General features: G+C 41.1%; 75 protein-coding genes, 1 tRNA gene and 1 pseudogene (1 of these 77 only partly in view). 35 read left to right on the plus strand and 42 right to left on the minus strand.

The window, feature by feature from the left end:
* The 28 genes and pseudogenes from I2F54_RS16200 to I2F54_RS10810 form a co-directional block, all read left to right on the plus strand.
* Window positions 1–258, plus strand: a pseudogene (locus I2F54_RS16200) (DUF4494 domain-containing protein); the annotation flags it as partial.
* Window positions 259–605: 347 nt separating this feature from the next.
* Window positions 606–770 (plus strand): hypothetical protein, encoded by a 165-nt coding sequence (locus tag I2F54_RS10675; RefSeq protein ID WP_195501166.1) that lies wholly within the window; start codon window positions 606–608, stop codon window positions 768–770.
* A complete protein-coding gene (locus I2F54_RS10680; RefSeq protein ID WP_018667513.1) occupies window positions 767–952 on the plus strand; it encodes a hypothetical protein in 186 nt (61 codons plus the stop codon). The genes I2F54_RS10675 and I2F54_RS10680 overlap by 4 nt, the downstream gene beginning before the upstream one ends.
* Window positions 949–1,356: a VRR-NUC domain-containing protein gene (locus I2F54_RS10685; RefSeq protein WP_195501167.1), complete on the plus strand. Its 408-nt coding sequence runs from the start codon at window positions 949–951 to the stop codon at window positions 1,354–1,356. The genes I2F54_RS10680 and I2F54_RS10685 overlap by 4 nt, the downstream gene beginning before the upstream one ends.
* Before the next feature lie 2 nt (window positions 1,357–1,358).
* Window positions 1,359–2,060 (plus strand): DUF6291 domain-containing protein, encoded by a 702-nt coding sequence (locus tag I2F54_RS10690; RefSeq protein WP_195501168.1) that lies wholly within the window; start codon window positions 1,359–1,361, stop codon window positions 2,058–2,060.
* Window positions 1,978–2,679: a hypothetical protein gene (locus I2F54_RS10695; RefSeq protein WP_229097171.1), complete on the plus strand. Its 702-nt coding sequence runs from the start codon at window positions 1,978–1,980 to the stop codon at window positions 2,677–2,679. Before I2F54_RS10690 ends, I2F54_RS10695 begins: the two co-directional genes overlap by 83 nt.
* A 161-nt stretch (window positions 2,680–2,840) precedes the next feature.
* Entirely contained in the window at window positions 2,841–3,008 is a 168-nt protein-coding gene (locus tag I2F54_RS10700; RefSeq protein ID WP_162609588.1) for a hypothetical protein, read from the plus strand.
* The gene (locus I2F54_RS10705; RefSeq protein WP_195501169.1) at window positions 3,005–3,331 is read left to right on the plus strand and encodes a hypothetical protein; all 327 of its coding nucleotides are present in this window, start codon (window positions 3,005–3,007) and stop codon (window positions 3,329–3,331) included. Before I2F54_RS10700 ends, I2F54_RS10705 begins: the two co-directional genes overlap by 4 nt.
* Window positions 3,300–3,638, plus strand: a complete 339-nt coding sequence (locus I2F54_RS10710; protein WP_195501170.1) for a hypothetical protein — start codon at window positions 3,300–3,302, stop codon at window positions 3,636–3,638. Before I2F54_RS10705 ends, I2F54_RS10710 begins: the two co-directional genes overlap by 32 nt.
* A gap of 95 nt (window positions 3,639–3,733) precedes the next feature.
* Window positions 3,734–4,240 (plus strand): class I SAM-dependent methyltransferase, encoded by a 507-nt coding sequence (locus I2F54_RS10715; protein WP_195501171.1) that lies wholly within the window; start codon window positions 3,734–3,736, stop codon window positions 4,238–4,240.
* Between the two features lie 19 nt (window positions 4,241–4,259).
* Entirely contained in the window at window positions 4,260–4,916 is a 657-nt protein-coding gene (locus I2F54_RS10720; RefSeq protein ID WP_229097172.1) for a DNA methyltransferase, read from the plus strand.
* 332 nt (window positions 4,917–5,248) lie between these two features.
* Complete coding sequence (locus I2F54_RS10725; RefSeq protein ID WP_195501173.1) at window positions 5,249–5,434, plus strand: hypothetical protein; 186 nt, start codon at window positions 5,249–5,251, stop codon at window positions 5,432–5,434.
* Between the two features lie 2 nt (window positions 5,435–5,436).
* Window positions 5,437–5,787: a hypothetical protein gene (locus I2F54_RS10730; RefSeq protein ID WP_195501174.1), complete on the plus strand. Its 351-nt coding sequence runs from the start codon at window positions 5,437–5,439 to the stop codon at window positions 5,785–5,787.
* A 3-nt stretch (window positions 5,788–5,790) separates the two neighbouring features.
* The gene (locus tag I2F54_RS10735; protein ID WP_195501175.1) at window positions 5,791–6,144 is read left to right on the plus strand and encodes a DUF551 domain-containing protein; all 354 of its coding nucleotides are present in this window, start codon (window positions 5,791–5,793) and stop codon (window positions 6,142–6,144) included.
* A gap of 2 nt (window positions 6,145–6,146) precedes the next feature.
* Window positions 6,147–6,569, plus strand: a complete 423-nt coding sequence (locus tag I2F54_RS10740) for a hypothetical protein (RefSeq protein WP_195501176.1) — start codon at window positions 6,147–6,149, stop codon at window positions 6,567–6,569.
* The gene (locus I2F54_RS10745; RefSeq protein ID WP_195501177.1) at window positions 6,562–6,963 is read left to right on the plus strand and encodes a hypothetical protein; all 402 of its coding nucleotides are present in this window, start codon (window positions 6,562–6,564) and stop codon (window positions 6,961–6,963) included. The genes I2F54_RS10740 and I2F54_RS10745 overlap by 8 nt, the downstream gene beginning before the upstream one ends.
* 2 nt (window positions 6,964–6,965) lie before the next feature.
* Window positions 6,966–7,337 carry a hypothetical protein gene (locus tag I2F54_RS10750; protein WP_195501178.1) on the plus strand — a complete coding sequence of 124 codons (372 nt, stop codon included), beginning with the start codon at window positions 6,966–6,968 and terminating at the stop codon, window positions 7,335–7,337.
* A complete protein-coding gene (locus I2F54_RS10755; RefSeq protein ID WP_195501179.1) occupies window positions 7,334–7,798 on the plus strand; it encodes a hypothetical protein in 465 nt (154 codons plus the stop codon). Before I2F54_RS10750 ends, I2F54_RS10755 begins: the two co-directional genes overlap by 4 nt.
* Window positions 7,795–8,184 carry a hypothetical protein gene (locus I2F54_RS10760; RefSeq protein WP_195501180.1) on the plus strand — a complete coding sequence of 130 codons (390 nt, stop codon included), beginning with the start codon at window positions 7,795–7,797 and terminating at the stop codon, window positions 8,182–8,184. Before I2F54_RS10755 ends, I2F54_RS10760 begins: the two co-directional genes overlap by 4 nt.
* A gap of 2 nt (window positions 8,185–8,186) precedes the next feature.
* Window positions 8,187–8,450 (plus strand): hypothetical protein, encoded by a 264-nt coding sequence (locus I2F54_RS10765; RefSeq protein ID WP_195501181.1) that lies wholly within the window; start codon window positions 8,187–8,189, stop codon window positions 8,448–8,450.
* Entirely contained in the window at window positions 8,428–9,117 is a 690-nt protein-coding gene (locus I2F54_RS10770; RefSeq protein ID WP_195501182.1) for a hypothetical protein, read from the plus strand. Before I2F54_RS10765 ends, I2F54_RS10770 begins: the two co-directional genes overlap by 23 nt.
* 330 nt (window positions 9,118–9,447) lie before the next feature.
* Window positions 9,448–10,032 carry a nucleoside triphosphate pyrophosphohydrolase family protein gene (locus I2F54_RS10780; RefSeq protein ID WP_195501184.1) on the plus strand — a complete coding sequence of 195 codons (585 nt, stop codon included), beginning with the start codon at window positions 9,448–9,450 and terminating at the stop codon, window positions 10,030–10,032.
* Window positions 10,033–10,034: 2 nt separating this feature from the next.
* Window positions 10,035–10,322 carry a hypothetical protein gene (locus I2F54_RS10785; protein WP_229097173.1) on the plus strand — a complete coding sequence of 96 codons (288 nt, stop codon included), beginning with the start codon at window positions 10,035–10,037 and terminating at the stop codon, window positions 10,320–10,322.
* A gap of 2 nt (window positions 10,323–10,324) precedes the next feature.
* Window positions 10,325–10,876, plus strand: coding sequence for a hypothetical protein (locus tag I2F54_RS10790; protein WP_195501185.1), 552 nt, complete (start codon window positions 10,325–10,327; stop codon window positions 10,874–10,876).
* Window positions 10,877–10,901: 25 nt separating this feature from the next.
* Entirely contained in the window at window positions 10,902–11,303 is a 402-nt protein-coding gene (locus I2F54_RS10795) for a YopX family protein (protein ID WP_195501186.1), read from the plus strand.
* The gene (locus tag I2F54_RS10800; RefSeq protein WP_195501187.1) at window positions 11,300–11,665 is read left to right on the plus strand and encodes a hypothetical protein; all 366 of its coding nucleotides are present in this window, start codon (window positions 11,300–11,302) and stop codon (window positions 11,663–11,665) included. The genes I2F54_RS10795 and I2F54_RS10800 overlap by 4 nt, the downstream gene beginning before the upstream one ends.
* A complete protein-coding gene (locus tag I2F54_RS10805) occupies window positions 11,662–11,922 on the plus strand; it encodes a hypothetical protein (protein WP_195501188.1) in 261 nt (86 codons plus the stop codon). Before I2F54_RS10800 ends, I2F54_RS10805 begins: the two co-directional genes overlap by 4 nt.
* A 286-nt stretch (window positions 11,923–12,208) precedes the next feature.
* A complete protein-coding gene (locus I2F54_RS10810) occupies window positions 12,209–12,607 on the plus strand; it encodes a hypothetical protein (protein ID WP_195501189.1) in 399 nt (132 codons plus the stop codon).
* 435 nt (window positions 12,608–13,042) lie between these two features.
* On the opposite strand, the gene I2F54_RS10815 is transcribed toward I2F54_RS10810, so the two are convergent.
* The 25 genes from I2F54_RS10815 to I2F54_RS10935 form a co-directional block, all read right to left on the minus strand.
* Window positions 13,043–13,303, minus strand: coding sequence for a helix-turn-helix domain-containing protein (locus tag I2F54_RS10815; RefSeq protein ID WP_195501190.1), 261 nt, complete (start codon window positions 13,301–13,303; stop codon window positions 13,043–13,045).
* Complete coding sequence (locus I2F54_RS10820) at window positions 13,300–13,776, minus strand: hypothetical protein (RefSeq protein WP_195501191.1); 477 nt, start codon at window positions 13,774–13,776, stop codon at window positions 13,300–13,302. The genes I2F54_RS10815 and I2F54_RS10820 overlap by 4 nt, the downstream gene beginning before the upstream one ends.
* A 188-nt stretch (window positions 13,777–13,964) precedes the next feature.
* Window positions 13,965–14,384, minus strand: coding sequence for a hypothetical protein (locus I2F54_RS10825; RefSeq protein ID WP_195501192.1), 420 nt, complete (start codon window positions 14,382–14,384; stop codon window positions 13,965–13,967).
* Window positions 14,381–14,824, minus strand: a complete 444-nt coding sequence (locus I2F54_RS10830) for a DUF7841 family protein (RefSeq protein ID WP_087426484.1) — start codon at window positions 14,822–14,824, stop codon at window positions 14,381–14,383. The genes I2F54_RS10825 and I2F54_RS10830 overlap by 4 nt, the downstream gene beginning before the upstream one ends.
* Before the next feature lie 53 nt (window positions 14,825–14,877).
* Window positions 14,878–15,210 carry a hypothetical protein gene (locus I2F54_RS10835; RefSeq protein WP_195501193.1) on the minus strand — a complete coding sequence of 111 codons (333 nt, stop codon included), beginning with the start codon at window positions 15,208–15,210 and terminating at the stop codon, window positions 14,878–14,880.
* Between the two features lies 1 nt (window position 15,211).
* A complete protein-coding gene (locus tag I2F54_RS10840) occupies window positions 15,212–15,754 on the minus strand; it encodes a hypothetical protein (protein WP_195501194.1) in 543 nt (180 codons plus the stop codon).
* 56 nt (window positions 15,755–15,810) lie between these two features.
* Window positions 15,811–16,227, minus strand: a complete 417-nt coding sequence (locus tag I2F54_RS10845) for a hypothetical protein (protein WP_195501195.1) — start codon at window positions 16,225–16,227, stop codon at window positions 15,811–15,813.
* 23 nt (window positions 16,228–16,250) lie between these two features.
* Entirely contained in the window at window positions 16,251–17,240 is a 990-nt protein-coding gene (locus I2F54_RS10850; protein ID WP_195501196.1) for a hypothetical protein, read from the minus strand.
* A 76-nt stretch (window positions 17,241–17,316) separates the two neighbouring features.
* Window positions 17,317–17,610, minus strand: a complete 294-nt coding sequence (locus I2F54_RS10855) for a hypothetical protein (RefSeq protein ID WP_087426485.1) — start codon at window positions 17,608–17,610, stop codon at window positions 17,317–17,319.
* Window positions 17,611–17,821: 211 nt separating this feature from the next.
* Window positions 17,822–18,286 carry a hypothetical protein gene (locus I2F54_RS10860; protein ID WP_195501197.1) on the minus strand — a complete coding sequence of 155 codons (465 nt, stop codon included), beginning with the start codon at window positions 18,284–18,286 and terminating at the stop codon, window positions 17,822–17,824.
* 38 nt (window positions 18,287–18,324) lie between these two features.
* Window positions 18,325–18,588 (minus strand): hypothetical protein, encoded by a 264-nt coding sequence (locus I2F54_RS10865; protein WP_195501198.1) that lies wholly within the window; start codon window positions 18,586–18,588, stop codon window positions 18,325–18,327.
* Entirely contained in the window at window positions 18,585–20,921 is a 2,337-nt protein-coding gene (locus I2F54_RS10870; protein WP_195501199.1) for a hypothetical protein, read from the minus strand. The genes I2F54_RS10865 and I2F54_RS10870 overlap by 4 nt, the downstream gene beginning before the upstream one ends.
* A gap of 3 nt (window positions 20,922–20,924) precedes the next feature.
* On the minus strand, window positions 20,925–21,215 hold the full coding sequence (locus I2F54_RS10875) for a hypothetical protein (RefSeq protein ID WP_195501200.1): 291 nt from the start codon (window positions 21,213–21,215) through the stop codon (window positions 20,925–20,927).
* A gap of 12 nt (window positions 21,216–21,227) precedes the next feature.
* Window positions 21,228–21,632 carry a D-Ala-D-Ala carboxypeptidase family metallohydrolase gene (locus tag I2F54_RS10880; RefSeq protein WP_148359753.1) on the minus strand — a complete coding sequence of 135 codons (405 nt, stop codon included), beginning with the start codon at window positions 21,630–21,632 and terminating at the stop codon, window positions 21,228–21,230.
* 1 nt (window position 21,633) lies between these two features.
* Window positions 21,634–21,813 (minus strand): hypothetical protein, encoded by a 180-nt coding sequence (locus I2F54_RS10885; protein ID WP_148359752.1) that lies wholly within the window; start codon window positions 21,811–21,813, stop codon window positions 21,634–21,636.
* 4 nt (window positions 21,814–21,817) lie between these two features.
* A complete protein-coding gene (locus tag I2F54_RS10890; RefSeq protein ID WP_195501201.1) occupies window positions 21,818–22,438 on the minus strand; it encodes a hypothetical protein in 621 nt (206 codons plus the stop codon).
* Between the two features lie 266 nt (window positions 22,439–22,704).
* Window positions 22,705–23,145, minus strand: coding sequence for a hypothetical protein (locus I2F54_RS10895; protein WP_195501202.1), 441 nt, complete (start codon window positions 23,143–23,145; stop codon window positions 22,705–22,707).
* A gap of 4 nt (window positions 23,146–23,149) precedes the next feature.
* Window positions 23,150–23,584: a hypothetical protein gene (locus tag I2F54_RS10900; RefSeq protein WP_195501203.1), complete on the minus strand. Its 435-nt coding sequence runs from the start codon at window positions 23,582–23,584 to the stop codon at window positions 23,150–23,152.
* 10 nt (window positions 23,585–23,594) lie between these two features.
* Window positions 23,595–25,349, minus strand: coding sequence for a phage upper tail fiber protein (locus I2F54_RS10905; RefSeq protein WP_195501204.1), 1,755 nt, complete (start codon window positions 25,347–25,349; stop codon window positions 23,595–23,597).
* Between the two features lie 5 nt (window positions 25,350–25,354).
* Complete coding sequence (locus I2F54_RS10910; protein WP_195501205.1) at window positions 25,355–25,648, minus strand: hypothetical protein; 294 nt, start codon at window positions 25,646–25,648, stop codon at window positions 25,355–25,357.
* Between the two features lie 10 nt (window positions 25,649–25,658).
* Window positions 25,659–27,824, minus strand: a complete 2,166-nt coding sequence (locus I2F54_RS10915; protein ID WP_195501206.1) for a hypothetical protein — start codon at window positions 27,822–27,824, stop codon at window positions 25,659–25,661.
* Complete coding sequence (locus tag I2F54_RS10920; protein WP_195501207.1) at window positions 27,821–28,699, minus strand: hypothetical protein; 879 nt, start codon at window positions 28,697–28,699, stop codon at window positions 27,821–27,823. The genes I2F54_RS10915 and I2F54_RS10920 overlap by 4 nt, the downstream gene beginning before the upstream one ends.
* Before the next feature lie 97 nt (window positions 28,700–28,796).
* The gene (locus I2F54_RS10925; RefSeq protein ID WP_195501208.1) at window positions 28,797–30,764 is read right to left on the minus strand and encodes a hypothetical protein; all 1,968 of its coding nucleotides are present in this window, start codon (window positions 30,762–30,764) and stop codon (window positions 28,797–28,799) included.
* A gap of 2 nt (window positions 30,765–30,766) precedes the next feature.
* A complete protein-coding gene (locus tag I2F54_RS10930) occupies window positions 30,767–31,345 on the minus strand; it encodes a hypothetical protein (protein WP_195501209.1) in 579 nt (192 codons plus the stop codon).
* A 3-nt stretch (window positions 31,346–31,348) separates the two neighbouring features.
* On the minus strand, window positions 31,349–34,894 hold the full coding sequence (locus tag I2F54_RS10935) for a hypothetical protein (protein WP_195501210.1): 3,546 nt from the start codon (window positions 34,892–34,894) through the stop codon (window positions 31,349–31,351).
* A gap of 155 nt (window positions 34,895–35,049) precedes the next feature.
* On the opposite strand from I2F54_RS10935, the gene I2F54_RS10940 reads away from it, so the two are divergent.
* Both I2F54_RS10940 and I2F54_RS10945 read left to right on the plus strand, forming a co-directional pair.
* Window positions 35,050–35,310 carry a type II toxin-antitoxin system Phd/YefM family antitoxin gene (locus I2F54_RS10940; RefSeq protein ID WP_195501211.1) on the plus strand — a complete coding sequence of 87 codons (261 nt, stop codon included), beginning with the start codon at window positions 35,050–35,052 and terminating at the stop codon, window positions 35,308–35,310.
* Entirely contained in the window at window positions 35,301–35,573 is a 273-nt protein-coding gene (locus tag I2F54_RS10945; protein WP_195501212.1) for a Txe/YoeB family addiction module toxin, read from the plus strand. Before I2F54_RS10940 ends, I2F54_RS10945 begins: the two co-directional genes overlap by 10 nt.
* A gap of 27 nt (window positions 35,574–35,600) precedes the next feature.
* Here the strand turns inward: I2F54_RS10945 and I2F54_RS10950 are convergent, their stop codons facing one another.
* The 14 genes from I2F54_RS10950 to I2F54_RS11015 all read right to left on the minus strand — a co-directional run bounded on the left by I2F54_RS10950 (window position 35,601) and on the right by I2F54_RS11015 (window position 47,283).
* Window positions 35,601–35,834: a DUF6965 family protein gene (locus tag I2F54_RS10950; RefSeq protein WP_195501213.1), complete on the minus strand. Its 234-nt coding sequence runs from the start codon at window positions 35,832–35,834 to the stop codon at window positions 35,601–35,603.
* 335 nt (window positions 35,835–36,169) lie between these two features.
* The gene (locus tag I2F54_RS10955) at window positions 36,170–36,694 is read right to left on the minus strand and encodes an ABC transporter (RefSeq protein ID WP_143270043.1); all 525 of its coding nucleotides are present in this window, start codon (window positions 36,692–36,694) and stop codon (window positions 36,170–36,172) included.
* A gap of 53 nt (window positions 36,695–36,747) precedes the next feature.
* Window positions 36,748–36,942: a hypothetical protein gene (locus I2F54_RS10960; RefSeq protein WP_087426461.1), complete on the minus strand. Its 195-nt coding sequence runs from the start codon at window positions 36,940–36,942 to the stop codon at window positions 36,748–36,750.
* Window positions 36,939–37,775 (minus strand): hypothetical protein, encoded by an 837-nt coding sequence (locus I2F54_RS10965; RefSeq protein WP_195501214.1) that lies wholly within the window; start codon window positions 37,773–37,775, stop codon window positions 36,939–36,941. The genes I2F54_RS10960 and I2F54_RS10965 overlap by 4 nt, the downstream gene beginning before the upstream one ends.
* Window positions 37,759–38,280, minus strand: a complete 522-nt coding sequence (locus I2F54_RS10970) for a hypothetical protein (RefSeq protein ID WP_087426463.1) — start codon at window positions 38,278–38,280, stop codon at window positions 37,759–37,761. The genes I2F54_RS10965 and I2F54_RS10970 overlap by 17 nt, the downstream gene beginning before the upstream one ends.
* Window positions 38,277–38,771 (minus strand): hypothetical protein, encoded by a 495-nt coding sequence (locus I2F54_RS10975; protein WP_195501215.1) that lies wholly within the window; start codon window positions 38,769–38,771, stop codon window positions 38,277–38,279. Before I2F54_RS10975 ends, I2F54_RS10970 begins: the two co-directional genes overlap by 4 nt.
* Window positions 38,768–38,998: a hypothetical protein gene (locus I2F54_RS10980; protein ID WP_195501216.1), complete on the minus strand. Its 231-nt coding sequence runs from the start codon at window positions 38,996–38,998 to the stop codon at window positions 38,768–38,770. The genes I2F54_RS10975 and I2F54_RS10980 overlap by 4 nt, the downstream gene beginning before the upstream one ends.
* Before the next feature lie 3 nt (window positions 38,999–39,001).
* Window positions 39,002–40,345 carry a phage major capsid protein gene (locus I2F54_RS10985; RefSeq protein WP_148359736.1) on the minus strand — a complete coding sequence of 448 codons (1,344 nt, stop codon included), beginning with the start codon at window positions 40,343–40,345 and terminating at the stop codon, window positions 39,002–39,004.
* A complete protein-coding gene (locus I2F54_RS10990) occupies window positions 40,342–41,100 on the minus strand; it encodes an HK97 family phage prohead protease (protein ID WP_195501217.1) in 759 nt (252 codons plus the stop codon). The genes I2F54_RS10985 and I2F54_RS10990 overlap by 4 nt, the downstream gene beginning before the upstream one ends.
* Window positions 41,081–42,445 carry a phage portal protein gene (locus tag I2F54_RS10995; RefSeq protein WP_195501218.1) on the minus strand — a complete coding sequence of 455 codons (1,365 nt, stop codon included), beginning with the start codon at window positions 42,443–42,445 and terminating at the stop codon, window positions 41,081–41,083. The genes I2F54_RS10990 and I2F54_RS10995 overlap by 20 nt, the downstream gene beginning before the upstream one ends.
* 165 nt (window positions 42,446–42,610) lie before the next feature.
* Complete coding sequence (terL, locus tag I2F54_RS11000) at window positions 42,611–44,395, minus strand: phage terminase large subunit (protein WP_338083443.1); 1,785 nt, start codon at window positions 44,393–44,395, stop codon at window positions 42,611–42,613.
* 92 nt (window positions 44,396–44,487) lie between these two features.
* Entirely contained in the window at window positions 44,488–45,036 is a 549-nt protein-coding gene (locus tag I2F54_RS11005; RefSeq protein WP_195501220.1) for a terminase small subunit, read from the minus strand.
* Window positions 45,037–45,835: 799 nt separating this feature from the next.
* Complete coding sequence (locus I2F54_RS11010; protein WP_195501221.1) at window positions 45,836–47,041, minus strand: site-specific integrase; 1,206 nt, start codon at window positions 47,039–47,041, stop codon at window positions 45,836–45,838.
* 169 nt (window positions 47,042–47,210) lie between these two features.
* Window positions 47,211–47,283: transfer RNA gene (locus tag I2F54_RS11015), tRNA-Gly, on the minus strand.
* 149 nt (window positions 47,284–47,432) lie between these two features.
* Between I2F54_RS11015 and cobU the strand changes: the two genes are divergently transcribed.
* The 4 genes from cobU to cobC all read left to right on the plus strand — a co-directional run bounded on the left by cobU (window position 47,433) and on the right by cobC (window position 50,426).
* Complete coding sequence (gene cobU / locus I2F54_RS11020) at window positions 47,433–47,945, plus strand: bifunctional adenosylcobinamide kinase/adenosylcobinamide-phosphate guanylyltransferase (RefSeq protein ID WP_195501222.1); 513 nt, start codon at window positions 47,433–47,435, stop codon at window positions 47,943–47,945.
* A 22-nt stretch (window positions 47,946–47,967) separates the two neighbouring features.
* A complete protein-coding gene (gene cobT / locus I2F54_RS11025) occupies window positions 47,968–49,005 on the plus strand; it encodes a nicotinate-nucleotide--dimethylbenzimidazole phosphoribosyltransferase (RefSeq protein ID WP_195501223.1) in 1,038 nt (345 codons plus the stop codon).
* A gap of 58 nt (window positions 49,006–49,063) precedes the next feature.
* The gene (locus I2F54_RS11030; protein ID WP_009120870.1) at window positions 49,064–49,804 is read left to right on the plus strand and encodes an adenosylcobinamide-GDP ribazoletransferase; all 741 of its coding nucleotides are present in this window, start codon (window positions 49,064–49,066) and stop codon (window positions 49,802–49,804) included.
* Between the two features lie 91 nt (window positions 49,805–49,895).
* Window positions 49,896–50,426, plus strand: a complete 531-nt coding sequence (gene cobC, locus I2F54_RS11035; protein WP_195501224.1) for an alpha-ribazole phosphatase — start codon at window positions 49,896–49,898, stop codon at window positions 50,424–50,426.
* Between the two features lie 22 nt (window positions 50,427–50,448).
* Here cobC and cbiB read toward each other — a convergent pair whose 3' ends face one another.
* The 3 genes from cbiB to I2F54_RS11050 are packed head-to-tail and all read right to left on the minus strand — an operon-like array spanning window position 50,449 to window position 54,053.
* On the minus strand, window positions 50,449–51,420 hold the full coding sequence (gene cbiB / locus I2F54_RS11040) for an adenosylcobinamide-phosphate synthase CbiB (RefSeq protein WP_195501225.1): 972 nt from the start codon (window positions 51,418–51,420) through the stop codon (window positions 50,449–50,451).
* Window positions 51,421–51,444: 24 nt separating this feature from the next.
* Complete coding sequence (locus tag I2F54_RS11045) at window positions 51,445–52,482, minus strand: threonine-phosphate decarboxylase (RefSeq protein ID WP_118468392.1); 1,038 nt, start codon at window positions 52,480–52,482, stop codon at window positions 51,445–51,447.
* Window positions 52,483–52,493: 11 nt separating this feature from the next.
* On the minus strand, window positions 52,494–54,053 hold the full coding sequence (locus I2F54_RS11050) for a cobyric acid synthase (RefSeq protein WP_195501226.1): 1,560 nt from the start codon (window positions 54,051–54,053) through the stop codon (window positions 52,494–52,496).
* A 112-nt stretch (window positions 54,054–54,165) separates the two neighbouring features.
* Here I2F54_RS11050 and I2F54_RS11055 point away from each other — a divergent pair, with 112 nt between their 5' ends.
* Window positions 54,166–54,552 carry the start of a TolC family protein gene (locus I2F54_RS11055; RefSeq protein ID WP_195501227.1) on the plus strand. Its footprint extends 1,014 nt past the window's final position, so only the first 387 of its 1,401 coding nucleotides appear in the window; it begins with the start codon at window positions 54,166–54,168; the stop codon falls past the right edge of the window.

Here is a 54,552-nt window from a genome sequence, read left to right on the forward strand (position 1 = left end):
GAGGGTATGAAAGGTACAATGGCCGACTATCAAATTGCATCGGTAGCAGAAACCGCCATCATGGATGTATATCCGTATGAGCCAAAGGAAACTGAAGGTAATAGTAATACGGAAGTATCCCGATTTATCAATAGATTCCCAGAGGGTCAGTGTACAGAGGTCACAATTGGCGGCAAATCGGTCATCATCGATAAGACCGGGAATAAACCTAAAGTCATTCCAAACGGAAGTATAGAAAGTGAGGCTAAAAATGAATGATTATATCCCGGATTGGTATATCCCTAATAAATAACCATAATTATTAACTAAACGCCCTCTGCTCACGCAGAAGTCCCGTGAAAGGTTCGGGTTAAGTGAAATCAGCTAACAGTTAACTATCCCGGTGTGGCTTGACCGCCTATCTGGGAGCTTTTTGTTAACCTGCCTGCCCGGTCTGTGAAGATATGGCGGGCAAACGGGGAATATGGTAACGTTGAACGTATTGGACGGTTATTCTTTTTGATTGCCAATTAGTATTAGTTATTCATTAGTTTATTATCATCTACCATCCAGCAAAACAACATGCTCTGTTCGATTCGGAGCTTCCCCACTAAATATAACTTATCATGAAACTTACAATAACCAAATCCGACTGTGTAATCATTCAGAAGCTTATCATAGACCGAAAGTCAGACATTCATAATATTGGAGGTGACAGCAAACAGGCAGAGCGTCTAAGTAAGTTGAACAAGAAGATTGCAAGGCAGGCAAAGAAATCCTACAAAACATGAAGCCTTACGTAATAACCTCTGCGGTTCTTGTTACCTATGATGGGAAGAAGATACCGTTAGAGCGTATAAGAAGCGAGATAATAACCCGACCTATCCAGTTGACTAAGGAGAGGATACTTGATGCTTTCTCCACGATGAGGGATAAGCCGGTGGATGTGGAACTTAAAATAAAGTATATATGACTTTTGAAGAAATGAAATCCAAATATTGCGGAGCAAATATCAGCAAGAAGCACAAAGATGAAGAGCACAAGTTGCAAGTCTCCATGATGAATTGGTTCCGGCTACAATATCCGTCTATGCACCATAATCTTTTTGCTATTCCCAATGGCGGAAGAAGAGATGCAATAACCGGAAAGAGATTAAAGGAAGAAGGTGTGTTGGCTGGCGTTTCCGACCTTATATTCTTGAAAAGAAATAGGCATTACGGAGCTTTACTGATTGAGACAAAAACAAGAAAAGGCACTCAACGCAATTCTCAAAAAGAGTGGGAATCGAAGATAACAGAAGACGGGTATAAATATGTCGTTGTCCGGTCACTTGATGAGTTTATAAAAGTTGTAAACGATTATTTGAAAGATGTATGACAATGGCAAAGGATAGTTTTATAATATATAAGTCTTTCTACAAACCTATATCAAGATTATCAGATAAACAGCTTGGACGATTATTCCGTGCAATTTTCAAGTATCAACTTGGCGAGGAGGTTACGGTAGAGGAGGACATTGAAATGGCATTTGGTTTCTTCATCAATCAATTTGAGATAGACGAAACTAAATATCATGGCATTGTCGAGAGAAACCGGAACAACGGGCGTAAAGGTGGTGCTCCGATTGGGAATAGCAACGCAAAATCGAAACAACCCAAACAACCCAGTGGGTTAAATTCAACCCAAACAACCCAAAACAAGCCTAATGAAAATGATAATGAAAATGATATAGAGAAAGAATCTCCTAACGGAGATAAGAAAGCGATTCCCAAAAACAAGGAAGTTGATTTGTCTTTTGTTGATGAGGGTTTTAAAGATGCATTTAGGGAATGGCTTGGATATAAGCGCGAGCGAAGGGAAAGCTATAAATCTGACAAGTCGCTAAAAATATGCTATAATCATCTATTAGAGTTAAGTGACAACAATCCCCAAAAAGCAAGATATATTGTTGAGCAATCAATTGCAAACAACTATTCCGGATTATTTGAACTAAAAAATTATGGAAAGAATCGGAAACCTGATACTGAACCAGACAAAAGCTCCGCCGGTATCAAATCAATTGTCTTCGGCAAACAAAGCTAATCAGAAACAATGGAACAAGGAGCAGGCTGATATGTACTGGCGCAACCAACTTGTAATTTCTATGAAATCCGTTTCCCCAGCCTTTACAGTTGATGATAGCAACCGCCAACTGTTGAAAGCTCTTTATCAATGGACATGGGGAATGCCTGGAATACTTGATTTAGATAAGGGACTGTTATTACACGGTTCTATCGGGGTAGGCAAATCCACTTTACTGAAAGGGTTACAGAATTATGCGGCGAAAATTGCCCGCTATTGTATTGGTGGTGCGGATGCCGGATTGACCTTTCAATTTACCAGCGCTGCCGAGATTGCCTTACAGTTTGCCGAGAAGGGAATTGCCGGGTTAAACCAATACACAGACAGGTCATGTATGCACAATCTTGCCATTGACGAAGTAGGTAGGGAGCCAATGGATGCCAAGCACTTCGGTACAGGCATCAATGCCATTCAGACCGTTTTGCAACTGCGCTATGAGCAGAGATATTGTTTCTACACCCACATGACTACCAATCTTGACCCGAACACGGAGTTTTCCGGGCGGTATGGGGATTATATTGCCGACCGGGTTAAAGAGATGTTCAATGTGGTTAAAATTGAAGGTAAAAGCCGAAGATAGATGGCAAAGAAAAAAGAACCCCTCTCCCCCGTCCACTGCCGCCAGTGCTCATACGCCAAAGACTTTATCGGAAACTCATGCCTCTGTAAGGCTAAAGGTCATAGGGTATGCGCATGTGACAGGTACGGAAGGATATGTGAGAATTTTAAGAAAAAATGATTATGGATATAGAACTTGAAAGGAGAATCGAATTATTGGAGCAGCAGCGTGATAATGCGATGCGCATACGCTGCCCGTTGGTGGCAAAGAAGTATCAGCGGATGATTGACGAGCTTGCCAAAGAGAGCAGAAACAGGAGTACGGACAAGGCAGAACACGCAAAGCAATGACTACCGATGCAGCAACCAAGATAATCAGCAAGTATGAGAGCCTTGTGGTACTCTGCACTTACAACATTCTCTTCACGAACGACATCTGTTGCGGGCAGGTTATCGAGAGCCTGCATGCGATGAAGAGAACGCCTTATTACAGACAGGCATTCAAACGGTATTTGAATGATGCCGACAAGGCAAGAAAGGAATATGAGCGTACTGTAAAACAACGTTATCGGTTCAGACCGGAGCGAGTTCTTCGCCGACTGCAACGACAAGTACGCGGAAGAAGTGAACAAGCACGTGGATATGTTGTACTGGCAGTTCAAGCAGGTTCTTGACGATAACGGCATATCTCATTCCGCAGAGATTGCAAGATTTGAACTTGCAAGGACATTGTGCGATTACTCCTGTATTCAGTTCGACGAAAGGATTAAAGAACTTCGGAAGAAAGATGCACGGTTTAACGGGTTTACGTTGGAATACCTGAAGCTTTTCAATGTGGCAAGGATGATGAACCTTGCTTCCGACAGTTTGAAAATCGGGAAAACGGTCAATATGAACACAGAACGATGCACATCCGCATTTGATGTGCTGGTAAGAAAACTGTCGGATGCCGATAATATTGCCAATGCGATAAAAGTTTAGTGAAATGAAACTGATTTATAACCTTATAACTCTCCTCATGGACTGGCTTTCGGTAGAGGTCGGAAAGGATGAGGAGTGGTTTTGAAAGTACGACAATGGAAACTGAAAAACTCATATTAGATGCTTGTTGTGGCAGCCGGATGTTTTGGTTCGACAAGCAAAATCCAAACGTTTTGTTCGTGGATAAACGCTCTGAAACAGTTACGGCAAAAGACAGAGATAAGGTAAGAACCATAGAAGTGAAACCGGATATTGTGGCCGACTTCACCAATCTTCCATTTGAAGATAATTCCTTCTACATGGTAGTATTTGACCCACCGCATCTGAAAACACTTGGTGAAACCTCATGGATGGCAAAGAAGTACGGTAAACTGCCAAAAGATTGGCAATCGCTTATACATGACGGATTTACCGAGTGTATGCGCGTCTTGAAGCCTAACGGTACACTCATATTCAAGTGGAATGAAAGTGAAATAAAAGCCGCGGAAGTTTTGTCCGTTATCCCGTTCAACCCACTTTTCGGGCATACCACCGGAAGGCAGAGTAAAACAATATGGATGTGTTTCATGAAAAATGAAGTATTGAATTATGCCAATAAGTGAAGTATATAACTGTGATAGAATGGATTTTCTATCTAAGTTTCCAGATAAGTTTTTTGATTTGATAATAGATGATCCGCCTTACGGAATTGGAGAAGATGGCGAAAAGAATGGTACTCGAAGCAAGATTGCCATATCAAAGTCGTATGTCTGTTATTCCGGAAACGATAAAGACGCACCACCCAAAGAGTATTTTCAAGAACTTATTAGAGTTTCTAAAAGGCAAATAATATGGGGAGCCAACCATTTTATAAGCCGTATTCCTTTTGATAGCAGTTGCTGGATAGTTTGGGATAAAGATAATGGAATGAATGATTTCGCCGATTGTGAATTGGCATGGACTTCATTTCCGACTGCCGTCAGAAAATTTAAATATAGATGGCACGGAATGCTACAGGAAAACATGAAGAACAAAGAAATACGCATTCACCCTAATCAGAAACCTATTGCGTTGTATGGATGGTTGCTTAATAATTATGCGAATCCTGGGTATAAGATTGGAAGTCCTCACATGGGTAGTCAGAGCGATAGGATTGCTGCCTATAAACTTGGGTTTGATTTCTGGGGATGCGATAAGGATAAACACTACTTTGAAGCGGGTAACATTCGTTTTCGTCAAGAGTGTTTCGGAGAAACAAAAACGAGTAAAGGCACTTTGGTTCAGGCCAGCCTATTTTAATAGTAATAGAAATATGAATGTTCATCAGACAGTTCCCCGTTCGGATTGTACCTCTTTCGCCAGATGTGGCAAGCACTCACTTGCCTATTGCCGAAAGTACGGTGCATCCGAATGTGGGTCATGTGAAATAGTGAAGCGGAAACCGAGAAACCGGGTGATGGTGGACGGAGTAGAACGTAAAGTGTGCAGCCGTTGTGGAAGCTTACTTCTACTATCCTGCTTCTACGATAGAACGATTCATCGCAATGGAAAAGCATACCACATCAAAACATCATGGTGCAAGATGTGTGTATCTGAGGATAATAGAAAACGGAATAAAAAAATAAGATAGTATGCGAAACGTAACCAAGAAAGCCAAGAAATCGGCAGGATTAAGCCAAAGATGCGGCATCTGCCCTTTGTACCGAAACGGGTGCAACTTGGAAATAGTACGCGCCTGCTTCGATTCTTTTGTGGAGGGTTTCAAGAAAGGAGTCAAGGATGCGGAGAAAGAAATGAAACAATTAAATCAGAAATAGTTATGAAACAGATAATAGAAGAAGCTGCTAACGACTATCTCCAAAAAATATTGGAAGCAAGCGATTTTGAGATAAACTTTGAAGAAGATAATTATGATGCTGGCGCCCGCGATGCAGTACTTGATATTACAGAACGGGCTTATATAGCTGGTGCTGAATGGCGCATCAGTAGCATTTGGCATGATAATACAAATATTCCTGATGATAATAAATTCTGTGTGTTTACCCTTTCTGACGGAAACTGCGGGTGTGGATATTATCACAAAAAAGATAACACTATTGGGTATGAGAATTTTAGCAATGTAGTCCGGTGGGCTTACTTTGAGGATATAACGCCTAATATGGAGAACTAAAGCATGAAACAGACAGTAGAAGAAGCGGCAAAGGAGTACTCCTCTCAATGGGCATGGAGTTCTGAACCCGATATGTGGCAAAGCGAAAAAGATTTCAAGGCTGGCGCTGAATGGCAGGCAAAGCAATCCCCGTGGATAAGCGTTGAAGAACGGTTGCCGGAAGAAGGGCAAAACGTATTAGTCCTCATTGAATATATGGGGTCAATGCAAATCAATGAAAATACTTACTGGAAAACAGACAAATGGACTTTTGGAAGCGAAACCGAAGTTTTAGCATGGATGCCCATACCCTCTTTCGATGAAATCCTCGAAGCCAATAAAGATGTGTTACAGCGAATAAAAGAGAAAGGAGATTAATTATGAAAACAAAAAACATGACCTTTAGTGAAGCCCTTGAAGCAATGAAGCAAGGATATGAGGTCGCTCGTGAGGACTCAAATTGGGGACTATTAAAATGCGATAGACATTCTTTAAAACTTAATGAAGATGGATTGATTGTTGACAATAAAGATTTTCCAATAGATATGCTCCCAGTCTGTGATATTATCGTTACCGATTGGGGAATTTACAACAAACCAAATCCCGAACCTCAGTTTGAAATCGGGGAATTGGCAATGATGCGAAACGATGATAACGATGAATGGGGAGTAAAACATTTTGCCCGATTAAAAAAAGGGTCAGATTATCCATTCTGTTCTATAAGTGGTGTAAGTTATGCACAATGCGCCAAGTTCGACAAGGAGATAGTATTCACCAATAAACCCATAAAACGTTATGAGTAAACAAGTATTATCAATTGAGCAGATGAATCACTTGCAGGAGCTTGGACTGGATAAGAGCGATGCAAGTATGCACTGGCAGTTTTTGCCTACCGCCGATTCTATTATCAATGGAACAGATGAAATAGAGGAATCCCCCTGCCTTTTTGTAAGTCAGCCGAATATAAGGCATGAATATCCAGCTTTCACTTTACAAGACATTCTCGACAAGCTTCCATGCTTCATTGATACGTATGTGCTGACCCTGCAAAAGCTTGCAAGTACATACACATGCCTATATATGGAACCTTATTCACGCTCTATATTGATTTTAAAAGAAGACAAAGAGCTTATTGATGCGACCTACGAGATGCTGTGTTGGTGTATTGAAAACAAATATATTGAAAAGGAGAAGTAATTATGGGATTTACAACACCGTGCTTTATAAGAAAGAATACTGAAGAACTTAGAAAGAAGCTGGAAGAGTTGGGATATAAAATGCTTTCCCCAATAGAATACGACAATCTCGAATGTAGCAATGGTTGGGTTAATGATATAAAATCACCCAACGATTGTAACGGCATTGATTGCGGAACCAACAAGGAGCTTTTCCTTGCCCTTGCCGCATTAAGAGATGATACGAGCGCAAATCAGTATTGGGTATTCGACCAAGATTTTCCACCCCATTATAAGAAAAGGGATTTTACGATAGGGTATTTTAGTAGATGCTCATGCTACTGTCATGTAGCTACCGTAAACGAACTGATTGAACACTTTAAAGAAAAAGAATGAAAGCACATGTAATGAAACTTGAAAACAATTGTGTGATTGTTGACGAGGAATATTTTAATAGTTTGAAAGAAAAGTCCGAACTGAATGAGGTAAGGATAAAGGAGCTTTCCGAGGAGATGTTTTTGAAATACATCAAAGAGGGTGGAATAAGGGTGTCTTATGAGGTGAATGGTGTGCCATATCTTTTCCATCATGATTTACTGAATGAGATAAATTATGACGAGAGGGGCTATCCAATATCCATATCGGAAAGGGTGAAATATACTATTGCAGACGATATAACCGAGTTCTTGAATAACAAGTTTAAAGGATTGAAAGACGAGGCTTTGAATTATGCAATGAGTGAGTTTAATAAGCAGCAATATGGTTTGAAGGCTACTGTAAAAATATGGAAATGGTTTGCCTTGATTGCTTCCATCATGGCCGCTGTTTTATTAATTGTAATATTTATAAAACCATGACCGAAGAATTTATAATATTTGAAACGGCAAAGCTATTGAAAGAAAAAGGCTTTGATTGGAAGTGTGAACGTACGATAGATTGCAATGAAATTATTAGAAAATACGACTATCCGCAAAGTATGTCATGCTGTACAGAAATAAATGGCGAATTAGTTGAATTTTTGTGTCCAACATTATATGTAGTCCAAAAGTGGCTGCGTGAAGCCAAGAACATTCATATATGTATATATAACTGTGCTTGCGGCTATGGATACGAAATATCTAAGGCCGACAATGGAACCCATATAGCCAGTTCTACTTATAAAGGGACAAATGACGGAGGGGAATGGGACGCTTACGAGGAAGCACTTGAAGCCGGCATACAGGAAGCATTAAAACTTATATGATTATGAAAGCAAACCTAATATTTTTTCTTGCGATATTCATCATATTAGCATTATTCATCGGTCATTTCCGACTGACATTCTCACCGTTCAGTGTATCCCTTCCTTATTGGCATAGGGCTGTAGGAGTTATTCTTATCGTTGCAGGATGCTTGGTATACAACATAGGTGAGCATATGTCCGGTTACAAGAAAGGACTGGATGAAGGCATGGAGATTATTTTGAAAGAGTTAAAAGAAAGATACAATGAAGAAGATAATGTTCAATGACAAATATGGCTTAACCCAGGCTGTATTGGATGGTCGGAAGACTATGACGAGAAGGGTCTGCAAGTATGACAAACCAAATGAAACTTATGATATTGTATTCCCCGTTTTTGAACCAAATGATTACGATAATGACGGGAACATAGTATCTCCATTAAATTACGCTTTTAGTTGGAAAAACGACAAAGGAGACTTTACAGGTTGGAATATTCCAAAATATAAAGTCGGCGAAGTGGTTGCCATTGCGCAATGTTACAAAAGTTTAGGTATGAATCCCGAACTCGCACTTGATGATAAAGACGGAATAGGATTTTATACTAAAACAAAATTTGCACCCGGTTGGGAAAACAAGATGTTTGTTCGCGCTGACCTTATGCCACATCATATCCGCATTACCGACATCAAGGTAGAAAGACTTCAAAATATATCCGATGAAGATTGCATGAGAGAAGGTGTAGAATTTAGTCAAGAGCAATACAAATATGATGGTGCGAAATCATATTTTGTTCAAAATATTACAGAGATAGGAAGTAGATGGAATAGAATGTTCTGTAAGCATTTCGGTACCCCTCGTGGAGCCTTTGCCGCCCTCATAGATAAAGTATCCGGCAAAGGGACATGGGAATCCAACCCCTATGTATTTGTTTACGAATTTGAATTAGTCGATTGATATGGATTACATAGGATTAAATATAGGCACTTTGAGCAAAGGTTGCTTTAACTGCAAATTCGCAAAACAAGCGTTCGACAGTCAATTTGCGAGGTGTATATATCATCGTTTTTATCCCTTTAAACAATTTGTATGTAATAACCATGAATAGAAAAGAATACCAGGAACGCTGCAAACATTACAGCCCGTACAGTGGGCAGTGCTATAAGAAGTCGTTCATATCGGGAATAGCAAACAATGTGCATGTGAACATGAGATGTGATGGGAAATGCCCCCGTATGAGTAATTACGACAAGAGAAACGGAGTATTAACTGATAAAGAAAGAACAGATGAATCTAAATGAACTGCGCGACCGCGCCTATAAAACCGCTTGCGACCACGGTTTCCATGATGAAGAATTGAGTAACGAACATTGCCTTTGCCTTGTAATATCCGAGCTTATGGAAGCTGTGGAAGCGGACAGGAAAGGGAGATTAGGAAAGAAATGCAAAGCGCGTTTTGAAATGGAGTACAATCGTTATCCTGCATTGGTAGAAGAAGAAATGCGATTCAAATGTTCGTTTGAAAAGCATATAAAAGATACATTGCCTGATGAGTTAGCCGACGCCACTATACGCCTGCTTGATTTGTGTGGATTGCGTAAGATAGACATTGGTGATTTTTTAGATGAAATTATATCCGAAGAAGCAAAAAGATACAATGGTGAAACCTTCACAGAAAGCATATATGCTATCTCTACAATTCCAATACGGTGTGAATATGAATATGATTCTTTGTTTAATAAACAAGTGAACGGTATGTTGTTAGGCATTATTGGGCTTGCCAAGCATCTCAACATAGACTTGTTTTGGCACATTGAGCAGAAGATGAGATACAATGAATTGAGAGAAAACAAACATGGAAAGAAGTATTAATCATGGAAATAGCAGAACTGATAATTAAAATATCCATCTCCCTATTCAATGCCATTGCATTGGGAATTGTCTTAATCATGGTTGGCAGATGGCATAGGCGGATGGAGAACAAACTGGATGAAATAAAGGAATATACCCGTAGGGTTTCAGACCGTAACGATGTCGTTTATATGAACCAGCTCCAATGGTTGAAAAGCAAACTGATTGAAGAAGAACGATACGAGGAAGCTAATAAAATCAACAAGTGTATCGAGAATGAGTTTAATAAATTAAAAAATAGGGAATTGTGATTATGAAAGAAATAGAAATGTATCCGGGCGTAAACATTGACTACGCATACGAACAGTTGAAGAAATATAAGCAAGAAACAGGAGAAGATTGTTACTGTAAATTTAATGATAAAGAGTTGTATTCAAGTGAAACACTTGATGAAATGTATTTGAAGGTCACGAGAAAGACGAAGGCTAAGTTCGATAAATATTTGCAGGATAAACATAACGAATACCTGCGAAAGGAAGCTGAGTTCCATGTCAAAATCCCACAATTAATTATAGAATACCGGCAAAGAGCACGTGGCATTATTCCAGATAAAAATCTTGAATATTGGGATAAGATTGTTCCTGTACGATTGAATGACCTTTATAAAGGGCTTGAACTCGATTGTTTGTTGGAAATTATATCTGAACTCAATACAGATAAGCCTAAAGAAGAACGTTTCAAGAACTGCTTACAAATGTTCATCAAACAAGGACATAGCGGCATGAGTGCCGGTCTTATGTTTAGCGGGCTTTGTCGGTTCCATGACTTAGGAGCTCAATTAGTCGATTACATAAAGGAACATTGAACATGAAAAGTAATAAGGATAGATTATGAAACGTGAAATAAAATTCAGAGGGAAAAGTACCAACAATGGCAAATGGGTATATGCTGAACTGCACGCACTTGGCATGGATTTGTTTAATGAGTGCGTAAACGAAGATACTATTGGGCAGTTCACGGGATTACGAGATAAGAACGGAACGGAAATTTATGAAGGGGATATTGTCCGTATGAGTTATGTTGCTGAAATTTGTACCGATGATGACTGCTATGAAGAAGAAGGCAAATATGTTGGAGTTGCTGCGATAACTGCAAACAAAGGTGTCTGTCTTAATCCTTGTGTAAAAAATGGGCTCTACAATACCAAGTATAAACCGTTGTCCGCTTATAGGAGTGAGGTGATAGGCAATATCTACGATAACCCGGAATTGTTGAAAGGAGAAAAGCAATGAAGCATTTATTCTTTTTATTAGTTGGACTTTTGGCTTTCTATGAAATTATGAAAGCCTTAAACTGTAAGAGAGTATATTCCCGCATATACGAATATAGACATCTTCCCAAGGAAAAGATAGAAGCATATTTAAAAGAGCATCCTATACTTCTTCTAATGAGTGTTTTGGATATTTTTGGATGGATAACATTAATGGCGGGACTAATGACAAGCCAGTGGGTTTTATTCCTGGCGGTAATGGCTTTGTCTTTATCAAGATTTCAACGTCTCGGTAGCTGGGCTGTACTATTAGATAGTATTATCACTACAGCCATTTATTTATTTGCCATTATTAATACTTATCATTTACATATAGAATTATGAATAAGTTAGAACACATCGCCACAATTGATAACTGCTACTGGCTATTGGGAAAGTTAAATGAAACTCTTTCCAAGCCTAAATCAGTTATGGAGCAGTTGGCTGATAAAGCCTGCGGTTATAATGAAGTAGAAGAAATTAGAAAAGAAAGCATAATACTTGTTGAGCAAATTATTGAAAGCAAAAAGGCTATCGGTGCTGATTATTCGGGAGATGGTGAGTTCCTTGATAAATTAAAGAACAAAGAAACACATGAGTAAACTATACAAAGCCCCCCTCGGCAAATCATTCATTGTTGGATGGTTCAGTTATGCAGATAAGTGGTATCATAAATTTAGTATAATATATTGAACATGAAAAACAAAATCATAGCGAGCGTTATAGCAGCGCTGTTCCTGCCTATGCTTATTTCCCTACATTGGGCTGTCACCCGGTTTTTGTCGGTTAGAATTGTATTATCAATCGCAATGATGGTCGCCATAATTGTTGTGATATACAAGCTTTCCAAACTTTTACTTGACGAATATTCTGAAAGCGTAAAAGACCATGAGAAAAACAGAAAGAATAATCAGAGACAAACATACCCACATTCCAGACAAATACAAGAAGATTGACACTACTGTCAACGGGAATGCGGAAAGCCTTGCCGAACAACACAAGGAAGTGGAGAGGCAATTGTTTCCTTTACGCCTTAACAAGACCACCATTATTTACGTCACAAAAGACAAGCAAAACGAAACATATGCTGCAAAAGCACGTAAACGGATGGGGATAGCAGAGCCTAAGAAAACGTTTGTAGACCCGCTTTCGGAAGAGAACATTACCAAATTGTACAAGGAAGAAAACATACCGCCCCGCAGAATGGCAGAAATGCTGAATGTAAGTGTAAGGACGATATATCTAAGGTTGGCTAAGTATGGACTTACAAAAGTGAAATGCAGATAGCAAGTTTATAAACACAACGATATAACCCTTGCCAAAACAGCAAGCGGTATTACCCAATGGACAGCCCGTTCAAGGCGTTCTAAACGTTCCATTGGATAACCCGGAAAAGGCGGCAATAGTCCATGTAAAGGACATTGTCCGCCAATTCAAGCAGTTCGTCTATGTAATCCCTTTTTCGCATCACGTTCAAGTTTTCTACGTTGTTTACGATTTATGCCGTTTGCTGCGGCGAGACTATTCAGTGTCTCCTTCTGTTCGGGAGAAAGCATGTTATATACTTCTTCCCGTGATTTGCCTGATAAGATGGCTTGGAATATTTTCTTAACTTCCATTTGGTACATAAAAATCAGTGTTCGAACTTGGATACCGCCCGGACACAAAAAAGGCGGTAAAACCATGTTGGAATTACCGCCTTAAATTTTCAACAAGAAACTGCTAAATTTTAATTAAATCACATCCTAATACATCTGAAATTTTAGCAATTGTACTCAATGTGAAATTATGAGTTCCACATAACCATTTACTTACCTCCGATTTCCGTTTTCCCATACGTTTGGCAAGTTCTGTTTGAGACATGCCTTTCTCTTTCAAAATAGCATCAATCTTGTCAGATAATGCAAACGACATATCTACCTGTTTCCTTACGTCATTGGGAATATCCGAGATACAACTTTTAAATAATTCGTTTGCGTTCATAACTCAAAGGTTTTACTTTCTATATCTAATATTTCCGTTTCCTCTACAGTGACAGAACCTTTCTTAATAGCTATTCTGAGGATATTATCAAACTTCTGCAAATCCATTACATACCCACTCAGCTCTTCGCTTTCGTTGTATGTCTTGTTTTGCTTTATCCCACCGTTGCCTGCAATTAATATTTTATCAGATATTCTTAAACAGTATAATCTAAGCTTGCCGGATGTTATCGGCAATGCACATACATTATCTTTTACCTTTCCTTCCGGTCTAAAATAACGCTCAAATACACCATTATCTAATATCTTCTTCACTGCTAAAAGGATTATTTGATAGTCTCTTCTAAGCTCTGCATTATCTTTAAATTTCATCAGAAACTTTTCAAATTCGGAAATATCTTCACCTTCAAAGCAAATAGTATATAATGTAGCCTTATCTGACTTATCTACCAATTTTACATTTATCGCAGCCATACAGTTAACTTTTTCTGCCACAAATATAACAAGATAAGTAAACAAAGTGTTCACTTTAAAGTGTATTTAACCGGGTTTATTCACATATTTAACAAAATATGAGGTGAGTTGGCGGTAATTCCAACAAGTCAAAGAACAATTTACATAATATTTTCCAGTATTTTCCAAATTGGAAAGGACTGGTATTGTCATTCCAGTAATTTTCTTCTGCAATGTTCACACAAAAATTTCTTCGCTACCGGAAACATCTTCTGCCCCACATACCCACTAAGATACTGTGCCTCTTCCCCGTACGGGTCGATGCCAAATGCACGTGAGATATGCCGGCATAGATGCCCCTTTTCATGGTCGAAAGAGTTCTGAAACTCTTCCGGCGAAGAAGTAAGAGCAATAACCATTACGGTCTCTCTGTTCCGGATATTGGAATAGGTGATGCCTGTGTTCAGATTACATGCGCGCATGTTCTTATAGGCATTCACCAAATCCAATCCCCTGCATCCTACCCGTTGAAGGTCGGCGATGATACGGTCGGTATAATAGCAGTCCACTGCGTAATATACCCTCACTTCCCAATCATAGTCCGGTATGTAGAATTCTTGTACTATCATGACCTTTCTTCTTTTCTTTCCTCCAGCATGTCCTCCCAGGGGATAGGAACCCCCTTGCCGATGCAGGTGGCGTAGAATTCATCGAACGCACGGCACGGGTCGCCGTCAATATCGTCGAGGTACAATTTCACATGCACGCACAGGTGCGCTTCATCCGCAAGGGATTTCTTGTAGAAATCGGCTTTCAGCATATTGGCGACATAGCAGACGTCGTACAGCTCGTCATGTTCAACGGTTATCCCGTTCCGTTTCAGCATTTCGTCCACCTCGCTCTTCGTCCACGGCACAAGACTTTTCTCCTTGCCAGTGGAGTCATCCTTCACCTTCATCCTTGAAATGGCAAACTGTGCCATTCTCTTTGAGAAATGCCACCCGTAGCAGCCAAGATACTGCTGCATTCCCGGGGGGAACTTGTCGTATATATCCAATCTTTGTCCCATAGTCTTTTTCTGTTTTAATAAACTGGTAAAAGAGGGGATTACTCCCCTCTCCATTACATGAACTCCCCGTTGGCGCGTCTGCGTCTACGTTCGCTCATATCTTCGCCATAAGGCTGTGCGCTGCGGCGTTCGCTGTAAATCGGATATTCCGGGAAGTAACCCGGCATACGGCGTTCGCTCATGTCCGAACCACCGCTATAACTTCCGCCGCGTGAGTTACCGCTATTACGATAACCTATTTCGCCGCCCTGCATCTCACGCATGGCTTTCTCGTAACCATGACGGAAACCCTCTTTGTAGGCTTCTTCCATAGGATTACCGCTTCTCATACCGAAGTCACGGTCATATTCACCGCGTCCTTCTTCCAATATTTCCCACATTCCCATATTATTTCTTTGTTTTAGATGTTTCAGCCACTCCGAGCTGCTCCATAAGTCGTTTATTCAAATCCATAAGGTCAGACATATTCTTGCTCATTTCTGCCATTTGCCCTTTCAAAGAGGATATTTCTTGCTCCTGACGCTGTTTCTCTGCAAATTCAGGGTTTAGGAGCGTCAGCATCTTGTCACATCCCGCAATGACGGAGTTATGAAAGTCCATACTGTTGATGATGTCTATGCTTTTCTGCTTCATAGAAGCGACCTCGTTATTCATCGCATCACGCGAGCATGATACCACAATATTGCCGTTCTGCCCGAAATCGGCTATATCCATGCCGGCAGGAAGGTTTTGAAATGTGGTGTTTTGTCCGTTGATGCAGACCACAATATCCACAACCATTTCCATTTGAGGCATTTGCCCCATAGGAGTAGCCATAGGATATTTCGGTTTGGGAGCTGAAACGCTGACTACCGGGCCGTATTCAATATACGGATTGGCATCCTTATGAAGTATATATAACTGGTTATTGGTACGAAGTGATTGAAACATAATGATTTGGTTTTAATAGACCCCGGACGACAAAATATGTCCCGGGGTCAGGTTAACTACTTGCTCTTTTGAGCGGTTGCTTCTGCTGTCGCCGCCGACGTGGTTGTCGGACGATACCCACCGTTGACAAGGAACAGCTCATTGGTGTACTTGTTATAGTGGATTTCGTAGATACCCGTTCCGGCAAGGTTGCCGACAGTCACCGGCTCATTGTTGTAAGCCAGCAACGGTCTCGTGTCCCCATTAGTCCCTATCAGTATCGGGAGCGTAGCAGTCGTGCCGGCAGGTATTGCCTGACGGAGACTTACATAGAAACCGCCTACATAGTCCCTGTTACGGAACGCATGATTAGGAAGTTCCAAAGTAACGTTCTCCGTACCGACCGTTACAGCCACCGTAGGAAGAGTATTGTAGTTCACTCTGCCAAGTAACGGGAACTGGAAAGGAAATCCTGTAAAAAAGTTAGGCCACATAATTACCCCCTTTCTTACCGGAATTAACCCCAGTAGTTGTTGCAACCACATCCATAACCGCTACGACCGTATGCGGCATCACCAGCATAAGCCCCGTATGCGGCGGCACGGTAAGTGTCAAGGTTTACGCCGACAATGTTCGGATATTGTACCGGAACAGTGTTGGGCAACTTACATTTGATGCCGTCAACGTCGCTTTGTAATGCCTGTAATCCTGCTGCCAAAGGAGCAATCTGTTGACCTACCGCATTCAGGATAGTGGCGTTTTGGTTACGTTGAGAGATTTCAGCGGTCAAAGTGGCTTTTTCCGCAGTCAGAGAAGCAATCTTGTCTTGCAGTGCCTGGTTCTGCATGGCATCCAACTTGGCGATGATAGCCTGAGTATTGGCGGTTGCACCGTCACGCAATGACAAAGTGTTCTGGTTAGCCGTGTTAACCAAAGTATTGGTTTGGTTACACATGGCAAGCTGATTCTCATAGCCCATTGTGGTAATGGCGTTCTGCGTCTTGCAGCAGCAATCTGCCAATTGTGTGAGAACAGCCTGATTGCCGGACTGGAATGCGTTGATGATTTGCTGGGTAGACATGCCCACCTGATTGCCCACATTGGCGATAAGTCCTTGAATGTTACACAAGGCGCTTTGCAACTGCTGGGTAGAGCAGTTCAAAGAAGAGGCAAGCTGATTGATGGCGTTACCGTTACCCTGAATGGCTGACATCAGGTATTCACGACCCACATCACCGTTAAGCTCGGAAGGCAGACCGCCGCCATTGCCAAAGCGGTTACCGAAGCCGTTACCGCCCCAACAGAACCACAAAAGGATAATCCAGATGAACCACATTCCGCTTCCACCCCACATGTCTTGGTTGTTACGTCCCTGGTTCAGTAAAGCGAGAAGTCCGGGGTCTACACCCTTGCTTCCCATCAGGTTGGGTAGCATAGCCATAATGTCGAATTTGCTTCCGCCATTACCGCCGTTACCGTCCTGGTTAAAAACGTACGTTCGTTCCATAGAGATTTATATTTATACTAATTACGGTCAATATCAACCGCACAGCAAAAGTATAAATACGCAATCTGACATGAAATCAATTGTTTCCCAACGACTTCTTTATATTTTCCCAATATATTCTCAACATTTTCCCACCTTCCATGCGCTCCTGAAAATTGGAAATCATGTAGTTTATCGCACGCTTGGTCTTGTGGATTTGTAAGGCTATTTGAGACGGATACATGCCCCTTTCAACCAACAGCCGAACAAGCAGATAGCGGGCGTCTACGGTCTCTGTATCCTTATCCGAGGATAGTATTCGATTGACTGGAATTTCCGTCTCCTGCGAGACGAGATTGATTGTTTCGGCAAAGATTTCTGACTTACACATAGTTTTTCTGAATTTTATATTTATCTTTGCCCTGCCACATAGAACATGAGATTCAATGAACAAAGCATAAGACAATGCGTTGAAGATATTAAAGCCTCCAACGTGCATTGTCTTATGCTTATCATGTTTTTATGTGGCAATATTAACGTGAAACGTTGGGGGCTTTCTTTCTACTCTAAGCCCCCGAAAGAGCGCCAGCTTAAGCCGACTTCTACATCGTTAATTTCTTTCTTATCTTTATGGTGAGCCAAACAATTACGAACAAAACACATGTAATGTTTATTGAGATGCTTACGCCGCCGTAATTGATTTTAAACTTCTCCCACCATGACAACTCTTTTTCTACTGGATAAGGCTTGGGCACTTCAACTCTTCTTATCCTTTCGATGAAGTACGGTATCTTGACTGTTACCGTTGCATGAGGGTAAATGCCCAATGAATGGTTCAACGTACCGTTACTCCATGAAGCATAGCTATAGGCGTATGGATTACGAAGGAATGACGTTGTATCGGAAACCGATACGCTGTCCTTGTACGGTATCAGCTTCTCTTGAAATGTAGTGTCATGGCAGATTATGCTGTCGAGAACTTTTGTTTCAACCGGCATATATACCATCCTCGTTCTGCAAGAACACACCGCTAAGGCAAGCAATATTACATACAATAGTCTTTTCATATTTTTTTCCAATTATCCTTTAACCAACGGTAACTTTCTCATATCTTTTCATTTAAATCCAAATTCGTACTCCATTCAGAAGTATTCAACATTTCAACCAATTCCTCACCACCAAGTAACGGATAGGGATAAGTAACCTCAATGGGGTCATCTGTTTCCGGTATCGTAACTACTGGTGGTACAAGTCTGTTATAAGTACCTTCGTGGATAATCGCTTGTGTACCGTCAACCGACTTTCTGCGGTACTCCCAATACTTATCAAACTGTTTCAACTCATCCACAGGAACAACCAACCATTTCATTTGTCACCCCCTTTCAGCTTATTCTTTTGATACCATTTCCAAACTTGGTCAGGGGTTAGGACTTCAGTGAATCCTGTAATACGGTAAAGAGCCATAGCAGAATAAAAAGGAGCTGATGGTATTGTTGCTCTACATCCTATGAAAATAAATTCATTCATTTTTAAAATATTATTATTCGTAATCGCTACTTGCATGTGTTTACCTGTTAATTGTTCAGGTATAAGAGTTGTATTCAGCACTCCATCTATATAAGTATCACCATTATTTCTTGCACTATAAGCAGGAAGATTTTCTGCATGATATATTGCAAATACATCTCCACTGCCAAGTAATCTTTGGTCGTATATTATACCATGATTATCTTCGTGCTTCAATGGAATAAAGTCTACAATAACAGATTTTATGAGTTTAGATGTTTTTTGAAATGAAGCATAATCATCTATTCCATCAAAGATTAAAGCATTGGAATAGAGAGGAAGCTGGGTGATTGTAACATCAAATGTGCCCTCGAATAAAATATCCGCTACAAAACCATTATAATCTTTACCACTACTAATAGCGGGTAGGGAATATATTCCATTTTTATCAATAATTATCTGACCGCCTTTAGTTTTCTCTGTCCAATAATATCTAAAAGATTGTCCTTTTTTTAGACCACTAATTTTGACATTAATTGAATTAGCGGTACTCTGTTGAGGAATATATAATATCCAACGTTGCGTACTGTCGAATTTATCTAAAAATACATGAGCAGAATTTGGTTTAATATCGACTTTCTTAGCAAAACTTTTCCAAGTAGTAAAGTCTTCATTATATCCGTCTTTCCCGCTCATGCCGCTCCAAGCAAAATTATACAAGGAAAGCTCGTTTCCGTATTTATCGGCAAAAGTATTCTCACCACTCTTTAACTTGCTGAAATCAAAATCGTAGGCAGGAGTGGGAATATCGATAGTGAAGAATTTATCCTTTAACCAAGTAATTTCATCTTCGGTAAAGCTACGGTCGGCGATGATGATTTTGCCATGGCAGCCTTGCCATAATTCCGAAAAATTATTATTTAAGATGCTACCGCCAATAACAAGCGTATCAATATCGGTTGTATTTCCCGACTTTATAGCTATTCCATTATAAGAGTTCTTAGACTGATAGCTTATTCCCTGAGCGAATTCAACGCTATTACTTTCTCCAAAACTTGTGGTAATTTGTTGTGTGACTCCGTTTACTTTCTCAAACAAAAATGCTGCAACCAAATTATCTGTATTTCGTTTAGAAATAAATGTTTTATTATTCGTAGAAGTATCAAACCACGTCCTATCCGCCATCACCGTGTAATCTTCCAATATAGGGAAGTCGTAGCAGACGGCGTACATCTTCCCGTCGTAGCAGAGCTGGTTGGGATAATCTGGGATAAATTCTAAAGTAATAGTTGCTCCAATACATCCTAATGTGCCGATAGTTGTATTTCCATTATTATCATACGCATAAGTTCCTAAATATTCACCATCTTCAGTTGCTGTTATCCAGGTTCCGAAATAAACCCTACCACCATTAGGAATACCAGATATTTTGACTTTAACTTTATCACCCTCTTTAGCAATATTAGAACCTAAGGTAAAAATAATTCCACCGTCTTCAATAATATTAGTAAATTCAAAACCTTTTTTGGTAATAATATAATCAGCACGTCCAGTCGAACTCCAACGGTCAGAATTATAATCGTACGTATAAAGCCCAATTCCGCTATTCAGATTCCCCTTACCGCCGTACAAATAGGCGTGGTTACCGTTGCCGCTAAGGTCTTTTAGGATTGATGTAGGGAGTTGGGTGATAATTACATCATTTGTAAACGGTATAGAAGCATTTCCATAAAAACCGCCTTTATATTGCTCATTTATAGGTATAATATTTATACCATCTTTAAGACGAATATCAAAACGAGTTTTACCTAATTGATTATATCCATATATAAGATAACTACCAGCAGTAGATAATCCACTAACATATACTACCATACTATCAATATAACTTTCTTTCCAAGCAATCCAATTTCCAGCCATATTTATATTAGCAGAAATTGTAATAGTATTGTTAGTAACAGATACTCCATTAGTATATTTACCCCACGTTGTAAAATCTTCCACATAGGCCTCTATCACATCATAGTTAGTCATACCTTGCTTCGTAGGGTCATAGATAGCCTTGATAGATTCTTTTAAACCTTTCGGCCATACAAGGTCACCGCCCGAAGCAGAGGGGAAACCGACAGACGGGATGCCGATAGTAGGCAAGCCGATTACGGGGATAGTGATGTTGGGGATCGTGATTGGGTTCATAGGCTATTCCTCTTTAATCATCTTAGCTTCTAATACTTCTGAAGAGCTTCTGATTGTAATGTTTATACCATTTGCTATCCCTACGATGCGGAAAATTACATTAGGAGCACCGCTATTCTGGGATGCATTGGGGTAAAGAGGAACAGGCTCCAAATCATCGATTCCCGCAAAGGCGGTAACTAACCCGCCCTTATTCTTTATCTGTATGGTAACGGGATTGCCATCGCTGACAAATGTTGCATAATACGCATTCTCGCTTTCGTTCTTTTCAAATGATAAAATTTCTGCTGCCATGATGTTTTCTTTTTAGAGTTTCAATACTTGGTTCCTGTTGCCTTCTCTTCGGTGACTGACGTGTACCCATGAGAAATTTTCCTCATCAATGACCTGGTCGAAGGGAAGCTTCAATTCTTGTATAAGATTGAACAGCCTTTTGTTCTCTTTCGGGGTATTCGGAGTACCGACAATATCAGCAGCACATCCATTCATGTGGTCGCTTGTTTTAGAGCCGCCTACCGCCTTATTCAAAGCAGGACAACGGTATCCGCTTGTTACTGTGATAGGTTTGCCGTAAGCCTCTCTTAACGGGTCGAGAACATTGTCAACCAACGCTTGTGCATTGGGGAGCAGTTCTTTCGGCAGTCTGTTATCTATAGCTTTCTTATCAGCCGTTTCACTTTTAATCAGTTCTGCAATTGTAAAGTATCTCATGCTATTTCTCCTTTCTAAAGTATTTGTTATACACCATGTGAGCCACCCAACCGACAACAGCGCCGACACCGAATGACACGACAGTAGTCAAGTTTACCCAAAACGGAGTGTAGTGCATGTAAAGCATAACTCCCACGATGATAGCGATAACAATCGCTGCGATAATCAATTTCTTTTTCATTTTGTTACTCCTTTCTCTCATTCAAATTATGATAAAATTCCAATCTTATATTTGCATAAGCCGATTCAACATTCGTATAAGCTCTTCCGTTGTTTTCCCCCGCTTCATTGTATATTTCAGCCTCTATAACTTTAGCAACCTGCTCAATCCACTTTCTTTCCGTGTACTCCGATAGCTTATTTCCATGATACGTAAAGCAGTCGAATTTACTATTTCTATCCTCGTGAAGATTTGTTAGTAACCCACGTATCTTCTTTGCGGTAGCCACTTTATCAGCGATATGGTTTTCTGTACGAACCTTCTTAATAATACGGCACACTTTTTCTACAGAGAGGTCGAAGAATACATTTGATATTGTCTTGATGCGCAATTGCGTTTCCGGCATAAGCCCCTCTGCAATTCTTTTCATGACATGGTTGTTCTCCACCATTTGTTTGTTCAGGTCTTCAAGCATATCTTTATGCGAAGTCATTACGTCGTTAATTACTTTCATAAACCAACGGAAGCAGACCACCATAAGAAGTGCTGACAATACAAGGAAAAAGCCTGCGGTTATAGCCATCATTCCGAAATCACTAATACCCTTTCCTGTTTGAAGGGCTGCGTTTACAACATCTGTATTCATATCGTATTGTTACTTTTTACAATTATTCTTATCTTTGTGATGCGTTTTATAAATGTTCAATAAACGATAACCCGACAATAAGCATTATCTGGTAATGATAAACGTTTAGATTGATTCCTTGCATTGTTGTGATAACATAGATAAGGTTTTTTCACGTTGTTTGTTTATAGGGCAGATTTTACAATGTTTCTACTCATACATATATATGCTTATTGTTAATTGAAAGTCTGCCAGTCCCCGCCTTATTCGTGAGAATAGGACGGGTTTTATATCTTGCCGTAATAATGGAACCACGCTCCCCACTTCCGCTCTTTCAGATAGTTCGGATTGTCTTGGTTCAGTTTGGCTTCCATCTCAAATGCACTCGCTCGATAGGCGTTATTGTTTACCTTGCCGCCACCTATCCGTTCATCCGTGAACAAGTGGTACACAAGACTGATGAACCACTCCACGCCATACAGAATGTAATAGAATAGCGGGATAAGGAGCAACCACCATGCGCTGACATAGAATGACAATAATGCGGACGGGATAGCCGCTATCTCCATGCACTCGAAGAACTGTTTCTGATGTGTACGTTCATGGCGAAACACGGTTTCTGATAACACGTTAAATTTGGTTAGGATGAAGCCGAAGAACATTATCGTGTGATAGCTGCCAAAGAGTATCAATTTGGCTAACTTGCTGTTGTAATAGATTGTTTTCATAATGTTATTGTTCGATTATCATTATACTAAAACCATAAGTATAAGACGATGATAAACCTCCTATTTCTTCTCCTGAAGAAAGTTGTATCTCCTTAAAGTTAACTTCTTCTGAGGGATTGTTTACATCCTCATCTTTTAAAGCATCATAAACAGTACATTTCATAGCATCCATCGCATAAACAGTACAATCATTACCCGGACTGCATAATACTGCTATTTCATTAGGATTTAGAGTTATTTCTATATCAGTGGATGAACCCTCAAAAATATAATCATCAAATTTAATACGTTTTATATTGCCTGATCGGTTAACTACAATAATCGGATTACCACTGTTATTTATAAATTGATTATTTAATCCCCCAAGAATTTCAGTACTACCCACAAACAGCCCAGCCCCAGCCGAACCAACTCTAAGATTACTATTTTCGTTACTCATAATTGTTGTTTTAATCGGTTACACAATATACTGTATTGGCATCCTTAGAGCCAAGATCCTCGTATTCGGCGGCGGTTTTCTTGGTTATGGTGGTTATATTATCTGATTTTACATAACCGGTTAAGGCTTTCTGAATAAGTTCATTTACCTTATCAATAGTAGCCATATTCGCTACTATCTCGGCGGGTGCTTCAGTGGTGGGGCTGATGGACTGTGGAGTACTGGCTCCACTTGTATAAGTATCAGTATAGAGGACGGGGGTTACGCCATGCGAAGTGTAGAAGAAATATTTGCCCCCACCTCTTACAAAGACGTATTCGTCGCTTGTGTTACATAACTGCTCAACGCCTCTTACGGGGTCAGTATTCGCAAATTTGTAATCTGACACGAATATCTGACGGTTTATGTGAGTTGCTCCCCATCCATCTCCGTTAACCTCCCAAATCTTACGGACTGAAAATCCATTGTAATGGGTAGACCAAGACGGAATAGTTGCGCTATCCAATCCCACTAAGACTTCTATCCTCACAGTATTCCTATTCCCTAACGACATCACGACCGGATACCATGTATTCTCGTCCAGCCCGGAAGCGTCAATCTCTGTAAGCTGCATCATATAGCCAGCATTACGAGCACTTGAAATACTGTCATCGACATCTGACTTTTCGAGAACTTTCACCCAATTTTTATTTTTACGACCGTAGACGTTACCGTCAGAGGGGGCTTCGTAAATATGATTTAAAACCTGAGACGATTGGGTAGCAACTCCATCCGTGACTGTTATACCTAATTGGAAAGTAGTTTGTGTAATAATTGCAATCATAAGATTAGCATTATTAGCATCCGTATAGGTAGCCATCGCCATTGCCGGAATATATACAATTTTCATCCCTGATTCTTCGGGTATGTTTGCCACAACACATACAGTATCTTTATTGACGATGCTCTGACATATATCCATGAAAGCGTCTTTCCCACCAAAGGCATTAAATATCTCATCGGATGTTGCTTGGTCGCTTAGGCTCATCGCAGCAGCAGGAATAACTATCACGTTCCCCGAACCGCCGCCCGCTATCTTCCCTTGATTAACCCAGTCGCCGTTTACCCATGCGTAGTAATCGTAAGGAGCTTCAGTACCTACGGCCATGAACCCGTCAATGGTTGAACCGTCGGGAACGGCGGATTTCAAGGCTTCAAGGGTGGCGTATTCTCCGGCTACACGGAAAGAGCTTCCCGGTTCGCCCTTGCAATAAATACCCGTCTTGTCGAAGCTATCTGTTTCTTTGTTATACACATAGACATAATGGTCTGTTCCTATATAGGTCGGATTGTTGGCAACCTTTTCGGCATCTTGTGCGGCTGTATTAGCGGCTTCTGCTTTTTCTTCAGCATTTGATGCGGCGTTGTTTGCGGATTGAGTAGCCGTTTCTGCTTCTTCTTTAGCTGCGGTGGCATCGGACGCAGCTTGTGCCGCCAACTCTGCTTTCTCATTGGCGGTATTTGCGGCTGTCTGTGCTGCGGTGGCATTACTTTCTGCTTTATCGGCGGCTTCGTTTGCCTTATCGGCAGCTTCCAAAGCGGGAGCAACCAATAATTCAAGAGATGCTTTTACTACGGTAGGTACTTCTGTCCCGTTTGCCGGTTGATAGGCCGGAAGAGATGATATGTCATCCGTGCTTCCCGCATCCGGCACTTCATTAACCCCTATGGATTCAGCCATAAGACGGGCAACTATTTCTTGATAATCCTGTTCAGTCCAAGCCATAATTATTATTGTTTATCGGTTACTTCTTCCGGTTGATTGGCGATAGCACGATTTAGCGCGTCAATAAAGAAAGGTTTGCAAAAAGTATTTGCATACTCCTGTATCAAAGTCACTTCCTCATCGGTATATTCTGTTTCTTCACCGGAATTATATATCTTCATAGCAAGTGCATGTGATGCGATACCGTTACCGTTACGGTATAGTACATTAGCAAAATCTTCCCGGCAATCCTTGTTTTCACAATGTTTACGGGCTACATCTGTCGCAATCAGCATCTTTTCAAAGTTTATCTTTTTCATAATCTTGTTTTTAATAAAGTTCGGATAAAGTAGCATTGAAAATAGACCAAAAAGTGCCACGCCCTTTGTTAACTCCTATAATATCACCCATTGTTCCATTCGCTGAAAATGTAACTTCTCTTTTTTGATTAATAACAATACCATCTTGTATTACCACATTGTCGTTTTCAGCTTTTATTGTTATGTCAATTGAGACGCGGGTTTCAAGTGGAATAGCCCATTTTACATAGACAACTTCACCATAATTCAACTCGGGGGCAATAAAAGTTCCACCATGCCCAATGAAAGCGCCATTAGTTAATCTTCCATCTTCTATCTCTTTTAAACGTATAGCAGACGCAAAAATAGTACCTGAAAAATTTCCATTTTCAGCAATTATGCCTTCAGCAACCATATTTTTAGCTATCATGGTGCCATCCGTATTAATAAATACGTTACCATTAGCAGAGACGGAACCTTCCAATCTGATATGTTCTGACTTTAGCAATATTTCATCCGCCGACACATTAAACAAGGATGAAGCTTTTACTCCATTTTCAAACTCCGCCGCCGCCCAAATCTCGACACCATCCGCAGTGGTTAACCATCCTGCGCTCTTGCTTTCAAGATTGGACGTTCTTTCCGCTACCGCTTCAATCTTTTCATTGGTTTGGCTTAGCTGGGTTCCAAACCTTGTTATCATGTCCTCGTAGGCATTATCGGTCAACGCCAACGAATGTATGTATATGTCCCCTGTAAACTTCAACTCAAAATCACCCGTTCCGTCCCATGTGCCGGAATACTCCTTTATTGTATATTCTTCACCTGGTTCGATCTGTTCGGTGAAATGCAGGTTCTGACCGGGAAAGCCTATCGTAAGAGTTCCTGCTGTAATCACCTTGTATTTAAAGGAGATAAAGAACTTTCTCGGTTCTTCTCCTTCCTCATAAGTCGGCTTATTGGCTAAATCAGCATTAGATTGTTTTATGCCGGAAGAAAGTATGCGAAGCACGTTTCTATCCCCATCTCTGATAATGGCAGCCATAGCATCCTTACGGGAGTAGAACTTTCCATTCACCAATAAGAATTTTCCGTTTACAGTGAAAAAGTGAATGTCATTCTTCGCTTCCCAACCGTTCGTATTGGATGCGAATGCTGAATTGTACAGGTAGTTGTCCTCTGCCTGTATCTCGTCAAGCACTTTGGAGGTTTCCGAATAAATAAGGTTTTCCAATATCTGAAACTGGGTAAGGATATTAACACCCGTTTTCAGGATAAAATCACCAGTAACTTTATTGCCGTTGGGACTGAAAGCTGTCACTTCTTTACCAGCCAAAGAATAAGAATCAATCCCTGCATACTGACGGAAGCTCGGAGTATCATTCCCGTATGCTGCCAATACGATGGCGTTCTGCCTGGTCTTATCCGTCCGGTTACCTAACTGTACAATGTCATCGCCTGCTTGTGGTGCGGCAGACCCCGTGTCACAGTCGCTCTTCGAAAGGTCTATGTAATTGTCACCTATACTTGTCACCAGCCGCCAATAGTAGGTATTAGAAACGTTCTCATGTACGCCTGGCTTGATGTTGAATGTCTGGCTGCGGGCTTGGTCTCCTACTACAAATTCCTGAACAATGGTCTTTTCCCCATCTGTGTTCTCGAAGTAACAGCGGTAAAAGGTATCGTATTCCTCTACCTTAGAACATGACATGGATGCGGGAGAAAGTATTATCTGACCGCCAACCTGGCGTAATCGCTGTATCAGTAACTCAATAAACGTGGCGCTCTTGCGTGCCAGCATATGGTCTACTTCCAAATAGCTGTCGCCCGTCTTGCTGTCTACTTTGATGACAAAACCCTCACCGAGCGCACCGGAAGAAAAGTTCATTGATTGGATGTAGTCAGAAAATAATCCGCCTAAGAACTTTATTAAAAATCCTGCTTCGTCCGGCCTGTCCTTTCTTATAAAGAACTTTGATAGAGCCTCTATATCAAGAGCCTTAAAGTAGACAATCCGGTCGGCAGAAGTTCTGATAAACAATGCAGGGTCGGCATCTGCAACACAGATATATATTTCCCCAAGATTTAACCCTTGCAGATGCTCTTCGTCACTCGGAGATAAAGCAGGGGGTATCGCCTGATGGTTTTCATCAAGTGCGTCACCAAACCACAATATTTTACTAACCCGCTTTTTCATACTTCAACTTTATCAACATTAGTAAATGCAGCTTTCTCCGCACTGAATTGTAACATTTCCCCATCTTTGGCATGGTCTATCAGAAATGCAGGGAAAGAGGCGGAAGAACCCGCTTCAGGAGAGCCGCCGATACCCGCAATGTCGTTATTCTGTAATTCAAGAGCCATGCTTATTTGGAACAATTGGCTATCTTCAATAACTTGCGTCATTTCAGGCACAGAACTTTCCGAACGGACATATCTTGTTCCATCAATTTCCACCAAAGAAAGGCATAGGATACGGTTTATGTGTTTTGCGAACCAATAAGGAACACCGCTCGAATTTCCTATCGTAAGATTATACACATCATAGGGCACTGCATATAATTCTTCTATTTCCTGCATTTGATTACGGTATTGCTCGTTATCTATCTGAGGCGAATATCCGTTCGGCTTAAAACCAGCTTCTACACGAAAATTAAATATCTGCTGAATATCATCAATCCAGAATATATTATCAAAAGAGGAATTGTTGCTTTTATGAGAATAACGAATAAGTACTGTTTCCTCTAATAGAGTGTCAGAGGAACATACGATAAAAGGTTCTGAGGTACTTCCATTGATTGTTACTGTATATACGGCATCTTCCAATTCCCGGAGAATGGCGTAATACATCACTACGTTATCATTGTGATTATATGTAGAAAGTGGTATTGATGTGGAATTGCCAGTTGCAAGGTCGTTTAGGCTCGCTGATACTTCCTCTGAAGCATTAGCAAATACCTGTATATGGATTTTGTCAGAAGAGTGAAACTTCTGAATATAGTCCATATCAAGCCCAAACTTATCTTTTATAGGTGAGAAAAAAAGAGGGCAAACATCACCAACTTTTACCATGTCTTTTCGTCCTTTTTACAGTGACGTGTAACTTCACACGTCTTGCGCAAATATACACACTATTTAGACTAATTCCAAATAATTATTTTAAAAATAATCAATTCACATCCTTTACTATCAAAATATATTTTACCGCTTCCGGTCTGCCGTAGTTATAGCTTGCACTTTTTACATAACCTTTATAAATATGCCCGTTCTTCTCTACCCGAATATAGCCGGATAAGTCGGAAAGAGTTTCCAAATCGCCAGTTTCAACGGACAATTCACCCACCGAGAATAATCTGCTGCCTAATATAAAATCGTCTTTCACGCTCTCCCCATTGAACGAGACATCGCTATTCCCGTCAGATGAAGCGAAATTGAGTGTCTGGGCAAATGCAGCTAAAAAACCTTTATTGGCATCAATCATATAGAAAGGCGCATACATAACGTTAAACATAGTGGAAGGCGATATAACCCCTGAAACATTCCACCGAATAAGCTTGTACTTTGAATCGCTAAGTAAAGCTCCTGCAAAGAACACGTCGTTATCACTGTCGCTATCGGTAGTCTTTTCTCCCTGTTTTGCAGCAAGGAACTCAATTCCGTATGCATCTGCACGGTAAGGGCTTATCATCTCAAAAACATTATCAGTCAGTGTAACTCCCGTAGTGTATTCATTTGTAAAATGAAACTCATCACGCCCATTTACGCTGTCATAATCCTGCTTGTCATATCCGACTTTTACCCTTGAATAAACCATTGATGAATCTACATTATATGAAAAGTCTGTAACAGCATCCCCTAAATCTTTAACTTCCCTGTCTTGAAATAGGGTATCACGAGGCACAAATGTAACCTTGTTCTCACCGATTACAGGCACAAACCCGAAAACGGCACTCATCCAATTTGCAAATTTCGTGTATGAGGTATATACCTTTGCTTTTTCCAACCCTCTTATACTTTCTGCCGGAACAATCAATGCGTTGTTTATACCGATATATAAATTGGGATTATCGGGCACAGCTATTTCTCCTATGACACCCTCCTTATCGTTGTTTATAGACCGAAGCAATCTGTTTAATAAAGTAACAGGCTTAATTACATCCACATCTATCGGCTTATCCCTTGCAATAAATTCTATCGTCATTGGAATAGTCATGTTGGATAAGGTCACGGTTACATTCCCGCCGGTAGTCGTTTTTACCGCATGGAAAAATAAGGATAATTTTTCTCCCGGTTCCAATGTAACCGTCTTGTCTATATCAACAGTATGTACGGTCGGGTTTCTATCAGGAAGAGAGAGATTGTATACATTTGTGTGATTTCCGCTTTTATCTATTTTATGTAATACCAATTCTGATACGAACAATCGATGCGCTATATCAAATTTACACTTAACGGAAACAGTCAGCGGCCTTGCGGATATATTATCAAAGAAATAAGGAAATTTATTTTTTACACTGAGTTCATTCTCTTTTTCTGTTATCTTCTCATATTCCACATCATAAACTTCTATTATGTTTTTTGTAGCTATTTCTGAAGTTTTTATATAAAGCGGAACCATATAAAAATCTTTCCCGTTACTTGCCGTAAACTCATAGACAATATCACTACTGTCGCTTTGGCTGGGTATAAGCCATTCTATATGGCTTGTCATTTCCAACCTATCATAGTAAAGAGGGGTACTATCTTTCAATTCACTAACCGGATATTCATACTGCGTACCTTTCTTGGACTTAATCAAGCTTGCGAGGCTGTTATCAACGGCATTTATTTCGCACGTCGTATTGCTATATGTGAATGTAGAGAAGTCAAGCGCACATCTGAACTTTTCGTTGAGAAGCCATGAGTTATTACGTATATAGAACACTATTGTGGCGGAAGAATTTAAATACTGCTCCAGATATTCTTTCAGCAACAATGAAAAAGCCCCGTTAGTAAACTCAAATTTTGTGGAAAAACTGCGGACTACCCCGTCATAGTCTCCTCTTTTGAACGACATTTCCACATCAGCCCAATTTACAAGTTCATTCGTAGCATCATACGCCATTCCGTTTACCAATAACTCACATCTGTAATACATACTTATTTCTTTTTTGAAGTTGAACGTATCATAGCATCTATATCATCACACATACGCCTAACCATATAGGCATATTCTTTAGCGGAAAACGTACTCTCGTCAATGTGCATTTTTACATAAGACATCAACGAAACACGTTCTTTGGTAAAGTATTCCCTATCCATTTTTGTTTTCCCCATATCGGAAGATGTTTCAGCTAATTTTACAAGGCGATATTTATCAGAGGCGGAAACGCTGCTTATCCGGTTTCTTATCTTGTCGTGTTCGTCCTCTTTGAACTTATAGCCTAAAGTAGACATAACATCTACAACATCACTCCAATCACCTGATAAAATCAGCCCTTCGCATACAGCAAGGCAGTTTAATCGAATTTGAATTTTAAGAATTTCGTTTCTCCGGCTTATCAAGGAAATTGTAGATTTTCCGCCAACTATTGACAGATATTCGTTACACAGTTTCTCGGCGGCTAAAATCTTCTCTTCAGTACTATATTTACCACCTTGCACCACTTTATCAATGTCTCCCAAGAATATGTCTATAAAACGGGAAAGGCATATTTTATCCAAGTCATTATATATCATATCTTATACTCTATTTGAAATCCAATTATAATCCGCACGTTGATTGGCTTTTTTCATCATTCTTCCGATACTTTGCAATTGTTTGGTATTGCTTTCCATCTTCTTTTCAAGTCGGCTGTAATCGTTGCTTACATTGACTACAACCCCTTCTTCTCTCATATTCTTTAGTCTTTGCTCCAATAGTCCGTAATCAGACGCAAGCCCTCTGCGGTCATAGATATATGACAAATCAGGAATTACTTGCGCATGTATCGGAAGGTCTACCAAAGTCGGCTTATCAGGAGTGATAAAAAGCCCGTTATCAGTAACAATCCCCTCTTTCTTGCCACCGTCGCCGACAATAGCCAAACCGCCCGGATGGTCTTTTGTTCCTTTAGCGTATTTGGGGATAGGCTGGGCGGCTATAATGGCAACTTGTGCGGCTCCCATAGCACCAACTAAAGCAGCAAGGACTAAATTAGGCAAAGCCTTTGTTATAGCTAAGGCTGTAGCTATTCCCGCCTGAACAATAGAATTGGCTTTATCCCATCTTGCTTGTTTTTCTTGTAATGCGGCCTTTTTCTTTTCAAGTTCCTCATTTTTAGCAGCTGTCTTATCCTCGGCTGCACGTTTGCGAAGCTCTGCTTCTTCCTTGGAGATAGCCCCGTTCTCTTCAAGAGCTTCTATGCGCTCTATCTCTTTATCATACGCTTCATCATTGGCGTCCTGTTCTTTTTCAATATTTTCAATTCTCGCATCGTATATATCTGTCATTAACGAAGTTATTCCGTCAACAATTTTCCCTACACTTTTTAAAAGAGCTTCAAAACTTAATTTCCCGTTTTCTGCAACATCCGCAATTATATCGGAAAGCCCTTCAAAAATCCCAGCTGTTTCACCAAGAGAATCTCTTGCGGCGCTATTCATTTCTGATAAACCTTCCTTGAATTTATCAGCCCACTCCTCTCGCTTCTTATTTGCATCATCGTAGCTTATTCCGTCTATTTGCGCTTGCAGATTGGCTAACCTATCTTCTAAATCCTGATATTTTTCATCAGCAGGGTCAAGTAATGACATCTCTGATTCAACTTCTTTTATAAGAGCCTGCAAGCGTGCCTTAGAATACTTAACTCCAATATCATATAATTTCTTTTCGTAATCCTCTTTACTTATTTCGCCTTCCGCATACTGCTTCTTTACAATATTAGCTTCTTCTAATGAAGACGTCTCTTGCCTGTCTACAATCCTATCTGTACTTGCCTCAATCAACCCAATCCTTTCTTGAAGAGTTCTCACTATAAGGGAATTTTCCCGTTGCATATACTTCATGCGTATTGCCACAACATCCTCTCCATTTCTCTCTGTGTCTTTTATTTCCGCATCACGCATCATATTATTTAGCTGGATTTGAATATTGAGGCGTTTATTCAATTCTTCATTAGAACTTTCACCAATGGAAGCTAATCGATTTTCAAGATTTGTCTTTTCTATTTCAAGGAGTTCCTTATCGTACTTGTTATTTACTTCCGCAATAGCCTTGTTTTTAAGTATTTCAAGGTTTTTCCGAAGTTCTGTCTCTTTTTCGGAATTGCCTTTTATCTCTTTTATTTTGTCTTCATACTCCTTGTTGATTTCGGCTATCTCCCTTTCTCTACCGTCAGCAATCAATTCTATCCGGGATTTGGATAAGTCCTCTGTTATCCTCTTGATATATTCAGCGTATTCTTCCGCTTTCTTTTTTTCATCGTTATAAGCTTTATTATTTTTACCTGGGTCATTAACCAATGCTTTTACATCTACTAATCTTTCCAAATCATTCATTTGGTTCTTATACTGAATACTTTGCTCTTCTAAAGCTTTCAAAGTTGCTTCTTCCGCTTCAAGTTTCTTTTTTGCCTCTATACCTGCTTCTGTTCTTGATAATCCTGTTTCTACAAATTTCTGATACTCTGCACGTGCTTTTTCTACTGTATAAACTTGATTAAGCCGTTTAAACTCGGTTTCCTCATAATTTGTAGCAACCTTTGTGACTTCATTCATTACCCGTTTAGCTTTGGCAGTAGCGATAATCTGTGCTGTTAATAATTTATATGCCTCATTGGCATTTCCTATCATTATTTGCTCTTGCGTGTAATCATCAAACAGTTTAGGATAAGTGTCTTTTAATTCATTTACGGCCGAGATACGTTCATTTGCGACTTTTGTATTATCGGTAGCGGCTTTATACAACAAGTCTAATTTAATACGCTCTTCCATTGTATCGTGAATAGCTCCCCTCTGAGCTATTCTTAATTTATCATGGGCGGATGTTATTTCTTCAAGCGCCTTTTTGCCCTTGAACAAACTTGCGACCCAGCCAATAACCTCATTCCCGTATGCAGACAGAAGTGTGATGCCTATTACCAACGCAGACTGCCAAGAAAACAAGCTCCCCAATAGCTGTTTCCAAACCGGAACAGCGTCTTTACCCTGCGCTTTCAAGGACTTAAACTCTTCACTTGCTCTTTTAAGCTCATCCGCAAACATGGGTAAGTTATTGGAAATAGCAAGGAAAAACTGATTGAAACTCATTGTTAAAGATGGTAGCTCTCGTAATAATTGCTGCGTCTGTACGTTCAATCCGTTCCACAAAGATGCATAATTCCCCACGTTCCTCTGATAATTGCCAAATTTGGCATCAATATCCTTTAACTTATCGTTTAAAGCGTTGGCCTGAATTATTAAATTCTTTCCGATACTACTTTCCCGGTCAGCTTCACTTAAGGCCTTGTATCGCTTCTGCAATTCGAGCATGGCGGCATTCATTTCATAATAGCTTCCGGAAGCTGAAATAATTGCTGTGGAATGGTTTTTAATCAAAGCCGAATATTGCTGATTTTGCGCCATCAGTTCAGTATGCCTCTGTTTTAACAATGCAGACTGCCTCGTGTATTCAGACAAGGTTATATTCCCGTCTTTATAAGACTTTTCAAGAGCCTTAATGTCTGCAAGAATTTGCTTCATAGCCTCTTTGTTGGCTATTGTATCAGCCGTTAATTTGGTAACTTCGCCGTCATACGCCTGCACTGTATCAATGATTGAAGCATAGTTCATGTTCGCTGCTTGCAACTGGGCAGACGCTTGGCTTATTGTATCGCTTGCCGTTTGGGTGCTTTTAGCTGCGTTATCCTGTGAGGACGCCACTTGATTGGACATAGAGGACAGCCCGGAAAGCATGTCACTTGCATTCTTGATATTTTTGGCGAACTGTTCGAACAAAAGATTTAACTTTTGCAAAGATGACATTGAATTTAGTTGCTGGGATACTTGACGTAGCACGGTAAGTTGTTTTGCCTGAATAGATGCCATATTTTCTTGCGTCTTATTCAATTTCTCCAACAGCGAGGTATAATTACGTGCTTTTTGGGAAAGTTCATCAAATGTTTTGGGATTAGTTTTTACTCCTTGCGCCAACTCCTTAGCAAGCGCCACATAAGCCCCTTTTGTACTATCAAATTCAAGACGGAGTTCCTTTAATTGTTGTACGGCTTTTTTGTCTACTAAATCGGTAATTACAAATTCGTTTGCCATAAGTCCTAATATTGGGTGTCATGCAACATCACATGATAATGCAAAGATATAAAATTATTTAGAATTTGTCTAAATTACATTCCTATATTTGCAACCTCTTGCAAGTACAAAAATAAGTACCTATATTTGTACTAAACAATAGAAACAAGTAAATTATGAGAACAGTTAACTATTCAGAGCTAAGGAATAACCTTAAGCACTATCTTGATGGTGTGATAAATGACAGTGAGCCGTTGCTGGTACATCGTTCAGGTAGCGAAAGCGTGGTTGTAATATCGCTGGACGAATACAACTCCATTAAGGAGACCGAGTATATAATGAAATCCCCCGCAATGATGGATGTTATACGCAAGGGGAAAGAAGAAATTGAGAAGGGAAAAGGGGAGCCTGTAAAAATTGAAGAATTATGGAAATAGTCTTTCTTGAACAGGCCGAAAAAGACCGGAAATATTGGAAAAAGTCGGGAAATAAGGCTATTATGAATAGAATAACAGCCTTGCTTGAAGATATTATAGCTCATCCATATACAGGAATAGGCAAGCCTGAGCCTTTAAAATATGAACTGGCAGGATGCTGGTCTCGAAGAATAAATTCCGAGCATCGCATCATCTATTCAGTCAATGATGAGATAATCACAGTCTACGTACTCTCTATGAGGTATCACTACGGTAAAAAATAAAGCCCCAATCTTTCAATGGGGCTTTGTTCATTTTTCCACGAACTCCTTTAATCTGTACAGCCTATCAATTGCCGGATTATAAAATACATCCGGATAGTGTTGCTTGATGTCGTTGATATTTGCTCGAATATACAGAGATGTATCGTATATATGTTCGGATTCCGATAATATTACTTCCTTTGGCAATTGTGCGGTTTCTGCCCAATTCATGATTTCCTTAACACTATCTTCGTCATACGCGTATTTACTTTCTTGTGCCATACTAAGATTATTTTAGGGCAAAGATAGCCAATTATTTAATAAGAAGGTAACATATAAGTGTATTTTGATGATTTGTTCCATTTTTCATATACTAAAATTATCCACCTCGAGATTTTTTTGCCATTAGTCTTAAAATACAGTCATTTTTTAATATTAGAACCATACAAACTCTATAAACTTACCCTTAAACTCTTCCCCTCTCGGACAGAAACTGAATATTCCGTTGTTCTCGTATAAGACATATACCTTCCCATCCAATATAGCGGCCTTTCTTGCGAGGGAACGCATATTGGCTATGTCCGACATTCTTTTCTTATTTTCGCACGCACAGCCCATTATAAACCGAATTTTCTGAAATACTCTGCAATACCTTGCTTTATATACTTTTCTATAAAAACCTTTCTTGCATAAGAACCTACCTTGTAAATTGCCTGACCGTATTTCTTTTCTATATCATTGCTAAAACTTATTCCTACACTTTCAATCCTTAATCCCTTATCTGTTGGTACAGCTGTAATAGAATTGTGAAAATCTCCTGTTATCACAAGATTTGGGGTTCCCTTAGAACTTACCGGAGCATTTATTAATGAAGAATACATAAGCGGGGCTACCCTTTGCTTGAAAGCTGCATAGCCTTTGGCATTCTTGTACCAATGTCCTGCTTCTTTGGTGTTGAAATACGGGTCATTGAGGTAAGTGGGGCGTAATGGCTTATCATTGCCATTAATACCAGACCATAATTGCTCTACGATGTATTGCGAAACTTCCTCTTTATTTTTTACCATAACATCTCGTATCATCGGCTCGAACCCTGTAACAAAACGCCTGATATTTTCTTCTGCTTCAATAATATTCGCCATAACAGATATAATTTAGGGGCGAATAAACGCCCCTAATTGAATGCACAACGCAGTTACAATATATAATCATCCTTCTTTTGCTTGGGTGCATTAGAGGATGTTATATCGTCATAGATGGACGAAAGGGTCTTCTCCCTTTCTTCGGGCGGGCGGTCAAGAAAAAATACGTTCTTATGGGCATCTATGAAGTCCCTCTTCTTCATTTTCTTTACCCTGTCTTCATTGAACGTTACACCTTCTACTATCATACCCAAGCCTCGATACCTGTAATTCCGGATTCTTGCAATACAGAGGGAGATGCAAGAGTAATAGAACCTTCTCCAACAGTAGTAATAACTCCGTCAGCATAAGAAGCACTTGTTGCTCCAATCAATACTTTTTCTGCATTTTTTGCCAGCAACTCACCGTAGTACTCCGTAATGTCCAGCTTCCCGAAGTGCTCAATCAATTTATACTTATTTGATTCCGTTGATACCAAATCGACATAAACCAATCCTTTCAATGCATCAACAACATCAAAATCATAGGCTCTCACATCCGCATTTTTGACATATTTCTCGTAATCCTTGAACATGGTTGCAATAGTTAGATTGGCTTCTGTGCCGGAGGAATCCCAATCTTGCCCACCAGGATAAACGCCTGACAAGGGAATACCTGCCAAATCTTCGGTGCCGTCATTCATTCCGTAAACAACATTGTTTTCGTCAACAAAATAAGCATCAAATGCCACATTCTTTGCAGCCATTATATTTGCTTTCAAACTGGCATCGTAATCCTGTAAAGTCCATACATCATTTTTTGCAGAATAGCCTGTGACTTTTGTAGGGCCGTATCCTGTAGCAGAAGTTTGCGCTTCTCCACCGGAAGGAGCATATTCCACAATTGTTTTAATAGGGAATATTCTTCCGGGACGGTCTGCATGACAAGCCTTCTCAAAGGCTTCTGCTGTTTTCTCTGTAGGTATCTTATGACCGTGAATAGTCAATATGATAGCTTTTATTTTACCGGGGTCAAGCACGCATACGGAGCTACCTGTATTAAAAGTTGCAACACCCGGACATTTTCTATAATCTGTTGCCATAACATTTTACTTCTTTAATGGTTAAATTTACATTCTTCATTTCAATAGCATCAATAAAATCGCTGAAAGGTTTGCCGTCTTCACCTATAACACCAACCCTGCCATATCGGTAATTTTCAATATAGGAGTGTGGAACCACATTATCGTAATGACAAACAATATTTATATCTTTCTTGATTTCGTCCAAGAAAAGGCGATATATAGGTCGCAAGACCTGTTCAAAGGAAGTCTTTTGCCGGTCTTCGTTTGAATATTCTTTCAAAGTGTTCACCATGATAATAAACTCCAATCCAACCTCTGTTTGGGCAGAACTTCTATCTTCCGTAAATGGAGAGTAAAGACATATTATAGGAAACTTCAATTTGCTTGTCTTAGGGCTTTTGCCCCATAAAGTTAGTTGATTGCTTATGTAAGCCCAGTCTCCGAATAAAAACGACACATTGCTTCCGTATCTTTTTGATACCTTTTTTACAATGTCCGCAAATATATCATTTACTGATTTCATATCCCCATACAATTTATTTTACGCAGCATACATGGGTTGAAACATATACCAGCATATTCCTTGCCTTGTAAAAGTTGATAAACACGTTTGTTCATATTTACCATATCATTCCATGCCCTAATTTGCAAAACTTGCGGAGAAACAGTATCTCCATCAGCAGAGGTTACCGTTCCTACATTTGTAACGCTGTAATTTCCGTCCGCTATATACTTGAAAAATATATAGCAAGCAATAGGGCTGTATTTTTCTGATAAAAGAGCAAACAGTCTATCCCATTTATTATCAACGCTATCGTCTTTTGAATTAAGATAATCGGTAAACACCTTGCACATATCCTCACCAAGTATAAGAATTAGATATTCCTGTTCATATACAGAAATATATGATTCTATTTTATCCAACTCCGCATCTCTTGTTATAGAGGGAGCGCCAGTGTCAGGATTTATCCCGACACTCAGCAACCCAGTGAAAGATTTGTAGTCAATTATCATACCGTATCTTTTCTTGCAGATTTACGTTTGGTAAACAGCTCCTCGCAACCCAACATTTTGGCGTCGTTAATCAGTTCGTTTGTCGCTTCAATTTTACCTTCCGCATAAAATTTGCTTGCAAGCGCCATACCGACTGACACTTCATCACCGGACTTATATTTCACACCATCTCTGATAAATGTTACTTTATAGCGTTTCGTCAAATTAATTCTATATTCTTTTGCCATTTTTTATCCTCCTACTCCTTGAGTGATACCTTCTATTACAGTAGCAAATGTGTCCTTTACAAACGCTGTTTTATACTGCGATTTGATATAACACATTAATCTCTTCTCTGCGATTACAGTAACAATGTTTTTGCGGAAATCGTCATTTTCCCATCCCATAGTAATAGACAATGCCCACAAGTCGCGAATATTCAAATATGAGAAATCTCCCATGATAAAATCACCTTGTTCTATCGCCGTAGTCGTTTCGACACGTAATCCTTGAATAAGCTCATCTCCATAACGGAACGGGCGCAGATACTGCCCATTAGCATCCTTAGCTAACTGCATAGCCGCATAATCCAATGGGTTCATCAATACAAGGTTGGGACGATATGCCATTTCGCTGGTAGATACAATTTGCGAATAAGCTGCCACAAGAGCATCAAACATGTTCGGTCTTTCAACGTAGAAAGTGGAAAGAGAAAATGCCGGCATATCTGAAGCAACTCCTTTTATTTCCCCACTGGAACCATTGCCTGACAAAATACCCTGTTCTTCTTTTATACCAAGTTTGTTTATCATTTCCGTTTCAACTTCATTGACGAAACTTGGGAAGTCGGACAAGGTTTCTTCTGTAAACTTGGCGGCAATTGCAACTTTGGCGGCCGTCACCGTTTTTTCTGTCAATGTCGCATCCATAAGGGGCTTTAATCCACCCTCAGGAACCCATGCAGCATCCCCATCCTTGCTTGTGTATTCCGCATAAACCAAAGCCCGATTGTTGGTGCTCGATACATTTGCATATTTCCGAATGACAGTCTGCGCTCTCGGATTGACTGATAAATTTGGGTCAACCTCAATCCCGTAATGCGGAGCAAGAGACCCGGAAGTAATAGTCGCGGCATCTTTCTTTTCCAACACAAGATTTAATCCCAACTTATTGCCGGGAGCCGCCTGGCAAGCCGATTTCAAATCGAGGGACATAATACCTTTCTTGTCTGCGGTAATATACTCCTTGAGCTGTTCGTGTAGCTGCTCATAAACGGATTTAATCTTTACCTCTCCGTTTTTACCCACTTCAGTAGAAGCCTTTACACGTAAAATGGCATTCTCCAGTTCATTAACCTTCTCCTCAAAAGTCTTTTTGTCAATGCCGGCAAAATCCTTTTCCTTGATGTCGTTTATGGAATCAGCGGCATCCTTTATGGATTTGCGCAAATCTTCCAGTTTAACTTCATCCGAAAGATAGCCTTTCACTTGTTTTTCAAAAGCTTCTCCCATTTTTTCGTCCAAAGATTCAAAAAACTTTTTGTTTTCTTCAGACAGACCGGATGTGTCCATAAGTTCTAAAAATCCTAATTTCATACCGATTTTAGTTTTAATAAATTACATAATGATTTTTCTTCCGTTTTGCCATTACTGCCGGCTTCCTTCTCTTTGGGTGGAACTGGTATAACACTGTCCGGCCTAAAAGATGCAAGTGACATTGCTTTGGCTATAATTTTTTGCAAACGCAGTTGCTTAGACATGCTCATATTTTTGCATAACGAGGAAATTTCACTGCTTAAATCCTTATAAGAATTTTCATAGTCTTCAATTGACTTTAACCCCAGATACTCGGTTTCCCCATTGCAACCAATTGACACTACTGATATTTCATATAGCTTAACCTCTCTAACAATCAAAGCCTCTTTTTCATAATCCCATTCACATTTTTCCCATACATACTCATAGCCAATAGAGAATTGATTAAGCGTGCCTGATTCAAGTTGCTTTATGGCTCTATCTCCAAGTTCAATCTCATCAATGCGCGCCTCAAAATAAAGCCCTCTATCATCTTCCTTTAATTCAGTAATAAATCCCAAAGGCTCTGACAGATCGTGCATCCAAAGAAGTATAATTTTGTCGTTTGCTTGGCTTTGTGGGCCTCTTTCATTAATGCTTTTTGAGAAGCAACCCTTCAATAAAATATCGTGAGCCTTGTCCTTATTTCCGAATATCGCAGCATACCCGCTGATAGTCCGGCTTTCGGGGCTATATTGGACATCTTTTGAGTTAATGGAGAATAATTTATATTGCATCCCCATTTTATCTTTGTATTTATTCATCTTTTTTTCCATTCTCTTTGCTGTTATTGATGTTGTTCTCAGAAGATACGCTGTTTGCTGTATTGTTGTCAAAATCTCCCTTGGGATTATCCGGGTCAATGTCTATATATCTTGCGATTTCTACACGGGCTTCATCATGCGTTATCAAAGACTTGTCCAATAACCTTTGCATGGCATCGGCCACTTTAACCAATGTATTTGCTTCTGCCTCTTTGTTAGTTTGAAGACATTCAACGTCTGCAAAATCAATCTTAATAAAAACACCCTCTGGGCATATAGCTTTTGAAAGACATTCTGCTATCTTTCGGCTATCTGGAATAATCACATCTTGATAAGCCTTTTTTCCGGCGCTTTCAAGATTATCATATTTGGCATCCGTGAACAGGTTGGCATTTATTCCCATTGCATTGGCAATCTTATCCGTACATCTTTTATCTTCTTCATGAAGCTTTAATTTATCGGCATCAAAATCAAGGGGAAGCCATCCTAATTTATAACGTGTCACCAAAATGGGGTATTCCTTGTTCACCAATCCGTAATTGCGTTTAAAACTGTCTTTTATCTCCTTTTCATCTTCTGAAGAAAGAGCAACATTACCCATTTGGTCTGTGTAGTCGTTATAGAGTACGCCTTTAGGGCCGCCGTTTACAAGTAATGTATAGCTTGCCGACATGGAAGCTATCCAGTTGGATATAGGCTGAGACAAACTGTCTGAAACAGACTCGAATTTAACATCTGCACTCCTGCCGCTCTCAACAAGGATATTGCTGTCATATACTATTATGTATTCATAATCTTCCAATTCCATCCGCCGTCCGTTGCAGTCAATATATGTACTCGATACAATATCCTTCAATTCATACTGACGAAACACCTTACCCGTTCCCTCTATATGGAATATTTCAGGGGGAACTATCCACATCGCTTTGGGAACGCTTTTTTCTGTAGCCCTCACAAGAACAATAGGACAATATCCGAAAACTTTAAGGCATATCTCAGCCTGCTTTACAAACGAAGAAAATGTTTGCAACGGATTGGGATTGTGGAGAATATTTCGTATATCAGCATAAGTTCTTTTTTCATTCCCGTCTTTATCAACAACGTAAGGAACACCACGGGACATCATGGAACCGATTTTATCAACTACAGTAAAAAAAGGAGTGCAAGAAATAAGCGCCTCAGCTTTATCTGAATTATTAGTCATGTCATAATATACTTTCCATCTGGAACGAGCACCAAATAAATCAGATAAAAACCAGTAGTTTCCTGCTGCATCCTTTTCTACCCGATTTACACTGTCATACATCGGAATAGATTTTCTATTTTTCGGCTTCCAAATTTTAGTAAATATGCCCATATACAAAGCAGGAGTGACAGCAAATGAATGCGGCCACTCCCATATATTTAGTGTTTTAGTCCATTTATACGGTTGCGTGCAACTTCACACGCTTGTAGTGACCCTACGGGTGCAAATATACATATTATTTAGACTAATTCCAAATAGCAAACAATCTTTTTTCGATTACTTTTTTAATTTTCTTTTTATCCTATCCGCTATACAGCACAATACATACATTGCTTCATATACGTCCTTGCCATCGTAATCCATTAGATTACGCATAAACAATGACATCTTATTGTCTCTCTTAAATTTAAATCCTCGGACTAATCCTCGAAAAGCTTCAATATAAGCTATTTTCCCTGCATTCTCCTGCCTTGCCCAGACATCTCCTATTTCTGCTCTATAATCGCGTACATAATGAAGCATCGCCTGCGAAACCTCAATATTCACATCTGCACCTGATACAAATGTCTTAACCGCTTCGATAGGAAGCGGCTCTCCTATGTATGCGTCGTCCACATATACCGCCCCATCCACTATGTACGCTTTAGCATGGACGAATCTTCCATTAAGCAGTGGATGTATTTCTACAATCGGAATACCGGAGAGAACTGCCGCACTGTCATCATAACTGTCATATTCAAATTCCCCACGCTTTTCAACAGTTCCGGTAAGAGCATCCGCACCGTCATCATGTGCATTTTTCCCGAACTTCCTGAAAGACTTTATCTCCGCATGAAATTCCGGGAAAAGAGTTTCCCAGCCTTCAGGCATATATGTGAGGTTCATCACTTCGGCAGAGCGGGTGAAAATTCTCACCTCTTTATTTCCGGATTGGTGGAACCATTTTATTTCTGTTTCATCATTTCCAATGATACGTGATTGCTTCTCCACATTTCGGGCAAAGCCACGCCCGCCGTTATTGCTTTCGATATTAGCTACGGTTATTCCGTCCTTGGCAAGCATGGTTGCGACTTTCGGCTCCGTAACTTCCATAGGAGCATCCGTATATAGAACATTTAAAATGAAGTTGCCGATTTCTGTATCTATGTAATCTATGGAACATAGCTTGTCTATGCCTGTATCAGCAGTATCGGTGTAGTTCTTCCGGATAGCCCGGTTGGTGTATGGTATTTCCTTATAAGTTTTGAATACGCCATACATAAGTCCCACCATCGGGGTGGGATTTTGCATGTATTGCGTCTCAAAGGTAAAAGGGTTTATTTTATTAAGGTGGTGCAATTCATTCAGCGTATGCTTGAAATCCCATAGAGGCACTTCCTTCCCATTCGCTTCATTCTCTATGGCAGGCAGTGAGAGGACAGTCCATTCGCCGGGTTCTGTCTTCATAAGATAACCGCACAAGTCGTTTTCATGCAGCCGTTGCATGATGATAATAATAGGTGTGTTCCTGCTGTTTACACGGTTACGTATGGTCGTTTCAAACCGCTGGTTGATTTTCTCCCTCTTTACGTCAGATAGAGCGTCTTCCGGTTTGATTGGGTCGTCTATCACAATAGCACCAGCAAATCTTGCCTCTTTTGATATGCTGTCTATTTCCGCCCCTATTTCCTTATCATCTATATCGTCTACCTCTCCGGCACCAAACCCTGTTATCTGCCCGCCTGTTGATACGGCATATACACCACCGCCAGCAGTGGTATTCCATTTCTTTTTACTATCCGTACCTCGCTTTATCTGAACATACGGAAATAGCCGCTGATACTCTTCCGATTTAACGATGTCCCTTATCTCTTCTGAATTATCATGGGCTAAATCGTCAGAGTATGAAAGGTGGATGAACTTGGAAGAAGGGTTGAGCGCCAGCCCGTAAGATATGAAGTTTTTTACAGCCAGTTCCGTCTTCCCATAACGTGGTGCAATATTGATTATCAGCTTTCGGATTTTTCCGGAAATGACATCATCCAGCGCATTGCATATACGTTTGTGATGCCTACTCACCACAAACCTGCGTCCCGTTTTGCTTTTGAAAAACAATTTTGTATAGTTAAGGACACCAGACATGCAGAATGCTTGTAGATACCGTACACCATCCATCATAACTTTTCTATCAGTTTCTTTGCTTCCTCAACGCTTATGGGTTTGCTGGTATTCATCTCTATTTCGGTAGGCTCATCAAATCCGAGCATCTTACATATACGCTCGATAGCCTTTATCTTATCATAAAGTTCTATCTTTACATATTCAACGTCTACGATTTCCGGTTCGTCACTTGTTCCGATATTCTTTTTCAATATCTTGGTAGATATACTTTTTATTGCCGATTTCTCTTTGTCAGAGAGTTCATCAAATTCTTTACGCTCTATCCATGTGTTGTGCATGCTGGCAATGGATGAGAAAGCTATACCGGACAATTCTTGCAGAATGCGTTCTTTAGTTATATCCGATTTGTTTTTTTGTTCCTCCTGCAACTCTTTGACCCTTTGGGCTACCTTTGGGTTGGACAACAACTTACAAGATTCTTCCCACACATGTTTATCTTTCATCTTCTCGCACGAATAGGCACGACGATAGGCATCGGAAGTATTACCGCTTTCGATGTAGTAGTTGCAAAAATTCTCTTGTTTGATTGTAAGTTTTTCCATGTCTTTTCGTCAGTATGGGAAGCATGCCACTTGACATGCTTTTGCAAAGATAATAAAAATATATTGCAATCATAGCGCATATTTAACGTTCTTAATCATGGCTTATTGGTTATACACTCAACCTAAACTCCCGGCAACACCAGTCACGTGGGTATAGAGTGTCCTTAAGCGATTTGGCAGTCCATTTTTCACTTAGACATATTAAGCCAAACGGCCAACGGACTATTCTCTTGAATGGTTTCAAACTCCCGTATAACGACCGAGCCTTTCAAGGGGCGAATGACATCAACCTGCATCCGCTTCGAGGTTTTAGGTGGGGTGACACCCATACAAGCATCCTCTAAGTGCTTCCTTGTATCGTATTTCCTGCGGTTTCCCGCCCCGTTTTCACAGCCCTCTACAAGGTTTCTTCATCGGCCAGAGGTGCACACACAGCGTCATGACCGACTGAATGGCCTTATATAAATAAAGCCTGTAACCGAGGTGGGAAACGTTACAGGCGATATATTAAGAATAGCCCTGTTGGGCTGATACTTCAATGTTGATATGTCGATTGTAGCAAGGTTCCCACTCTCGTTACACAGGTAAATGTAGAAATGTTTTTTTGCACAATCAGAGAAAAGGAACAATCTTTAATATTTACTTTTCATTCGTGGGCGAAAAAGGATTAAAAGGGTCTAAAAGGGCTTAAAAAGTGGATAACAAATATAATCTTTCACTTACATTGTTTATAATCAATTTGTTATAAATGTGAAGCATATTCATGTATTAACATTTTATTGCATGTATAATGATATATTTATAAATGAAAAGCATTTAAGAAGTCAATAACCTTTCTGTTCGCTTCGTCCACCTTCCGCATATCAAAGCGGATATAGATGTCGGTCGTTGTACTGTTCGCCCAGCTATGCCCGAGTGCGTGGGCGATTACCTCTTTAGGAACATCGAGTTCTGCCGCTACCGTAGCCCATGTGTGTCTTGCCCAGTACGAGGACAAATCAGGGAATAGAGGATTTCTACTCTTTTTTCCGCCTAATCCTTTCCTCTCTGTCTCTCCAATCTGCTTTAATCCTATTCCCATACGATGTAGGAAATCCTTGTAATTTCCGTATTCGTCCATTATATTAAGAAGATAATCCTTCCCTTTGTATTTCTCGATTATAGCCTGCGCTTCTGGCTCCACTTTTATGCTGTATAATTTCCCCGTCTTAGCCCTCTTATATTCAAAACGACCATTTACTAATGCGGAATGTTTTGCGTTAAACAAATCGGATGCATTTACCCCTATGAGATAGAACATGAGCATGAACATATCCCTATATCTAATCTGGTATTCCTCACATGGATAATCTCTCAATAACCTAAGTTGTTCTGCTGTAAGACTACGTTTCCGGGTTTCCTCTTTCTTTATTGAAAATCTTCTGAATGGATACAATGTTGTGTACTCCTCATCAATGGCGTAGTTAAATACAGTACGTATGTTCCGTAAATGAATAGCGTAGGCATTAACCTTCATGGTTTTTGCCATCCATGCTTCAAAGTGTTCCAGCCATGACTTATCCATGCTTTCAAATGTACAATGGCTATCGTATTCTTCAATCTTGTTTCTTGTGGTTGTGTATATGGTTTTAGTACCCTGGTTGGTTTTCTTGGACATAAATTCATCAAGGTAATAGAGAAACGTTTTGTGGCTTTCAATCTTATTGCATATAGCATCTTCTATCATCTTCTTTAACGATGTGTCCGTTGTTGACTTTAGCTTCCCTTGTTGTTCCAACGTCAATATTACTGTTTCCGCCTTGTTTATTATTCCACGGGCAACTACGTTTCTTGGTTTATAGTTTTGTGCCTTTGTAGAATATTCGTTACCAGCCCATTCTTTCTCTGAAGCACTTAGTTCCGTGGCTATCATTATTTGTTTGTTGTGGAATACATTCAACTTTATTGGATAAGTGCCATCTTTTTTTTGCCTTCTTTTATCAAGGTAGAATTTAACCGTTGCCATACAATTATATCAGTTATGAGTTGTACTTATGCAAATCCGAAATTTGCATAGAATTTGCATACAAAGGTAGGATTAAAAGGGTCTAAAAGGGTTTAAAAGGGGTATGTTATTCAGCATATATAAAAAAATCAGGTAGTTAATTTACACATAACTACCTGATTTTCAAAGGAGCGGAAAACGGGATTCGAACCCGCGACCCTCAGCTTGGGAAGCTGATGCTCTACCAACTGAGCTACTTCCGCAGAGTTTACTTTCCTTTGTACTGAAAACGTTGGCAAAGGTAATGAAATCTTTTAAAAAAGAAAAAATGAAATCGCTAAAAAAATGCTCTGTTCTTGTCACTGCCACATAAATCATGTACATTTGCTTCCCGTAAACTTCAAGCAAATCAATGAAACGAATCATACTTATCACCGGCGGAGCCCGTTCGGGCAAAAGTACTTATGCGGAAAAACTGGCGCTCAGCCTCGCTCCCAACCCTGTTTACCTCGCCACGGCACGTATATGGGACGAAGAGTTTCGCAAACGAGTGATACATCATCAGGAAAGACGAGGAACTGAATGGACGAATATAGAAGAAGAAAAGGAGCTGAGCCGACATTCTTTATCCGGACGTATCGTTCTGATAGATTGCATAACGCTGTGGTGCACCAACTTCTTCTTCGACCTGAACGCAGATACAGACCAAGCTCTCGCGGCCGCCAAAGAAGAGTTCAATCGTTTTACCACACAGGATGCCACATTTATTTTCGTCACGAACGAGATAGGCATGGGGGGTACATCCGAGAACGAAATACAACGGAAGTTTACGGATATGCAGGGCTGGATGAACCAGTACATAGCCTCGCGGGCGGATGAGGTAATCCTAATGGTATCCGGCATCCCGGTCAAAATCAAGAATTGAGAATTAAGAATTGAAGAATATAATGAAAACATTTCATATCTCCCGTCCGGACGAAGCCATCCGTCCGGCATTGATTGATAAAATCAATAATCTCACCAAGCCGAAAGGTGCTTTAGGTGCTTTGGAAAGCCTTGCGCTGCAAATCGGGCTCATCCAGCAAACCCTAACTCCCACCCTGCAACATCCGCAAAATGTCATCTTTGCCGCCGACCATGGCATTGTAGAGGAAGGTGTCAGCCTCTCGCCTAAAGAAATTACCTGGCAGCAAATCAGTAATTTCCTTCACGGAGGCGCAGGCGTCAACTTCCTGTGCCGTCAGCATGGATTTACGCTAAAGATTGTGGATGCCGGAGTGGATTATGACTTACCTTACGAGAAAGGTATCATCGATATGAAAGTACGTAAAGGTACGCGCAACTATCTGCATGAAGCTGCAATGACCGAGGAAGAAATGGAACTTTGCCTTGAGCGGGGCGCTGAAGTAGTGCGCCGTTGCCACGAAGAAGGCAGCAACATACTCAGTTTCGGAGAAATGGGGATAGGCAACACATCCTCTTCTTCCCTGTGGATGACTTGCCTTACAGGCATCCCGCTGCAAGAATGTGTAGGTGCGGGAAGCGGTCTGGACAACGCAGGTATTCGCCACAAGTACGAAGTGCTGAAACAATCGCTGGACAATTATAGAGGAGACGGCTCGCCACGCGACATCATCCGCTATTTTGGCGGGTTGGAAATGGTTATGGCAGTAGGCGCCATGTTGCAAGCCGCCGAACTGAAGATGATTATTCTGATAGACGGATTCATCATGACAAACTGCATTCTTGCCGCCGGCAAGCTGTATCCCGAAGTACTGGATTATGCTATCTTCGGACATTGCGGGGATGAATCCGGACATAAACTCTTACTCGAGTCATTAAATGTCAACCCGTTATTACACTTAGGATTAAGACTTGGAGAAGGAACGGGGGCAATCTGTGCATACCCCATTGTAGACTCGGCTGTCCGCATGATTAATGAAATGGATAACTTTGCCCATGCCTCTATCACCAAATATTTTTAAGGCTTCTGCAACCGTTATCCCTTTTGAATCGAAATCCGCAAATTGATAATTACATATTATGAATATACTAGCTGCATTTATCTTCTTCACGCGACTTCCTTTTTGGAAAATAAAAGAAGTGCCCGCCGAATGTTTCAAGCACGTAGTGCCCTACTGGTCGCTGACCGGCTGGCTGACTGGCGGTATCATGGCGGGTACATTATGGATTACCGGACAGATATTGCCTATATCCATTGCCTGGATTACAGCTATCATTGTACGCTTGCTCGTCACAGGCTGTCTGCACGAAGACGGATTGGCCGATTTTCTCGATGGTTTTGGCGGCGGTACTACCCGTGAGCGTACACTGGCCATCATGAAAGACTCGCATATCGGCAGTTACGGCGTTATCGGTTTGATAATCTACTTCTTACTGCTGTCACAGCTATCCATCCTTCCCCTGCATCTTCTCTGCATGCTTGTATTATGCGGTGATTGCTGGTCAAAATTCTGCGCATCCCAGCTCATCAACTATCTGCCATACGCCCGTAAAGAGGAAGACAGCAAAGCCAAAGTGATATACAATCGCATGAGTTGGCATGAGCTTCTCACTGCATTCATTTGCGGATTACTGCCGTTGATAGCGTTCCTACCCATAAAGCTATGGCCGGCCACTTTATTTCCGCTGTTGACCTTTATATTACTCTATCGACTGATGAAACATCGCCTGCAAGGATATACGGGCGATTGTTGCGGAGCAGCTTTTTTGCTTTGTGAATTATCCTTTTATATAGGCAGCCTTGTGATAGAGCATCTGTAAAGAGCAGGCTTCAAAGGATAATCATAAGACTTACACAATCCCTAAGCTGATTGGACATAAGCACCTGACTTAAAAACAAAATATTGAAATTATGGAAATAGTACTTATCCGACACACTTCTGTCGATGTTCCGCCCGGCGTATGCTACGGCCAGACAGATGTTCCTCTGAAACCGTCTTTTGAACAGGAAGCGGCTGTTACCAAAGAAAATCTGAAGGTGTATTTACCTTTCGACCATGTATACACCAGTCCGCTCACACGCTGTGTACGCCTTGCCTCTTACTGCGGTTATCCGAATGCGGAACGTGACAGGCGGATTATGGAGATTAACTTCGGAGACTGGGAAATGAAGCCTTTCGACCGTAACGACGACCCGCGCCTGCAGGAATGGTATGCCGATTACTTGAATGTTGTAGCTACCGGTGGAGAATCGTTTGCCATGCAATACCAGCGTGTCAGCAGTTTTCTGGATGAACTGAAAACAAAACCATACCAACGGGTGGCAATCTTTGCGCATGGCGGAGTACTGATTTGCGCACAGATATATGCCGGACTTATCAAAGCCGAAGAAGCATTCAATGCGCTGACACCTTACGGAGGTATCATCAGAATTGAAGTATAGGCACCGGATGAACCATTAAGAATCAGAACTGTCCTATAAGAGACAAGCAAGTAGCCGTAGCGACGACAACCATTATCATCATCCATTCTGCACAGCGGTTGATACGTATGGCAATCTGCATATCTTCCGTTGTCAGAGGATGCTCATGCTCCCCGATATAAGGTTTCCACACCTCTTCTCCAAAATAGTTGTGAGGTCCGCCAAAACGGCAATTCAAGATTCCGGCAAGAGCAGCTTCAGGGTAACCGGAGTTGGGACTGGCGTGCTGATTGCCGTACTTACCGACAAAGAGCAGCAATGAGAACCTGCCGGAAGCCGCCACCATAAGAAAAGCCGTCAAGCGTGCGGGAATATAGTTGGCAACATCATCCAGGCGCGCCGCAAAACATCCGAACCGGCTGTATCGCTCATTCCTGTATCCTATCATGGAGTCGAGTGTATTTATCATCTTATAAGCAATCATTCCCGGAACACCTAATATAATGTACCAAAATAACGGAGCGATAACCCCGTCGCTCAGATTCTCCGCCAATGTCTCCAATGCCGCCGTACGTACTTCCTGCGCCGAAAGCCCGGAAGTATCACGTCCTACAATGCGCGCCACCTGCCGCCTGCCTTCTTCCAAAGAACGGTCTACGGCCCTAAACACCTCACGAACCTCACGCACCAGCGTAGTACCGGCAAGACAATAGAAAATAAGCAGCACCTGCAAAGCCAAAAGCAGTCCGGGTGAATAATGCGCCACCCGACGCAGCAGAAACAGTGTAAGGAAATAAACGCCCGCCACAAGTACCAATGACATGGCAGCTCCTTTCAGAAAACGGGCATTCCCGTTGTTCAAGCGATGCTCACAGAAAGAAATGGCCTTACCGAAAGCCACCACAGGATGCGGCAACCAAACCGGATCACCCAGCCAGTGGTCGAGCAACCATGCCGTAAGCAACGGAAGGTTCAGATTAAAAGCAATACCTAACATGATGATTATATCTTCCATAAGCATATTCCCTTCATTCATACATTATAAATCCGAACTCATAAATTTTGCAATCGCAGCCACCAGCCTGTCATTCTCTTCCGGAGTTTGCGTGGCTATACGGAAAAACTGCTCGTTCAGCCCTGTAAAGTTGGAAGCGTCCCGAATGAGGATACCATGTTCTCCGGCAAGATAATCTTTCAGGGCGGATGCCTTGCCTATACGAAGCTGTACCAACATAAAATGCGTTTGCGTAGCCCATACTTCCAGTCCGCCAATGGCTTGAATCGCAGCGGACAGACGCGCCGTTTCTTCCAAATAAGCCGCTACATCCAACGGATTGGGAACGTCATGCTCCAACAAAAACAGTCCCGCTTCAATGGCAAGCTGATTGACCGACCAAGGCATACGGTTAGTCCGTAAACGTACCAGCAAACCGGAATTGCCTGTCACATAGCCAAGCCGCAAACCGGGAACAGCATATCTTTTCGTCATGGAATGCAGCAGCAGGACATTGGAATATTCCACCGCCTCTTCCGGAGAAAAGAGCGGACACAAAGTAAAGAACTCATAAGACTGGTCTATAATAAAACAAACCTGCGGATTATGTTCAATCAGTTCGCGCATATATTCCTTATCAACCACTGTTCCTGTCGGATTATTGGGGTTGCACAGCCAAAACATCCGCACATCGTCCGGTAAGAGATACCCGTCTTGTGCCTGGGGTAGCTGATATAATGAAGTAACCCGATGTCCGTGCATACGGCAGGCATCCGCATACTCGCTGAAAGTAGGTTGCAGAATAGCCGTATTCGTGCCCCGGAAAGTCTGTGCTATGAGATAGATGGCTTCAGTCGCGCCGTTTGTCACACAGACGGCATCGGCAGGCAGATGATACAGCCGGGCTATCCGGGCTTCAAGCGTGTAGGGTTCCGGTTCGGGGTAGTTGCCGATACCCCCAATCCGCTCGCACAGGTGCGCTTTCAAAAGAGAAAGGTCTACCTTGCTGTAAACGTTGGAACTGAAATTAGCCGTTACCGGGCGGTTATATTTGTAGGAGTCATCTCCGTGTCCTTCAATCATATCTCTGTCTATTATATTTGGTTCTCGGTCAATATCTGATAGATAAGCGGCATATCGACGTGGCGGCGCACATGTTCGGCAAGCTTGTCATATTGCTCTTCCTTAAACTGTTGATAATCGAATGCCTCTGTCTTCTCCGATAATTTATCGGCAAACGGTTCGAGCAGAAAGTCGATAAATTCCGGATTATCAAGAATACCGTGGATATAAGTTCCCATGCAGGTGCGGTCGGCCAAATACCCGTCCCACTGTCCATTTTCCAGTAAGTTCAGCGGAGACGCAGGCGCACCCTCTACGGGAACGGTGCTACCCATGTGAATCTCGTAGCCCTTTAATTGAAAGTTGGGAGTTGAAGGTTGAAAGTTGGGAGTCGGGAGACGAGAGTTACCGTGCGAAACAGCGGTGCGACAGCTTTCAAGCAGTTGGAAGTTCACTTGTCTCGTCACCTTCTCCCCCGTCATACGGGTACTCACAGGCAGAAGCCCCAAACCGGGCAAGCGGTCAATATCTCCTTCCACATGATCGGGGTCGAGCACTTCCTGCCCCATAAGCTGATAACCGCCACAAATGCCCAGCACGGCAGTCCCCTCACGATGGGCGCGGACAACAGCCTGCGCCACCCCGTTACGGCGAAGTTCATAAAGGTCGGAAAGCGTGCTTTTGCTACCGGGCAGAATGATGATATCCGCTTTTGCCAGTTCATCCGTATTATTGGTATAGAAAAGATGTACGCGCGGGTCACGTTCCAACGTGTTGAAATCAGTAAAATTGCTGAGATGGCGCAAAAGCACAACGGCAATGTTCACCTTTCCCCGTTCCGCCTGCATCGACTTTGCGACAAGAGCCACCGAATCTTCCTCTTCTATATAAATATCCTTATAATAAGGCACTACACCCACAACGGGAATACCGCATAGTTCTTCAATCATCTTAACGCCCGATTCAAACAGGCGTATGTCTCCACGGAATTTATTGATAAGAATCCCCTTTATCCGTTCACGTTCATTCGGGCGAAGCAACATTACCGAACCGTAGACACTGGCAAACACCCCACCCCGGTCAATATCCGCTACCAGAATCACATCCGCCCCGGCATACAAGGCCATAGGAAGATTTACCAAATCGGAGTCACGCAAATTGATTTCGGAGATACTCCCCGCACCTTCCAGTACCACAGGATTATATCTCCGTGCCAGCCTGTCATAAGCGGCGCGCACCTCTTTACGCAACTCTTCACGCCCTTCCTTACGGAAATAATCATACGCGTTGCGATTGCCGATGGGACGGCCGTTCAGAACCACCTGCGAGGTATGGTCGGACTGTGGCTTCAACAGCAGCGGATTCATGTCCGTATGGCAAGGCACACCCGCAGCTTCAGCCTGCACAGCCTGCGCGCGGCCAATCTCCAACCCCTCAGGAGTGGCATACGAGTTTAACGCCATATTCTGCGCCTTATAAGGCGCAGGCCGGTAACCGTCCTGTTTGAAAATACGGCAGAAAGCAGCCGCAATAATGCTCTTGCCCACATCACTGCCCGTACCGGCAAACATAATAGGGTGAAGTATCTTCATATATTTCTGTATTTCCGAGCGCAAAGGTAGCAAAAAGGTCGGTAGATTGAACAATAGAAAAGAAAGAGTGTTTCAAGTTTATCATTCTAAACCTAAACGATAAACTTGACATATGAAACAAATCTTACTCATTATCCTTCTGGGAACGGGTCTTTCCGTAACGGCACAAACCCTTTCCCTGAGTTTCGATGATGCCCTGCGGCAAATGCAGCAGGGAAACCGTAGCCTGAAGATAGCCGACAAAGGCATTGAAGCTGCACGCGCAGAGCGTGACAAGCTGAATGCCCTTTGGTATCCCAGTCTGCAAGGTGCGGGAACATTCGTACATCTGTCCGAAAAGATAGAAGTCAAACAACCTCTTTCGCAATTTACAGACCCCGCCAAAGACTTCGTGCACAACATCGTCCCCGACGACCAGTTCATCAGCAGCATCCTCGACCAGATAGGCAGCCACACACTCGTCTTTCCGCTTGCTCCGCGCAACCTCACCACCGTAGGA

It is taken from the genome of Bacteroides clarus, from assembly GCF_015555825.1.
GTDB lineage: Bacteria > Bacteroidota > Bacteroidia > Bacteroidales > Bacteroidaceae > Bacteroides > Bacteroides clarus.

Coding starts and splice junctions, on each gene's coding strand:
- I2F54_RS10905 (WP_195501204.1), bottom strand. CDS start 25,349: ATGGCTTGGACTGAACAGGATTATCAAGAAATAGTTGCCCGTCTTATG.
- I2F54_RS10980 (WP_195501216.1), bottom strand. CDS start 38,998: ATGGCAAAAGAATATAGAATTAATTTGACGAAACGCTATAAAGTAACA.
- I2F54_RS10985 (WP_148359736.1), bottom strand. CDS start 40,345: ATGAAATTAGGATTTTTAGAACTTATGGACACATCCGGTCTGTCTGAA.
- I2F54_RS10870 (WP_195501199.1), bottom strand. CDS start 20,921: ATGAACCCAATCACGATCCCCAACATCACTATCCCCGTAATCGGCTTG.
- I2F54_RS10825 (WP_195501192.1), bottom strand. CDS start 14,384: ATGATAGTACAAGAATTCTACATACCGGACTATGATTGGGAAGTGAGG.
- I2F54_RS10685 (WP_195501167.1), top strand. CDS start 949: ATGACTTTTGAAGAAATGAAATCCAAATATTGCGGAGCAAATATCAGC.
- I2F54_RS10705 (WP_195501169.1), top strand. CDS start 3,005: ATGACTACCGATGCAGCAACCAAGATAATCAGCAAGTATGAGAGCCTT.
- I2F54_RS10890 (WP_195501201.1), bottom strand. CDS start 22,438: ATGAATACAGATGTTGTAAACGCAGCCCTTCAAACAGGAAAGGGTATT.
- I2F54_RS11050 (WP_195501226.1), bottom strand. CDS start 54,053: ATGAAGATACTTCACCCTATTATGTTTGCCGGTACGGGCAGTGATGTG.
- I2F54_RS10795 (WP_195501186.1), top strand. CDS start 10,902: ATGAAACGTGAAATAAAATTCAGAGGGAAAAGTACCAACAATGGCAAA.
- I2F54_RS10935 (WP_195501210.1), bottom strand. CDS start 34,894: ATGGCAAACGAATTTGTAATTACCGATTTAGTAGACAAAAAAGCCGTA.
- I2F54_RS11030 (WP_009120870.1), top strand. CDS start 49,064: ATGAATATACTAGCTGCATTTATCTTCTTCACGCGACTTCCTTTTTGG.
- I2F54_RS10800 (WP_195501187.1), top strand. CDS start 11,300: ATGAAGCATTTATTCTTTTTATTAGTTGGACTTTTGGCTTTCTATGAA.
- I2F54_RS10755 (WP_195501179.1), top strand. CDS start 7,334: ATGAAAGCACATGTAATGAAACTTGAAAACAATTGTGTGATTGTTGAC.
- I2F54_RS10700 (WP_162609588.1), top strand. CDS start 2,841: ATGGATATAGAACTTGAAAGGAGAATCGAATTATTGGAGCAGCAGCGT.
- I2F54_RS10745 (WP_195501177.1), top strand. CDS start 6,562: ATGAGTAAACAAGTATTATCAATTGAGCAGATGAATCACTTGCAGGAG.
- I2F54_RS10955 (WP_143270043.1), bottom strand. CDS start 36,694: ATGGCGAATATTATTGAAGCAGAAGAAAATATCAGGCGTTTTGTTACA.
- I2F54_RS10865 (WP_195501198.1), bottom strand. CDS start 18,588: ATGAAATGGTTGGTTGTTCCTGTGGATGAGTTGAAACAGTTTGATAAG.
- cbiB (WP_195501225.1), bottom strand. CDS start 51,420: ATGGAAGATATAATCATCATGTTAGGTATTGCTTTTAATCTGAACCTT.
- I2F54_RS10950 (WP_195501213.1), bottom strand. CDS start 35,834: ATGGCACAAGAAAGTAAATACGCGTATGACGAAGATAGTGTTAAGGAA.
- I2F54_RS10770 (WP_195501182.1), top strand. CDS start 8,428: ATGAAGAAGATAATGTTCAATGACAAATATGGCTTAACCCAGGCTGTA.
- I2F54_RS10860 (WP_195501197.1), bottom strand. CDS start 18,286: ATGAAAAGACTATTGTATGTAATATTGCTTGCCTTAGCGGTGTGTTCT.
- I2F54_RS10710 (WP_195501170.1), top strand. CDS start 3,300: ATGTTGTACTGGCAGTTCAAGCAGGTTCTTGACGATAACGGCATATCT.
- I2F54_RS10780 (WP_195501184.1), top strand. CDS start 9,448: ATGAATCTAAATGAACTGCGCGACCGCGCCTATAAAACCGCTTGCGAC.
- I2F54_RS10830 (WP_087426484.1), bottom strand. CDS start 14,824: ATGGGACAAAGATTGGATATATACGACAAGTTCCCCCCGGGAATGCAG.
- I2F54_RS10810 (WP_195501189.1), top strand. CDS start 12,209: ATGAGAAAAACAGAAAGAATAATCAGAGACAAACATACCCACATTCCA.
- I2F54_RS10790 (WP_195501185.1), top strand. CDS start 10,325: ATGAAAGAAATAGAAATGTATCCGGGCGTAAACATTGACTACGCATAC.
- I2F54_RS10750 (WP_195501178.1), top strand. CDS start 6,966: ATGGGATTTACAACACCGTGCTTTATAAGAAAGAATACTGAAGAACTT.
- I2F54_RS10880 (WP_148359753.1), bottom strand. CDS start 21,632: ATGAGATACTTTACAATTGCAGAACTGATTAAAAGTGAAACGGCTGAT.
- I2F54_RS10925 (WP_195501208.1), bottom strand. CDS start 30,764: ATGTATTACAGATGTGAGTTATTGGTAAACGGAATGGCGTATGATGCT.
- I2F54_RS10975 (WP_195501215.1), bottom strand. CDS start 38,771: ATGATAATTGACTACAAATCTTTCACTGGGTTGCTGAGTGTCGGGATA.
- I2F54_RS10805 (WP_195501188.1), top strand. CDS start 11,662: ATGAATAAGTTAGAACACATCGCCACAATTGATAACTGCTACTGGCTA.
- I2F54_RS10845 (WP_195501195.1), bottom strand. CDS start 16,227: ATGTGGCCTAACTTTTTTACAGGATTTCCTTTCCAGTTCCCGTTACTT.
- I2F54_RS10855 (WP_087426485.1), bottom strand. CDS start 17,610: ATGTGTAAGTCAGAAATCTTTGCCGAAACAATCAATCTCGTCTCGCAG.
- I2F54_RS10675 (WP_195501166.1), top strand. CDS start 606: ATGAAACTTACAATAACCAAATCCGACTGTGTAATCATTCAGAAGCTT.
- I2F54_RS10725 (WP_195501173.1), top strand. CDS start 5,249: ATGCGAAACGTAACCAAGAAAGCCAAGAAATCGGCAGGATTAAGCCAA.
- cobC (WP_195501224.1), top strand. CDS start 49,896: ATGGAAATAGTACTTATCCGACACACTTCTGTCGATGTTCCGCCCGGC.
- I2F54_RS10850 (WP_195501196.1), bottom strand. CDS start 17,240: ATGGAACGAACGTACGTTTTTAACCAGGACGGTAACGGCGGTAATGGC.
- cobT (WP_195501223.1), top strand. CDS start 47,968: ATGAAAACATTTCATATCTCCCGTCCGGACGAAGCCATCCGTCCGGCA.
- I2F54_RS10940 (WP_195501211.1), top strand. CDS start 35,050: ATGAGAACAGTTAACTATTCAGAGCTAAGGAATAACCTTAAGCACTAT.
- I2F54_RS10730 (WP_195501174.1), top strand. CDS start 5,437: ATGAAACAGATAATAGAAGAAGCTGCTAACGACTATCTCCAAAAAATA.
- I2F54_RS10690 (WP_195501168.1), top strand. CDS start 1,359: ATGGCAAAGGATAGTTTTATAATATATAAGTCTTTCTACAAACCTATA.
- I2F54_RS10900 (WP_195501203.1), bottom strand. CDS start 23,584: ATGAGTAACGAAAATAGTAATCTTAGAGTTGGTTCGGCTGGGGCTGGG.
- I2F54_RS10915 (WP_195501206.1), bottom strand. CDS start 27,824: ATGAAAAAGCGGGTTAGTAAAATATTGTGGTTTGGTGACGCACTTGAT.
- I2F54_RS10720 (WP_229097172.1), top strand. CDS start 4,260: ATGGATTTTCTATCTAAGTTTCCAGATAAGTTTTTTGATTTGATAATA.
- I2F54_RS10990 (WP_195501217.1), bottom strand. CDS start 41,100: ATGGAAAAAAAGATGAATAAATACAAAGATAAAATGGGGATGCAATAT.
- I2F54_RS10930 (WP_195501209.1), bottom strand. CDS start 31,345: ATGATATATAATGACTTGGATAAAATATGCCTTTCCCGTTTTATAGAC.
- I2F54_RS10815 (WP_195501190.1), bottom strand. CDS start 13,303: ATGAACGCAAACGAATTATTTAAAAGTTGTATCTCGGATATTCCCAAT.
- I2F54_RS10910 (WP_195501205.1), bottom strand. CDS start 25,648: ATGAAAAAGATAAACTTTGAAAAGATGCTGATTGCGACAGATGTAGCC.
- I2F54_RS10760 (WP_195501180.1), top strand. CDS start 7,795: ATGACCGAAGAATTTATAATATTTGAAACGGCAAAGCTATTGAAAGAA.
- I2F54_RS10835 (WP_195501193.1), bottom strand. CDS start 15,210: ATGGGAATGTGGGAAATATTGGAAGAAGGACGCGGTGAATATGACCGT.
- I2F54_RS10920 (WP_195501207.1), bottom strand. CDS start 28,699: ATGGTAAAAGTTGGTGATGTTTGCCCTCTTTTTTTCTCACCTATAAAA.
- I2F54_RS10995 (WP_195501218.1), bottom strand. CDS start 42,445: ATGGGCATATTTACTAAAATTTGGAAGCCGAAAAATAGAAAATCTATT.
- cobU (WP_195501222.1), top strand. CDS start 47,433: ATGAAACGAATCATACTTATCACCGGCGGAGCCCGTTCGGGCAAAAGT.
- I2F54_RS10945 (WP_195501212.1), top strand. CDS start 35,301: ATGGAAATAGTCTTTCTTGAACAGGCCGAAAAAGACCGGAAATATTGG.
- I2F54_RS10820 (WP_195501191.1), bottom strand. CDS start 13,776: ATGGCTGCGATAAATGTAAAATTGGTAGATAAGTCAGATAAGGCTACA.
- I2F54_RS10740 (WP_195501176.1), top strand. CDS start 6,147: ATGAAAACAAAAAACATGACCTTTAGTGAAGCCCTTGAAGCAATGAAG.
- I2F54_RS10960 (WP_087426461.1), bottom strand. CDS start 36,942: ATGATAGTAGAAGGTGTAACGTTCAATGAAGACAGGGTAAAGAAAATG.
- I2F54_RS10885 (WP_148359752.1), bottom strand. CDS start 21,813: ATGAAAAAGAAATTGATTATCGCAGCGATTGTTATCGCTATCATCGTG.
- I2F54_RS10765 (WP_195501181.1), top strand. CDS start 8,187: ATGAAAGCAAACCTAATATTTTTTCTTGCGATATTCATCATATTAGCA.
- I2F54_RS10875 (WP_195501200.1), bottom strand. CDS start 21,215: ATGGCAGCAGAAATTTTATCATTTGAAAAGAACGAAAGCGAGAATGCG.
- I2F54_RS11005 (WP_195501220.1), bottom strand. CDS start 45,036: ATGGAAAAACTTACAATCAAACAAGAGAATTTTTGCAACTACTACATC.
- I2F54_RS10715 (WP_195501171.1), top strand. CDS start 3,734: ATGGAAACTGAAAAACTCATATTAGATGCTTGTTGTGGCAGCCGGATG.
- I2F54_RS10695 (WP_229097171.1), top strand. CDS start 1,978: ATGGAAAGAATCGGAAACCTGATACTGAACCAGACAAAAGCTCCGCCG.
- I2F54_RS10895 (WP_195501202.1), bottom strand. CDS start 23,145: ATGAAAACAATCTATTACAACAGCAAGTTAGCCAAATTGATACTCTTT.
- I2F54_RS10840 (WP_195501194.1), bottom strand. CDS start 15,754: ATGTTTCAATCACTTCGTACCAATAACCAGTTATATATACTTCATAAG.
- I2F54_RS10970 (WP_087426463.1), bottom strand. CDS start 38,280: ATGAAATCAGTAAATGATATATTTGCGGACATTGTAAAAAAGGTATCA.
- I2F54_RS10680 (WP_018667513.1), top strand. CDS start 767: ATGAAGCCTTACGTAATAACCTCTGCGGTTCTTGTTACCTATGATGGG.
- I2F54_RS10965 (WP_195501214.1), bottom strand. CDS start 37,775: ATGGCAACAGATTATAGAAAATGTCCGGGTGTTGCAACTTTTAATACA.
- I2F54_RS11045 (WP_118468392.1), bottom strand. CDS start 52,482: ATGATTGAAGGACACGGAGATGACTCCTACAAATATAACCGCCCGGTA.
- I2F54_RS10785 (WP_229097173.1), top strand. CDS start 10,035: ATGGAAATAGCAGAACTGATAATTAAAATATCCATCTCCCTATTCAAT.
- I2F54_RS11010 (WP_195501221.1), bottom strand. CDS start 47,041: ATGGCAACGGTTAAATTCTACCTTGATAAAAGAAGGCAAAAAAAAGAT.
- I2F54_RS10735 (WP_195501175.1), top strand. CDS start 5,791: ATGAAACAGACAGTAGAAGAAGCGGCAAAGGAGTACTCCTCTCAATGG.